The sequence below is a fragment of the Clostridium thermopalmarium DSM 5974 genome (genome assembly GCF_002995795.1).
In the GTDB taxonomy this organism is placed as follows: domain Bacteria; phylum Bacillota; class Clostridia; order Clostridiales; family Clostridiaceae; genus Clostridium_H; species Clostridium_H thermopalmarium.
On the sequence record NZ_PVXN01000008.1, the window covers coordinates 1 to 41,579 of the forward strand.

Below are 41,579 nucleotides of genomic sequence, written 5' to 3' on the forward strand. Positions count from 1 at the left end.
TTTCCCATAGTTTAACTAGTAAGATCCCTGGAAGACTACCAGGTTGATAGGTCAGAGGTGTAAGTGCAGTAATGCATTAAGCTGACTGATACTAATAGATCGAGGACTTGATCAAATAAAATACACTATGCAATTTTGAGAGAATAATTCAACCTTTGAAAGGTTTTGTCAACAAAAATCTTAAGCATATCTGGTGATTATAGCTTGAAGGTAACACCCGTTCCCATTCCGAACACGAAGGTTAAGCTTCAAAGCGCCGATGGTACTGCACTGGAGACGGTGTGGAAGATTAGGTCGTTGCCAGGTAAATATTCCGCGATAGCTCAACGGTGGAGCACTCGGCTGTTAACCGATAGGTTGGAGGTTCGAATCCTCTTCGCGGAGCCATTTTTATTTTTTGATAAGTTACATAATTATATTTTTTATATATACCCTATGCTTTAAAAGAAGCATAGGGTATTTTTAATTTTTTGAAATGTAATTAATATAAAAGTAATATAGTTACTGATTTTATAATAATAATGTTATTAGGTAGCAGTAATAAAAAATTAACTAATAATTCTGAATATTTTGGAATATGTAGAGGAATTTTAACTAAAATATAGAATATAATTACTAAACTAATAAGTTATCCATAAAGGGGGAATCAGTATGAAAGATTATAATGTCCAAAACTTGAGGAACATAGCTTTTATAGGGCACAGTGGATCAGGGAAAACTACCCTTGCCGAAGCAATGCTGTACTACACTAAAACTATTGATAGATTTGGGAAAGTTGAAGATGGAAATACAATAAGTGATTATGATCCTGAAGAAAAAAGAAGGAAGATTTCTATATCTACATCAGTTTTACCCTGTGAATGGGAAAATGTAAAAATAAATATAGTAGATACACCAGGATATTTTGATTTTATAGGCGAGATGATAGAAGGTTTAAGAGCAACTGATATAGCAGTAATAGTTGTATCTGCTAGATCAGGTATAAAGGTTGGAACTGAAAAGGCTTGGAGTTATGTGAATGAAAATAATATGCCTAGAGCATTTTTTATAAATAAATTGGATACAGAAAATAGTGATTTTGAAAAAGTATTATCTCAATTGAAAGATAGTTTTGGAATATCGGTAGTACCTATTCAGTATCCTATAGGGAAAGAAAATGATTTTAAAGGTGTAATAAACGTTATATCTAGGAAGGCAAGAATTTTTAATCCTAAGACTAATCAAATGGAGGCTGCAGATATTCCAGAACAATTAATAAACAAAACTGATGAGTGTAAGAAAATGATAATGGAAGCAGTAGCTGAAACCGATGAAGTATTATTAGAAGAGTATTTATCTGAGGGTGCTTTAAGTGATGAAGAAATATATAATGGTCTTATAAAAGGGATTGAAAGTGGTGAAATTGCACCCGTACTTTGTGGTTCTGCTTATAAAGGAATAGGAATAAATACATTTTTAGAAGATATAGTAGAATGTTTCCCTTCACCAAAAGATTTAAGGCCTGTAAAAGCTAAAAAAGATGATAAAAACATTGAAGTTCCTATAGATGAAAATACACCTTTTTCTGCCTTAGTATTTAAAACTATAGCAGACCCCTTTGTTGGAAAATTATCTATTTTTAAAGTTATGAGTGGTAAGGCTAAATGTGATAGTATAGTATACAATGTAAATAAGAAAAAACAAGAGAAGATTACCTCAATGTATTTTATAAGAGGAAAGGAGCAAATACCAACATCTGAAATAATTGCAGGGGATATTGGTGCAGTTACAAAACTACAATTTACAACTACTGGTGATACCCTATGTGAAAAAGAAGATTGTAAGGTTTTTGAGGAGATTAAATTTCCTAAGCCTGTAATGTCTATGGCTATAGTTCCAAAAGCTAAAGGGGATGAAGAAAAAATATCCTCTGGATTAAATAAACTTTTAGATGAAGATCCTACTTTTAAGATAACTAGAGACGTAGAAAATGCTGATACAATTATATCAGGAGTTGGAGAAACTCATTTAGAAATAATAGCAAATAAATTAAAAACTAAGTTTGGTATAGATGTAGAACTCCAGTCTCCTAAAGTTCCTTATAGAGAAACTATAAAGAAGCAGTCAGATGTACAGGGTAAGCATAAAAAACAAAGTGGTGGTCATGGCCAATATGGGGATGTTAAGATAAAGTTCGAGCCTAGAGATGATGGAGAAGAAGATTTATTGTTTGTTGATAAGATAGTTGGAGGAGTTGTACCAAAACAATATATTCCTGCAGTTGAAAAGGGTTTAAGAGAATGTATGAAACATGGAGTTCTAGCAGGCTATCCAGTTATAGGCTTAAAGGCGACATTGTACGATGGTTCCTACCATCCAGTTGATTCTTCAGAAATGGCATTTAAAGTTGCTGCTTCTCTGGCTTACAAAAAAGGAATTCAGCAAGCTAATCCAGTTTTGCTTGAACCTATTATGCATGTTGAGGTAGAAGTACCTGATGAATATATGGGAGATATAATAGGTGATATAAATAAAAAAAGAGGAAGAGTATTAGGAATGGAGGCATCTAAAGGATTGCAAAAAATCATAGCTGAAGTTCCTATGGCAGAGATGTTTAAGTATGCTACAGACTTGAGATCTATTACTGGAGCTAGAGGAAGTTTTGAAATGAGATTTGAAAGATATGAAGAAGTACCTGCAAACGAGGCTGAAAAAATTATACAAGCTGCAAATAATAAAGAATCTTAGAAAAGCATAAAAAATGAAGAGTAACTGCAATTGAGGCGATTACTCTTCATTTTTTTAATTTATCATTAATAGTTCTTAGCTAACACTTCAAAATATCCTTGAGGATGTAGACAAGCAGGACATTTATTTGGTGCCTCAGTTCCTTCAAAGATAAATCCACAGTTGTTGCATTTCCAAAGTACAGGTTCATCTTTTTTAAATAGTTTTCCTTGTTCTAAATTAGCGAGTAGAGCTTTATATCTTTCTTCATGAGCTTTTTCAACTTTAGCGATATTTCTAAAAGCTGCAGCTATATCATTAAATCCTTCTTCCTCTGCAACGTCAGCAAAAGCAGGATATAATTCTGTCCATTCTTCATTTTCACCACTAGCAGCATAAGCTAAATTAGCTTTTGTATCGCTTAATCCAACAGGATATGATGCATTAACGTCTAGCGGTGCGCCATTAAGACTTTCATCTTCTAATATAAATTTTAAAAATCTTTTAGCATGTTCTTTTTCATTGTCAGCTGTTTCAGTAAATATATTTGATATTTGAACATATCCTTCTTTTTTTGCTTGAGATGCGTAATAAGTATATTTCATTCTAGCTTGAGATTCACCAGCAAAAGCTTTCATCAGGTTTTCTACGGTTTTAGTTCCTTTTAGATTTTTCACAAACAATCCCCCTTTAATTAAATTAGGTCTTTAATAAATTGTACCATTAGTAGATACAAATATCAATTAATGAAATATTATTTTGTATATATTAATATTTACTAGGCATTTATATTCTCTATGCAAGCTTCTGATAGGAATATTTAATATTGAAATACAAAAAATAAGGTGAAAGAAACTAACTAAGCTAAGAAGGAGAAAAGTATGTCAGAATATCATTTAGATATTGTTGGAAAAATTAACTTAGGCGATTACAGCAAAATACATGATTATATGGGAATGGTAGATACAAATGATAAGGTTATGATAACTCTTGACAGCAGCAGTATAGAAAGTTCAGATATTATATACAATATACTGCAAAATAACAATTTTAATATTGATTTTAAAGGAGGAAATAAAGATGGCAAATTATATATCACAGCTTCCAGAAACAAAAGGTAATACTATAAATATTCCTCATTTTTATGAAAATAATAATATAACTGCTGCTAGAAGCTATCAAACTATGGGAGATATGGATTTAGGAATTCCAAGTGTACATTCTGTAGCTCAAGCATATGAACAAAACGAAAAATTAAAAGAAGTTATAAGCAAAAACTTATTTTAATCCATTATAATTAATAAAAGTCTTTATGCCAAAAGGTATAAAGACTTTTTTATTTAATTATTGACAATTATGGCTACAAAATGGTATCATTTATTTAAACTTAGTTTAGCGTAATAAAGTATTAAATTAATAAAGTGGGGCGGTAATATGGGGAAATGGAAGAGATATATACCGGAAGGAATGAAGGATATTTTATTTGAAGAGTGTGAGATGAAATTAGAAATAGAGAAAACATTGAGAAAAATCTATAAGTACAACGGGTTTTCTGAGATAACTTCTCCTACACTAGAATTTTATGATGTATTTAATTCAAGTAATCAGCCTATTGCACAAGAAAAGATGTATAAATTGTTTGATAATTCAGGAAGAATATTGGTTTTAAAGCCGGATATGACCACTCCTATAGCAAGAATTATTTCCACTAAATTAAAGGAAAGTGTTTATCCAATAAAGCTTTGTTATACATCAAATATATTTAGGATAACTGAGGACTTAAATGGTAAAATGAGCGAAATTACTCAATCAGGAATAGAAGTAATAGGAAGTAAGAATTTGAAGTCAGATGCAGAAGTGATAATAACAGCTATAAGAGCACTTCTAAGTTTAGGAATTAGGAATTTTAAGATAGAATTAGGGCAGGCAGACTTTTTTAAAGGGCTGGTTGAGAATATAGAATTTGATGATGAAGAGATGGAAAAATTGAAAAGGCTGATTGAAAACAAGAGCTATGTTACTTTATGTAACTTTTTAGAGGATAAGAAATGTGAGATTGGGGAGGGAAATATTAATATTCTAAAAAAACTTCCTCTGCTGTTTGGTGATGTTGAAATAATTGATAAGGCAAGACAGCTTACAAAGAATGAGAAGTCACTTAAAGCATTGGACAATGTTTATAAAATTTATAATATTATAGATGAAATAGGACTAAGTTCATATATATCTATCGATCTTGGGATGATACAAAATATTGATTATTATACTGGGATAATATTTAAGGCTTATGTTGATGAGGTTGGAGAGGATATCTTAAGCGGAGGAAGATATGATAATTTGATAAAAGAATTTGGACTAGATCTTCCTGCAACAGGTTTTGCTATAAATGTAGACAATATTATGATGACTTTAAAAAGGCAGAAGATTTTTAAGCCTAAAAAAGAAAAAAGGGTACTTGTATATTGTAAGGAAAATTATTTAAAAAAAGCATATGAGCTTGTGAATAAAATTCAAGATATGAAAGTAGTATGTGAAATAAGTTTATTTGATGATGAAGAGAAATCTTTACAATATGGAGTTAAAAGAAATATGGATGAGATGATTACTTTTACTTCAGAGGAAGAAATTAGACTATATAAGTTAAAAGATGGAGAAGTAAAAAATATAAATTTTAAGGATTTTAAAATAGAATTTAATTGAATAAGGGGGCAAGGGGCAATTGAAGAAGATAAAAATAGCATTAACAAAGGGAAGGTTAGAAAAACATGCTATTAATATATTTAAATCCATTGGGGTAAATGTAAAGGAATTAGAGGACAAGGGGCGAAAGCTTGTATTTCACTGTAAGAATGAAGATTATGATATAGATTTTTTTCTCGTAAAGGCACCGGATGTTACAACTTATGTTGAATATGGGGCAGCAGATATAGGTATTGTAGGTAAAGATACCTTGATGGAAAAAAACAAACAATTTTATGAGGTATTAGATTTGAAAGTTGGAAAGTGCAAATTTTCTCTAGCAGCTTTACCAGGGTTTGATATAAATAAAGGATATAATAGAAAGAAAATAGCTACCAAGTATCCAGAAGTGGCAAGGGAGTATTTTAGAAAAAAGGAGATAGATGTTGAACTTATTAAAATAGAGGGTTCAGTAGAGCTAGCACCTATAGTTGGACTTGCTGATGCTATTGTGGATATAGTTGAAACAGGTACTACATTAAGAGAAAATGGACTACTTATATTTGAAGATATATGTGATATAAGTGCGAGAATGATAGTGAATAAAGCAAGTATGAAAACAAAGAGAGAGGAAATTGGAGATTTAATAGATAAGGTTAGCAGGGTAATAGCTTAAATAAGAAGGGGGACATAGAGATGATGGAGATAGTAAAAATAGATAAAAATAATAAAGAATACTATATTAATAATTTAAAAAATAGAGGAGAAAGTGTGCAGAGGAATATAATCTTAGCTGTGGATAATATTTTAGATGATGTGAAGCAAAACGGGGACAGTGCTGTAGTAAAATACACAAATAAGTTCGATAGTGAAGTAATTAATGCACAAAATATGAAAGTAACTGTGGATGAAATCAAAAAAGCTTATGAAACTGTGGATAAAAATTTTATATCAGCTATAAAGAAAGCTAAAGAAAATATTGAGTTTTATCACGAGAAACAAAAACAAAGATCTTGGATGGTTACAAAAGAAGATGGCATAATGCTTGGTCAGCAAGTAAGACCCCTTGATGTAGTTGGTATATATGTTCCAGGTGGTACAGCTGCATATCCTTCTTCGGTGATGATGAACACAATTCCTGCTAAGGTTGCTGGAGTGAAAAAGGTGGTTATGGTAACACCTCCATCAAAAGACGGAGGCATAAATCCAAATATTTTAGTAGCTGCGGATATTGCAGGAGTGGATGAGATATATAAGGTGGGAGGAGCTCAAGGAATAGGAGCACTTGCCTATGGAACTAAAACCATACCTAAAGTAGATAAGATAGTAGGACCAGGAAACATATATGTTGCTATGGCTAAAAGAAGTGTTTATGGTTTTGTAGATATTGATATGATTGCAGGTCCTAGTGAAATACTGATTATTGCAGATGAAAGGGGAGATGCAAAGCTTATAGCAGCGGATTTAATGTCTCAAGCTGAACATGATGTGCTTGCTTCTTCAACTTTAGTTACTACATCTGAGGAATTAGCCCTTAAAGTAAAGGAAGAACTAGAAATACAAGTGGAAGGTTTATCAAGAAAGGATATAATAAAAACTTCCCTTAAAAATTATGGAATGATTTTTATTGTGAAAGATATTGATGATGCCATAGATGTAGCTAATACTATTGCTCCAGAACATTTAGAGGTTATGGTGGAGGAACCATTCTTAATCCTAGGAGAAATTAAAAATGCAGGTTCTATATTCTTAGGAAAGTTTGCACCAGAACCATTAGGAGATTATATGGCTGGTCCAAATCATGTACTACCAACCAGCGGAAGTGCAAGGTTTTTTTCACCTCTATCAGTAGATGATTATGTTAAAAAGTCAAGTTTCATCTATTACTCAGAGACAGGACTATCTAAAGTTAAAGATGACATAATTACTATAGCCGAGACAGAAGGATTAACAGCTCATGCAAACTCTATAAAGGTAAGGTTTCAATAAGATTAATTAGCTAATCCACAATGGTCCTAGCTATTAAAAAAGGGGGAAAGGTAGTTTTGGTAAATAGAGAGTCACAGGTATATAGAAAGACAAAAGAAACGGAAATAGACATAACTCTTAACTTAGATGGTGAAGGCAAATATGATATAAACACAGGAATAGGTTTTTTTGATCATATGCTAAATCTAATGACAAAGCATGGGCTGTTAGATTTGAAAATTGAGGCTAATGGTGATTTGGAAGTAGATGCGCACCATACCGTAGAGGATGTGGGAATAGTTTTGGGGCAGTGTTTTAAAAAAGCTTTAGGGGATAAGACAGGAATTAAAAGATATGGAACTTCTTTTGTTCCAATGGACGAAACCTTAGCTTCTGTATCAATAGATATAAGCGGAAGACCTTTCCTTGTGTTTAACTGTGATTTTACTGTGGATAAGATGGGACAAATGGACACGGAGCTGGTTGAAGAATTTTTAAGAGCCTTTGCTTTTAATGCAGAAATAACTCTTCACGGAAGAATTTTATATGGAAAGAATAATCATCATATGATAGAAGCCATATTCAAGGCTTTAGGCAGAGCTATTAGAGAAGCTGTGGATATAGATGGAAGGATAAAAGGAGTAATGTCCACTAAAGGAAGCTTGTAAGCTAAGTGAAGGCACTAAAAAGTGGAAAGTTGAGGCGTTGAAGCACAAGTTGAGAGTTTACAGCGGAGAAAAGAGTTTAGAGAGTTTAGGGGGGCAAAGATGATTGCTATAGTGGATTATGGAATAGGAAATTTAAGAAGTGTGGAAAATGCTTTGGATTTATTAGGCATAGATTCCATTATTACAGATGATAAAGAAAAAATATTAAACAGTGATGGAATAATACTTCCTGGGGTAGGAGCTTTTCCTGATGCTATAGATAATATAAGAAAGCATGGAATAGATAAGATTTTAGAAAAAGCAGTTATGGAAGATAAGCCGCTTCTTGGAATATGTCTTGGAATGCAGCTTTTGTTTGAGGAAAGCGAAGAAGGAGAGTTAAGCAAAGGGCTTGGATTTTTAAAAGGGAAGATAAGGCCTTTAAAAACTAACTTGAAGGTTCCCCATATGGGATGGAATAATTTAAAGTTCTATAAAGATAGTAAAATCCTAAGAGGAATAGATGAGGGGAGTTATGTGTATTTTGTTCATTCCTATTATGCAGAAGTTGGGGAGGAAGGAATATTGAATGCCTATGCTGAGTATGGAGTTATAGTACCTGGGGTAGTAAGTAAAGGAAACATATTCGGTATGCAATTTCATCCAGAAAAAAGTGGAGACGTAGGACTTAAAATGCTGAAGAACTTTGGGGAGATGATTAAATGATTATTTTACCAGCTATAGATTTGAAAGATGGAAAATGCGTAAGGCTTTATAAAGGTGACTTTAATAAGAGTGAAGTAGTATCGGAAAGCCCACTAGAGACGGCATTTAAGTTTAAAAAGGAGGGTGCTGAGTTCATTCATATGGTGGATTTAGACGGTGCACTAAAGGGTAAAGGAGTAAATTATGACATTGTTTCTAAAATTATAAAAGAAGTTAATGTGCCTGTTGAACTTGGCGGCGGCATAAGAGATATGGAAACAATTGAATTTTTAATAAATATTGGAGTAAGCAGGGTAATACTTGGCACAGCAGCCCTTAACAATTCTCAACTTGTAAAATCAGCAGTTAATAAATATGGAGAAAAGATTGCAGTAGGAATAGATGCAAAGAATGGATATGCAGCTGTTGATGGTTGGACTAATGTAAGTATAATCAATTATATAGATTTTGCAGTAGAAATGGAGAGAATAGGGGTTAAAACTATTATATTTACTGATATAAGCAAAGATGGCACACTTCAAGGACCAAATCTAGAACAGCTTGAAGAACTTGGACAAAGTGTAAGGTGCAATATAATAGCTTCTGGAGGTATAAAAAGCATAGAGGATTTAAAAAATCTTAAAAAAATGGGGCTGTATGGAGCTATTACTGGTAAGGGAATATACTCAGGAAATATAGATTTAAAAGAAGCTATAAATTTGTGTAGATAGTATGTGAAAGACAAGGGGGTTAATCATGAGTAAGTATTGGAGTAAAATTACTGCAGCAATAGAACCTTATGTTTATGGGGAGCAGCCTAAAGGCAGAAAGTATATAAAATTAAATACAAATGAAAGTCCATATTCTCCATCTCCAAAGGTATTAGAGGCAATAAAAAGGGCTGCAAATTCTAATTTAAGATTATATCCAGATCCTGATTGTGAGGAGTTAAGAGAAATCATTGCTAATTATTATAGTATAAACAAAAATGAAGTTTTTATTGGAAATGGTTCTGATGAAGTTTTAGCCTTATCTTTTTTAACTTTTTTTAATCCCGGAGATACTATTATTTTCCCAGAGATTAGTTATAGTTTTTATCCTGTTTATGCTGAGTTGTATGGCATAAACTATATAAATGCAAAATTAGAAGATGATTTTTCAATACAGGTTAGCGATTTCTTTAGGGAAAATGGAGGGATTGTAATTCCAAATCCTAACGCACCAACAGGAAGATATATGGATGCAGAAGAAATTAAAAGAATTTTAGAATTTAATTCTCATAGGGTAGTTATAATTGATGAGGCGTATATAGATTTTGGAGGGACTTCAGTAGTTAGTCTCATAAAAGATTATCCAAACCTTCTTGTAATACAGACCTTATCTAAATCTCGTTCCCTAGCAGGAATTCGATTAGGATTTGCTATTGGGCAGGAAGAACTTATAAATGGATTAAATAGAATAAAAAATTCCTTTAATTCTTATACCATAGATAGAGTTGCAGCGGCTGCTGGAGTAGAGGCTATAAAGGATGAGAAGTATTTTAAAGAATGTGTGTCAAAGATAGTTAGTACAAGGGAAAAAGTCACCGCAGAACTAAGAGAGCTTGGATTTAATGTTGTACCTTCTAAGGCAAACTTTATTTTTGCATCTCATGCTTTGTATAATGCAGGTGAACTATTTGCTAGATTAAAGGAAAAAGGTGTATTAGTAAGGCATTTTAATAAAGAAAAAATAGATAACTATTTGAGAATAAGCATAGGCTCTGAAGAAGAAATGGAAACTTTCATAGAAATAGTTAAAGAGATTATGAATGAGCTTAAAAATAATTAAATTTCAAAGATGATTCATAAAAAAGAGGTGAAGTTATTGCTTACGAAGAGAATAATACCATGTCTTGATGTGGACATGGGAAGGGTTGTTAAAGGGGTTAACTTTGTAAATTTAAAAGATGTGGGAGACCCGGTTTCTATTGCTGAATTTTATAATAAAGAAGGTGCAGATGAACTGGTATTCCTTGATATTACAGCGACTCATGAAGGAAGAAGTACTATGGTTGATGTGGTTAGAAGAACTGCGGAAAAGGTATTTATACCTCTTACAGTAGGAGGAGGAATTAGAGCCATAGAGGATTTTAAAGAAATTTTAAGGGCTGGAGCGGATAAGGTATCTATAAATTCTTCAGCTATAAGAAATCCTAATTTAATACAGGAAGCGTCAAAAAAGTTTGGAAGTCAGTGTGTAGTGGTAGCTATAGACGCTAAAAAAAGAGAAGACGGCTCAGGATGGAATGTATTTATAAATGGAGGAAGAATAGATACTGGATTAGATGCATTAGAGTGGTCAAAAAAAGTTGAGAAATTAGGTGCAGGAGAAATTCTTTTAACTAGCATGGATGCAGATGGAACAAAAAAAGGATACGATATAGAACTTACAGATGCAGTATGTAAAGTTGTAAATATTCCTGTTATAGCTTCTGGAGGCTGTGGAAAGCTTGAAGATTTTTCAGAAGTATTCAAAAAGAGCAGGGCAGATGCGGCCTTAGCGGCATCATTATTTCATTTTAGGGAGCTTACCATAAGACAAGTTAAGGAGTATCTGAAAAAAGAAAATATAGATGTAAGACTTTAAGGTCAGTGGAGGCATTAAAGTGCCAGTGGAAAGTGGAGAATGGAAAAAGGAAGTTTAGAGTTTAGGAAGTTTTTGGGGGATTTAGGATGAATAGAGAAGAATTGTTAGAAGCAGTGGATTTTGAAAAGGGGGATGGATTGGTTCCTGCTGTTGTTCAAGATTTTGAGAACGGAGAGGTTTTAATGTTGGGTTATATGAATAGAGAGTCTTTGAATAAGACAATAGATACAGGGACTACTTGGTTTTGGAGTAGGTCAAGACAAGAGTTTTGGAACAAAGGGGCAACCTCAGGACACTATCAGTATGTAAAGTCAATTAGTTTAGATTGCGATGGGGATACTATTTTAGTTAGAGTTGAGCAAATTGGAGCAGCCTGTCACACAGGAAATAGAAGTTGCTTTTATAGAGAATTACAAAAATAGCTATCTAGTGTAACTAATCTAGCGTATCTAATATCTCAAGAACTGGCTATTGAAAAAAAGGGGGAGTATATAGATGAGAGATATGGATGTTTTACAAGGGTTATTTGAAGTTATAAAGGATAGAAAAGAGAATCTAATAGAAGGATCTTACACTAATTATCTATTTGAAAAGGGATTGGATAAAATACTAAAGAAGGTTGGAGAAGAGAGTACAGAGGTTGTTATTGCTGCAAAGAACAGTAATAAAGAAGAATTTGTAAATGAAATATGCGATTTAACATATCATATTCTAGTACTTATGGTAGAGAAGGGTGTAGAACTCCATGAGATTAAGAAGGAGCTAGAAAAGAGAAGAGAAAAAATAGGAAATAAGAAGAAGGAAAGAAGGGAAATTGAGAATATATAGTGAAAAAGTTATCTACAGTATTGCATAATGTAAAAAAGTAACACATACACTGTGTATGTGTTACTAAAGATGATATTTTATAATACAGGGGAAAGAAGTCTTGAAATAGATTCTTTAAATTTAATATATAAAGACCTTTTTGCGTATAAGTCTTTAGTTATCTCTGTGCAATCATGAATATCTTTTTCAAATATATCTTCTAAGGATTTAGATATATTATTATCATATATAAAGGCATTAACTTCAAAGTTCAGTTTAAAGCTTCGCACATCCATATTAGCAGTACCTACGGAAGATACATTGCCGTCAACTGTCATAACCTTGCTGTGAATAAATCCTTTATCATAAGTGTAACTGCGGACTCCGGTTTTTAATAGTTCTCCTATATATGAAAGAGATGCCCAATAAACAAAGGGGTGATCTGGTTTGTTAGGAACCATGATTCTTACATCAACTCCAGATAAAGAAGCTATTTTTAGAGCCTCTAAAATGCTTTCATCTGGTATGAAATAAGGTGTTTGGATATATATATTTTTTTTTGCAGATTGAATCATCTTGAGGTATCCATTCTTTATTTGCTCCCATTCAGAGTCCGGACCACTAGAAACAATTTGAATTCCGATTTTCCCATCAGAAATAACTTGAGGAAAATAGTCCTTATCGAATGTTATCTTTTCTTGAGAAGCGTAACGCCAATCTAGCAAAAACCTTTGCTGAAGAGAAGCTACAGCACTTCCAATTATTTTTATATGAGTATCTCTCCAATATCCAAATCTTTTATTTTTTCCTAAGTACTCATCACCAATATTAAATCCACCAACAAAGGCTTCTTTACCGTCAACAACTACTATTTTTCTATGATTTCGATAATTTACACGTATATTTATTAAAGGAAGAAGGGAAGGAAAAAAGCAGGCTACTTTTCCACCAGCATTCTTTAACTTATCAAAAAAGTGACTTGGAAGGCTTCTGCAGCCCATGGCATCATATAAAAGCCTAACTTCCACTCCTTCAGCAGCCTTTTTTGTTAATGCATTAATTACTTTGTTTCCAATTTTATCGTTCTTAATAATATAGTAAATTATATGAATATGATGTTGAGCTTTTTCAATAGAATTCAATAAAGAGTTAAATTTATCATGACCATTAGTATATATCTCCACTTTATTGTCCTGAGTAAATACAGATTGACTATTAGTCAGATGCATGTATACCATGTCTTTATACTTAACCATTTCTTTATCATAAAATTCCATGGTATCTTCTGAAAGTTGTTTTCCCTGAATAAGAAGTTTTTTGTGAAACCTATCTTCCTCGGTTTTTAAATTAAACATTTTCCTTCTGCTTAAATCTTGACCAAGGAGAAGATAAAGTATAAATCCTATACCAGGTATTAAAATTAAAACCATTAACCAAGCCCAAGTAGCAGAAGGATTTCGACGTTCGAAAAAAATAATTAAAAGTGCAAAAATGAGATTTAAAAATGTTAATACTCTTAATATAGCAAATATATAATGCATATCTCATTCATCCTCCATTATATTCAAGCAAACACTATATTAATGTCTACATCCACTACAAGAACTACAGTTTCCTTTAGAGTCACATCCGGATCTGCAGCTAGAGCAATCTCTTGATACAGGATTGACATGAGTAGTTTTTATCATAAAAGAAGAATTCTCATATTTAAGCTCAATGGATTTTATATTGCGTATGAGTTCTTCATCATATATAAATATTATATCATCTATGTTTTGTGATATATATTTTTCTTTATATTCAAAATCATCTAAATATATTTCAACATTAGAGCTTTTGCAGCAGCCTTTATAATAAGATAGCCTTATGCAGGAATAATCCTTGCTATTAGCCTCTAGCAGCTTCTTTAACTCTCTATAGGCCTCTTTAGATAATACTATTTTTAATAGTTTATTCAATTAATCATCTCCTTGCTACATTAGAGGTTTATTTTTAGTATTTGTAAATATAATAAGTTTAGATATTATTCTATCATATTTTATAAGAAAAAAACTTTAAATATAAGAAATAAAATTATATTTTAATAAGATAAAGTATAAAAAATGATAAAATATACATAAGTATTTAAATATAGGAGGAATTAATATGAATTCAAGTAAAACACTTTATCCAGTCATGGTGAAAGGAAAGTACGGATACATAGATAATAAGGGAAATCTAGTTATTGATGCAAAGTTTGATTATGTAGAGGAGTTTGATGAAGACTTAGCCATAGTAGGTATAGGTGGAAAGCTAGGTTTTATAAATAAAAATGGAGAATTTGTAATAGAACCTAGATTTAAGTCAGCTAATAATTTTAGCGAAGGTTTAGCAGCAGTTCAAGTTGTATATCAGTGGGGATATATAGATGTGGAGGGAAAAGAAGTAATTCCATTTAATTTTATTGATGCATACAGCTTTAGTGATGGTGTGGCTTTAGTTCAAATTGGAGGAAAACAAGGATACATAGATAAGAGTGGAAACATAATAATAGAGCCTAAATATAATTATGCTCACAGCTTTAGCGAAGGATTAGCGGTTGTTGACATGAATAGAAAATATGGATATATAGACAAAACAGGAAAAACCATAATAGCTGCTAAATATATGGTTGCAAATGATTTTAGTGAAGGGTTAGCAGCGGTTACAACCAATAATGGATGTGGATTCATAAATAAGTCTGGGGAGATGGTTATAGAGCCTCAATATGAAGAAACAGATGACTTTTATGATGGATATGCAGCAGTATGCAAAGACGAAAAGTATGGTTATATTGATAAAAATGGAAGTGTAGTCATTCCTATTAAATACGATAATGTAGATGTAATAAGTGAGGGGCTAATAGGAGTACAAATAGGAGAAAAGTGGGGGTATATAGATATGTCCTCTAACATGATAATAGAACCTAAATTTGATGAAGCTTATGAGTTTATAAATGGCGTAGCTATGGTTGAGGTAAATGACAAAATAGGTTATATAGATAGGAATGGAAATTATATATGGGAGCCTCAAAAGTAAAGACACAAAATAAGTTTAAATTATTCTAAGATAAAATATAAAGTAGTTCTAAGTTGAAGCAGAAACTAAGGGGTATCATACTTTCTGCTTCAATTTAATGTAAAATTAATTATACTAATCTAAGCATGTTGATAGGCATTCTTCTATAACATCTTGTGTAATTTGAAAGTCATTTTTAACATCATTTTCTTTAGTTTTTTCAAGTGATTGCTTTGAAATACTAATGTCATTGACTTTGTTAGATTCCTTCATAATATCTTTCCCTCCTGTTTATAAATATAAGTTCTAGAAGCGTAATATATGAATAATATATACAATTAAATATATAATAATTCATAATTAATTAGAAATATATTCCATATTATATGCTTTATGAAACATATGTGCAACTAATATTTTAATTAATTGGAAAAAAATATTTAATATGGAATTTAAGAGGAGAACATATATATGAATGTCAATATGGCAAGTTATATAAAAAACTTAATAAAAGGAAGAAAAACAGATTAAATATAGAGTATTAAATTCATATAGTTCATAATAAAATTGCTATAAAAAAATTTGTAGAGTATAATATGCAAAGTACAATATGTTGTGGTTGGAGGAATTTGGTATGCTATATGTGGTTAAGAGAGACGGAAGACGAGTACAATTTGATTCTACAAAGATAACCAATGCTATAAAGGGCTCTGCGGAAGAAATAGCTTTTAACTTAAAGGAAAGTGAAGCAATAGAACTTACGCAAAAGGTTATAGAACAAATTGAAAAAAAGAAAGTGACTGAAATAACAGTAGAAGAAATTCAAAATATTGTAGAGAATGTTCTACAAGAAAATGGATGTGAAGTGATTTGGCGAACTTATTGCAACTACAGAAGAGAAAGAACAAAAATTAGAGAAAAGAAATCAGATTTAATGAAGGTTATAGAACGTATAGGAATTGAGACAGATAGAGATAATGCAAATGTTGGAAATAACTTTAGTTCTAAACTTCTTAGAATAGCTAGTGAAGCTAATAAGTGGCATAATCTAGGAATGATGCCTAAGCATTTAGCCAAACTTCATGAAAACGGGGATTTATATTATCATGATTTGGACTCGTACAATTTGACTATAAATTGTTTAAATATAGAAACAGGAAAAATCTTAAATAGAGGATTTAATACAGGCTATGGCACAATTCTTCCTGCAAAGAGAATAGAATCTGCTGCGGAATTATCTTGTATACTGCTTCAGAGCACACAAAATGATATGTTCGGTGGACAATCTCATGCTAATTTTGATAATGATATGGCTCCTTTTATAGGCATGAGCAGAAAAGAAATAAGGAATGAATATAAAGAGTATTTTGGAGACATAGAAAATCTAGATGAAATAGTGGAGAAAAAGCTAGAAAAAGTGGTTCGTCAAGCCATGCAGGGGATTGTATATAACTTAAACACTATGCATTCAAGAGCAGGAAGTCAGGTTCCTTTCAGTTCTATTAATCTTGGACTTCCAGAAAGCGAAGATGCAGCTATGGTAGATAGAATATTTTTAGAGGAATATGAAAAGGGTCTAGGGAAAGGAGAACAGCCTATATTCCCTAATATAATATTTAGAGTAAAAAAAGGAGTTAATAGAGAGCCGGATGATCCTTATTATTACTTATATAAACTAGCTTGTAGGGTTGCGAGCAAAAGAATGAATCCTATGTTTATGAATTTAGACGCCGATTTCAATAAGGAATATTACGATAAAGGTGTAATTGCTGCTACAATGGGATGCAGAACATATATAATGTCTAATGTAAATGGGGAGCCAGGACCTGCAGGGCGCGGGAATATAGCTCCTACTACAATAAACTTGCCTAGAATAGGTATATTGGCAAAGGGAGATATAAATAGATTCTTCTCTTTATTAGATAACAGATTAGAGCTTGCTAGAGAGTCATTACTCCATAGATATAGTGTACTTAAGAGATTAAAAGTAAAAGATTTGCCTTTTGTAGCTGGAGAACATTTAATGCGTGGTTCAGAAAATTTAAGTTCAGAGGACTCTATAGAGCCAATATTAAGACAAGGTACTTGGGGAATAGGATTTATAGGTCTTGCAGAAACGCTAGTTGCTTTAGTCGGTAAACATCACGGAGAGGATAAAGAAGCTCATAAATTAGGTATTAAGATTGTTTCTCATATAAGAGAATTCTGTGATAAATATAGAGAAGTAGATAAGCTTAACTGGTCATGTTATGCAACGCCTGCAGAAGGACTTTCAGGAAAGTTTATCTTACAGGATCAAGGAGTTTTCGGAAAAATAAAAGGAGTTACAGATAAAAACTATTATACAAATAGCTATCATATTCCTGTATGGTATAAGATTTCGATTAAAGATAAGATAGATTTAGAAGCACCTTTCCATAAAATATGCAATGGAGGACATATAACATATATTGAAATGGACGGATATCCAGAACCAGAAGATGTAAAAGCTATAATAGACTATGCTTATAAAAACACTAATATAAGTTACATGGGAATCAATTTTCATATGAGATATTGTAGAGACTGTGGTGAAAGGATAGAGAATACTGAAACTAACTGTCCTAAATGTGGAAGTTATAATATTCAAGGAGTATCAAGGGTTACAGGATATTTATCATTAGATGAGAGATTTGGTGCTGGAAAGGTTGCTGAACGTGCAGATAGGCTTTCTCATAATGATGAAAAACATATAAATACTTATAAAATTTAGTTGGAGTGGGTTCAATGAAGTTACGTGTAGCTGGATTTCTAGATAATACTACAGTAAATGGTGAAGGATTGAGAAGTGCGGTTTTTTTATCGGGATGTAATCATAATTGTGAGGGCTGTCATAACAAGCCTATGCAGGACTTTAATTATGGAGAAGATATAGATATAAAAGATATTATCGATAGAATACAGTCGAATATGCCTTTAATCAGAGGAGTAACCTTTTCAGGAGGAGAGCCTTTTGAGCAGGCAGATAAACTTTCCATCTTGGCAAAAGATATAAAAGATATGGGACTCAGCTTATGGTCCTATACAGGTTATACCTTTGAGGAAATTATAAACAGCGGTGATAAATACAAATTAAAACTATTGAAAATGCTAGATGTTCTCATAGACGGAAGATTTGAAAAAGACTTGGCACAAGGAGCTCATAAATATACGGGATCAAGAAATCAGAGAATTATAAATGTTAAAGAAAGTGTAGCAGCTAAAAAAGTAATTATGTGGGAGAAGATAAATAAAGTATGATATAGCTTAATTTTTATTATTATAGTAACTTCCCCACACTTATATAATTAAAGTGTTAAATATTCGATTTAAATGGAATGACTATTCCTTTATTATTTCTGCTGCATTTTTTATGTTTAATTAGGTTTTTTATAATTGAATAGTGGCACTTGCACCACTCGTCATTAGGGTCTATTTCATAGGCCCTTTTTATTGTAATAAAAGCGTTATCATAATCTTCTAGGTCTACGTATGTTAGAGCTTTTCCTATATAAGCGTCAACCTTATTTTTTTCTAAGCTTATAGCTTTTGAATAAACTTCTAAGGCTTCTTCATGGTTGCAGCAAGCAGTTAAAAGTTCAGCTTTTTCACAGTAGGCTTCATAAAAATAAGGATTTAATTCTATACATTTATCATAGCATTCAATGGCTTCCTGTATCTGTGACAGCTGAGTTAAAATATAAGCTTTCTTATAATAGACTAAAAAATCATTTTTTCTTTGTTCTAGTACTTTGTTACAAAATTTCAGTGCTTTTGTAAAGTTACCTCTCATTGTATATATTTCTATCATATTCATGTAGCCTCTATATGAATTAGCGTTCATTTTAAGATATTTTTTTATACACTTTTCAGCTTCTTCAATTTCAAACATTTTCATGTATGCCTCACCTTTAGTTAAATAGGTATCCGCATAGTTTATATTAAGTTCTAAAGCTTTATCAAATTTTTCAAAAGCTTCATCGATTCTATTGCTGTTAAATAATTTTTTCCCTTCTGACAGATACTTTAAAATCTTTTCTTCCAACAATTCAGCTGTTTTCACATTTTCATTCATATATATCCCTCCTATAATAAGGTATTATTAACATTATTGACCTAGAACAGATTTTTAAAACCTTAAAGTTTATAAAATTATAATTATTTTTATATTGCCAAGAATAGTAAAAGAGGGTGTATAATAGGTGGTATAAAAATATATGGCTAAACTTTAAATAGAAGATTATTATTACATCGTTTTTTAAAAGAATAGTTTAGAGGTTCACTACAGGAAAGGAGATAAACAATGAATATAAACAAGAAAATTGATGAATTTAAGGAAGACATAATAACATCTACTCAAGAATTGGTTAGAATTAAAAGTGTAAGAGGAGAAAGAGGAGAGAAAACACCTTTTGGCAAAGGCCCATATGAGGCTTTAAAGTATTGCTTGGATTTATGCGACAAATTAGGCCTTAAGACTGTAAATTTAGATAATTATATAGGTTACGCTGAGTATGGCGAAGGAGAAGATTATGTTGCTGTTTTAGGTCATGTTGATGTAGTTCCTGAGGGAGATGGATGGATTTATCCACCATATGGGGCAGAAATTCATGATGAAAAGATATTTGGAAGAGGTACTATGGATGATAAGGGGCCAGTAATAGCGAGTATTTATGGCCTTAAAGCAATAAAGGACTTAGGGCTTAAAACTTCAAAGAAAATAAGAATTATTTTTGGTACAGATGAGGAAACGGGAAGTGGAGAAGAAATAGAATATTATTTTAAGAAAGAAAAAGCACCTGTATCAGGGTTTACTCCTGATGGAGAATATCCAATTATAAATGGGGAAAAGGGATTAACTACCTTTGATTTAGTTAAAAAACTTAATTATAAAGGTCAAGAAAATTCTATAAAGTATATAAGAGGCGGACAAAAGGCTAATATGGTTCCAGACTATTGTGAAGCTGGAATATTAATAAATGATGCAAATATAGTTATGAATGCTGCAAAAGAGTTTGTGGATAAAACAGGTTATGATATAAGCGTTGAAGGAAAAGATGAAGTTGTAGTTGTAAAATCAAGGGGAGTATCAGCCCACGGTAGCCTTCCAGAGCTAGGAAAGAACGCTATAATGCAGCTTTTTGCTTTTCTTTCAGAATTGCCATTAGAGAATAGTGACTTATTTAGATTTATAAAGTTTATGAATGAGCATATTGGCATGGAAGTTCACGGAGAATCTTTTGGTGTATCATTTGAAGATGAGGTTTCAGGAAAATTATCCTTCAATGTAGGAGTAATAAGGACAAATGAGGATGAAGTAAGATTAACATTAAATCTTAGATATCCTGTAACTTGCAAATATGAAGATATGCTTGATGGATTAAACAAAACTTTAAAGGATACTGGAATTACTATAGAAAATATGTCACACCAAAAGCCGCTATATTTTCCTAAGGATCATGAAGTAATAAGAACTTTATCTAAGGTTTATGAGGAACAAACAGGAGAAAAAGCAGAGCTTCTATCCATAGGTGGAGGCACTTATGCAAAGGAAATGCCTAATATAGTTGCCTTTGGACCTATATTTCTAGGAGAAGAAGACCTTGATCATCAAGCTAATGAATATATAAAAATAAAACATTTGATTAAAAATGCTAAAATATACGCTCATGCTATGTATGAACTTGCTAAATAGGTTTAAGATTATAAGATATATTATAGTTAACTTAAAGTATTGAAGGGGGCAATTTATGGGGTTATTATATACAATAAAAGGGTATAGAAGTTTACCAAAAGACGTAATTGTACTATTTTTTGCTAGAATTATAAACAGTATAGGAAGTTTTGTATATCCATTTTTAGCTATGTTTTTAACAGAGAGAATGGGAATGTCATCAAATAAGGTAGGACAATTTATGATGATAGCAGCTATTGGTGGAGCTTTGGGCTCTATAGTAGGAGGAAAGTTATCTGATCATATAGGTAGAAAGAAAATAATATTGGTATTTCAAAGTATGGCTGCTATTATGTTAATACCATGTGGAGCTTTAGTAAAATCTATTTTAATACCATGGTTTTTAGTTTTATATAATTTTTTTAATGGAGCAGTACAGCCAGCAAATGCTGCTATGATTGCAGACTTAACAGATAAGAAAAATAGGCAGCAAGCTTTTTCTTTATTATATTTAGGAATAAACATAGGTGTAGCTATAGGGCCATTTATAGCAGGAATTCTTTATAAAAAGTATATTAGATGGATATTCTGGGGAGATGCCCTAACGACTGTGATATCTCTAATACTAGTTACAATACTGGTTAAGGAAACTATACCTAGTCCATTGGAGGATAAAGAGCATATTCATAAGTATATAGATGATGAAGAGAAAAGTGAGTCCGGAAGCATATTAAGTGTCATGTTGAAAAGACCTGCTCTTTTAGTATTTTCCTTAGTATCCATAATATATTCATTTGTATATGCTCAGAGCAATTTTGCAATTCCTCTTCAGGTAAAAGCATTATTTCCAGAAGAGGGTGCGCTTATGTTTGGAACCTTGATGTCCGTTAATGCCTTTGTAGTTGTGTTTTTTACGGTGATAATTATACATTTAACAAGAAAAAACAAATCTATATTCAATATAGCATTGTCGGGAATATTCTATGCGGTTGGTTTTGGAATGCTTTATTATACGGAAAAATACATCTTCTTTATTATATCAACAATAATATGGACTACAGGAGAAATCCTTTCTGCCACAAATCAAGGAGTTTATATAGCAAATCATACACCTAGGTCACATAGAGGAAGGGTTAATTCCATAATTCCCATAATATCAGGAATAGGAAATGCTATAGGTCCTCGCGTTATGGGAGCTTATATAGAAAACAGGGAAGTAAAAGCAGCATGGCCAATTGTATTTATTTTATCAATAATAGGAGCACTTTTAATGTATGGATTATCTTTAAAAGAAGTAAAGGCTAAGTTTGGGGAAAGTGAGAAAAGATCAGTTAAGTTAACATGATTTGCCTTAGTATATAACAAAAAACTTAAATGTAAATATAGTGAAAATATCCAAAAAATCTTTGACTTTATAAGAAAAAGTGTTAAAATATTTACAAAGTCGGTATTCTGATAAGAAACTGAACTAAATTTTAATTTTAAAAGTTAATAGTTAAGTTTCCGTCACTCGACTTATATCCGTAAGGGAATAAGAATGGAGGTATGAGATTTATGGAGAGAAATTTAGTATCAACCAGGACGAAAACAAGAAAGCTTACCACATTTGCTATGTTAGCAGCAATATCAATTATTCTAGGGTTTACACCACTAGGAATAATACCAATTCCGCCAGTAGGTGCAACAATAATGCACATACCGGTTATAATTACTGCTATACTAGAAGGCCCAGTCTTAGGAGCTTTAATGGGACTTGTATTTGGAATAATAAGTTTTGTAAATGCAATTATGAAACCAACAGTACTGTCCTTTGCAGCAATGAATCCATTAGTATCCATAGTGCCAAGAATGCTAATAGGTATTGTTGCTTATTATGCATATGATTTAATTAAGTTAAAGAATGAAACCATAAAAGTAGGGGTTTCAGCTGCATTAGCTACATTGATGAATACTGTTGGATTTTTAGGCATGATATACTTATTATATGCAGAACCTGCTGCAAAAGCTCTTGGTCAAAAGGTTGATACAGTAGGCAAATTCCTTTTAGTATTAGGTACAACTCATGGTTTGCCAGAAATGGGAGTTGCTGTGTTGATAACAATTCCAATAGTTTTTGCTATAAAGAAAATAAAAAGATAATAAATATAGGATATAGACAGAAAGTAGTAAAACCTTTAGGTATTTACTACTTTCGTTTTATATAAAATTCGACTTTTGGAGGCATTATATATGAAAAATGTAAAGATTACTGATATAGAAGGTATAAAAATAGGTCATGCCCAGGACTTAAAAGGGGCTACGGGGTGTACTGTAATCCTATGTGAAGAAGGAGCAGTAGCTGGAGTTGATGTAAGAGGAGGAGCTCCAGGGACTAGGGAAACAGATTTATTGAATCCTTTAAACATGATGGAGAAAATACATGCCGTTCTTCTAACTGGAGGAAGTGCTTTTGGATTAGATGCTGCTAGTGGAGTCATGAAATACTTAGAAGAGAGAGGAAAAGGCTTTGATGTAGGAGTGACGAAGGTTCCTATAGTGTGTGGAGCTGCTTTATTTGACTTAGTTATAGGAGATTATAAGGTTAGGCCTGATAAAGATATGGGATATAAAGCGTGTATGAATGCAAGCAGCGATGAATGTAAAGAGGGTTCTGTGGGAGCAGGAACAGGAGCTACTGTAGGTAAGATATTAGGACCTGAATTTGCTATGAAAGGTGGGATTGGAACATATACTTTTAAAGTTGGTGAATTAATGGTAGGGGCTATAGTAGCGGTTAATTGCTTAGGAGATGTAATAGATCCTGAAAATGGAAAAATGATAGCAGGAGTATTAAGTGAAGATAAGACTAAATTAAGGAATACGGAAGATATAATGCTATCTCAATATGACAATAAGAAAAACTTGTTTAACGGAAATACTACTATAGGCGCTGTAGTAACAAATGCTAATCTTACTAAGTCAGAAATAAATAAGGTAGCATCTATGGCTCATAATGGATATGGAAGGGCTATTTATCCAGTACATACTATGCATGATGGAGATACAATATTTTCACTTGCCACAGGTAAAGTAGAGGTTGATATAAATGTAGTAGGATTTTTAGCTGCTAGGGTCATGGAAAGAGCTATAGTTAGAGCTGTTAAAAATGCAGAAAGTATGTGCGGGTATAAGGCTTATAGAGACCTTGTTAAATAAAAGATATTCACTCTTCTATGTTGAAATGCTTTGTTTTGTCATTTAGCATATTCAACATTTTGGAGTGAATTTCCTTTTTGATTACATATTATACTAGTTGGTTTAGTGTATGTTTAATAATTATATATACATATCCAAAAACAATATATACTAAAGAGATAGCCCCATAAATAACAGTAATATAAGCGTCTTAATTATATTCTAGGTCTTAATTATATTCTAGTTAATTACTATCATTAAATTGTTCTTTATTTCTATTTAAAAAATTAAATAAAATACTAAAAATAAAAAGCATAATATCGATTATTTATAATAAAGAAGAGTAATAAAATCATTCCATACAATTTAATCTATAATAAGTGTATCTTAAAAAAGATAAGGTGATTTGAACTATGAATAAATTTAGGATGAGTTTAAGCAAATTTTTTATTGATATTTTATATGATTCTGCGCTAATTGAATTGATAGAAAAAAATATTCATTTATTTAAGTAAGTTTTTTGTGGATATTTTATGCGGTTTTGCTTTAATTGAATTGATAGAAAGAAAAATTCGTTTACATGGTTTTAAACTTACAAGCCTTACAAAATATATTATATCCACCACATCAGTTATAGTGTCAGGAATAATATTTGGTCTAATTTTTGCAATTATTTATTAATAATGCTAGAAACTGATGAAAAATGAACCATAATATATTAAAATATAACATATGGAAAATAAATATGATGAGGTGGGTTCATAGTGGAAGAGAAGAAATCAATATTTGAAAAGTTAAGATTAGTAGATAGAATTGAAAAGGTAGACAAAATTGAAAAGGATAACAATAATGTAGAGCAAAATAATAAAGATACATACATAAATAAAGAAGAGCAAAACAATATAAATAAAGAAAAGAGAGATGAAGGAAATTCAGTTAAAAAAGAAGTGGAGTCTATAGATAAAGAAGAAAATAATAAAAATTCTATAGAAAAAAAGCTATAGTTAACAATAAGCCATTAACAGTAGAACAAATATATGAAAAGTTTAAAGTTGGAAATACAAACGAAAATAATGTATTTTTAATAGATAGTTATCTCAAGGCCCTCACTGAAAACTTGCCAACTGATGTAAAAAGACAATCTGTTTTAAATATTATAAAGGTTTCAAAGATGGATATTGAGGATTTAATACAGGATGGGAAAAAGAGACTAGATGTATTAAATTCTTATACTATAGAAATTGAAAAGGAAACAGAACAAATAATAAAAGAATATGAAAATAAGATTCAAGAACTTTACAAAAAGATTGATGAGTATAAAAAAATAATATCTGAAAGAGGCATCTTTCAAGAGGAGCAAAAGGCCTATATAGATTATGAAACTCAGAAAATTGAAAACATAATAAAATTTGTAAAATAGATATTTGTTCAAGTTTGTTTAAGATGTTAAATTATAAGAATATTTAACATCCTTTACTTTTTTTTGAATAATAATACTTTATTATAAACATATTTAATGGAAATTAATATGATATTAAAATAATGAGCAATGTGAAGAAAAAGTTAGATAACTCAATATAATTTAATTAAATGAAATATTATAATCAAGTGTTATGTTGCCAAAAAATAAAAAAAAGTATATAGTATAAATATAGCAATTAACAATAATTATTAAATAATAAAAAATATTAAATATAAAAACAGGTTATTAGGAGGGGTTTTTAAATGAAAAAATTTGTTTGTTCAGTTTGTGGTTATGTTTATGAAGGACAAGAGGCACCAGAAGTTTGTCCTCAATGCAAAGCATCAAAGGATAAATTTGTAGAAAAGAAAGAAGACGGAAGCAGACAATGGGCAGATGAACATAGAATAGGAATAGCTAAGGGTGTAGATCCAGAAGTAATAGAAGGATTAAGAGCTAACTTTACAGGAGAATGTACAGAAGTTGGAATGTATCTTGCAATGGCAAGACAAGCTTTTAGAGAAGGATATCCTGAAATAGGTTTATACTATGAAAAGGCTGCTTATGAAGAAGCAGAACATGCTGCAAAATTTGCAGAACTTTTAGGTGAAGTTGTAACTGATAGCACTAAAAAGAATCTTGAAATGAGAGTTGAAGCAGAATACGGAGCTACTCAAGGTAAGAAAGACTTAGCTACATTAGCTAAAAAATTAAACTTAGATGCAATACATGATACAGTTCATGAAATGTGCAAAGATGAAGCAAGACACGGAAAGGCTTTCGAAGGATTGCTTAAGAGATATTTTGGATAATATCATAATAGAGTGAAATGAAATATTATATATTATGTGCGTAAAATAAATATAGTTTTTACAAAAGGTAGCTAGAGTATACTCTAGCTACCTTTTATACAAAAAATAGAGAATATAAGAGAAAGTTTGAATAATACTAAGTTAATCCAGTACATATAAAAAAAATAGGTATTAAATCGATAAAATAAGAAAAAATTATAGTTGAATTAAATTTATAAAGATAATATTATAAAATAAATAAAAGTCAAAGAAAGTCAAAGTCAGTAGAGGTGATGAAATGGCTAGATTATCGGATATAATTGAGGAATTTATAAAAGAACTCTTGGAAGAAAGCGATTCTAGCGAACTTGAAATAGGAAGAAACGAACTTGCAAATCAGTTTAAATGTGCTCCCTCTCAGATAAACTATGTTCTTACTACTAGATTTTCTGCAGAAAGTGGCTATTATGTGGAAAGTAGAAGAGGAGGGGGAGGATATATAAGGATAAGGAAAGTTCAATATGATGAAAATAAAAATTTAGCAAATTTGATAAGAGATAAGATAGGAAATAGCATTACTTATAATGGAGCTTATAGTATAATTGAAGGACTTAAAGAGAGAAATATAATCACCGAAAGGGAGTCAAATATAATGAAGGCAGCCGTTAATGATAGAAGTTTAATGGTATCTGCTGATAGAAAAAATAATATTAGAGCAGAAATATTAAAATCTATGATAAAAATTATATTGTTATAAGTCTTGAAATTTATGGTAAAATATAAAATAATATTTAAGAATTTTAAAATGTAAAGGGGTGGTTCGATGCTTTGCGAATCTTGTAAACAAAGAGAAGCTACTGTTCACATAACCAAAGTAATAAATGGAGTAAAAAGAGAAGCGAATTTGTGTCCAGATTGTGCGGCCAAGGCTGGAGAATTTAATTTAGTTCCAGATATGGATATAATGGCACCATTCTCATTTCCAAATGTGTTGAGTGGGCTTATGGAATACATGAATAAAAACTCTATAAATAATAAATCTACAGAGTTAAGGTGTGGAAAGTGTGGAACTACTTATAGAGAATTTAAGGAAAAAGGTCTTCTTGGATGCAGTGAGTGCTATGAAACTTTTAACCCATATATATTATCTGTAATCAAAGGGGTTCAAAGCAATGTGGAACATACAGGTAAGGTACCTAAGAAGGCTGGTAAAAACTTGGTGCAAAAAAATAGAATATTAAAATTAAAAGAAGAATTACAAAAGGCTATTACGCTAGAAGAATATGAAAAGGCAGCAAAGATAAGAGATGAAATTAGGGAAATAGAAAGGCAATCTGAATAGGTGGAGGTAATAATATATGAAAAGCTGGATAGAAACTCAAACTGAAAATGAAGATGTGGTTCTAAGCAGCAGAATAAGACTTGCAAGAAATTTAAAAAATGCTCCTTTTCCTAACAAATTAAATGAAGAGCAAGGGAAAGATATAGTAAAAAATGTAGAAGATGCGTTCTATTCATCTCCATATACTGAGGAAAAATTTAAAACAATATATTTATGGCAAAATGACGATGTAACTAACCAATCTTATTTTGAAAGGCATTTGATAAGCGAAAGGCTTATAAGTAATAAAAAGGAGGCAGCATTTATAGTAGATGAAGATGAAACTGTAAGCATTATGATAAATGAGGAAGACCATTTAAGGCTTCAGGCAATAACTGGAGGGCTTAATTTAAAAGAAGCTTTTAACTATATAAATAAGTTAGATGATTTATTAGAAGAAAGATTAGAGTATGCCTTTAATGAAAAGCTTGGATATTTAACTTCATGTCCAACTAATCTTGGAACAGGCCTTAGAGCTTCCGTTATGCTTCATTTGCCAGCTCTTACTGCAAATAATGAAATTGTTGGCCTTTTAAATGCATTAACTCAAGTAGGAATGACTATAAGAGGGCTATATGGAGAAGGCTCTAGAGGTGAAGGTAACTTGTATCAAATATCAAATCAGACAACTTTAGGACTTAGCGAAGAGGAAATATTGACTAATCTAGCAGGGGTAATTAATCAAGTTATAAATAGAGAAAACCTCGCTAGAGAAAGGATTTTAAGCAAGAACAGATATGAAATAGAGGATAAAATATTTAGATCTGTAGGAATTTTAAAATCTGCAGTCATGTTAAGTTCAAAAGAGTGTTTAAATTTGCTTTCAAATGTAAGATTGGGTGTTGAAATGGGAATAATTAAAGATATAGACAAGAACACATTAAACAAACTTCTTGTAGACATTCAACCGGCAAGCCTTCAAAAAGCAACCAGACAGAAACTTTTTGATAAACAACGAGATTTAAATAGAGCAATTCTTGTTAAAGAAAGATTAAAAAACGTAGAGTTATAATCTAGGGAGGTGTATAATCTATGATGTTTGGAAGATTTACAGAAAGAGCACAAAGAGTTTTATATTATGCACAACAAGAAGCTCAAGCTTTTAGACATGGATATGTAGGGACAGAACATATTTTGCTTGGAATTTTAAAAGAAACTGGTGGAGTTGCAAATAAACTTCTTAATAGCATGGGTGTAACAGAAGATAAAGTTAAAAAATTGATTGAGGAATATGAAGGCAAGGGTGAATTTGCTATAAATAAAAATGAAATTCCTTTAACACCGAGAACTAAAAGGTTATTAGAGCTAAGCTTATTAGAAGCTAGAAATTTAAATCATAATTATATTACACCAGAACATTTATTGCTTGCTTTAATAAGGGAATCAGAAGGAGTAGCCTATGCCATTTTAACTAATTTAGGTTTAGATTTTGAAAAGCTTCAAAAAGAATTGATGAAGGCATTTAGTCCTGAGAATGTTCAAGGAACAGCAAATATGGGGAAGGCCAAGCCTAAAAATACAAATACTCCTACACTAGACCAATATGGAAGAGATTTAACTCAAATGGCAGAAGAAGAAAAGCTTGATCCGGTAATAGGAAGAGATAAAGAAACAGAGAGGGTTCTTGAGATTCTATGTAGAAGAATTAAAAACAATCCATGCCTTATTGGTGATCCAGGAGTAGGTAAAACTGCTATTGCGGAAGGCCTTGCTCAAAGAATTGCAAGTGGAAATATTCCAGAAATATTAAAAGATAAGAGAGTTGTAACTCTAGACTTATCTTCCATGGTTGCTGGCTCAAAATATAGAGGAGAATTTGAAGACAGAATTAAGAAGGTAATAGAAGAAGTAAGTAAAGCTGGAAATGTAATTCTATTTATAGATGAAATTCATACAATAGTTGGAGCAGGTGGAGCAGAAGGAGCTATAGATGCTTCTAATATATTAAAGCCAGCACTAGCAAGAGGTGAAATTCAATGCATAGGAGCTACAACTCTTGATGAATATAGAAAATATATAGAAAAGGATACAGCGCTAGAGAGAAGATTCCAACCTGTAACTGTAGGAGAGCCTACAAAAGAAGAGACAATACAAATATTGTATGGCTTAAGAGATAAGTATGAAGCTCACCATGGAGTAAAAATTACAGATGAAGCAATAGAGGCAGCAGTTGAGCTTTCAGATAGATATATCACAGATAGATATCTTCCAGATAAGGCTATAGATTTAATAGACGAAGCTGGTGCTAAGGTAAGAATTAAGAATTTAACAGTTCCACCAGATTTAAAGAGCTTAGAAGAAGAGATTGAGAAAGCTCAGAAGGAAAAAGAAGATGCAATTAGAATTCAAGATTTTGAAAAGGCAGCAAAGCTTAGAGATAAGGAAAAAGAGTTAAAAGAAAAACTAGATAACTTTAAAAATAACTGGAAAAAGCATAGTCATGGATTTACTCAAATAGTTGGAGAAGAAGAAATAGCTGAAGTGGTATCTAGATGGACTGGTGTGCCAGTAGAAAAGCTTACAGAAAGTGAATCAGAAAGATTGATGAAGTTAGAAGAAATCCTTCATAAAAGGGTTATAGGACAGGATGAAGCAGTAAAGTCTATTTCCAGAGCAGTAAGACGTGCTAGAGTTGGACTTAAAGATCCAAAAAGACCGATTGGCTCATTTATATTCTTAGGACCTACTGGAGTTGGTAAGACAGAATTATCCAAGGCTCTTGCAGAGGCTATGTTCGGGGATGAAAATAATATAATAAGAATTGATATGTCAGAATATATGGAAAAGCATGCGGTATCAAGACTTATAGGATCTCCTCCAGGATATGTAGGCCATGATGAAGGTGGTCAATTAACTGAAAAAGTAAGGCGCCGTCCATACTCAGTAATTCTTTTTGATGAAATTGAAAAGGCTCATCCAGAAGTATTTAACATTCTCCTTCAAATATTAGAAGATGGAAGACTTACAGATTCAAAAGGAAAAACAGTAGACTTTAAAAATACAATTATAATAATGACATCAAATGTAGGTGCACATACAATAAAAAAACAGAAGTCTTTAGGTTTTTCTACATCTGAAGATGAAGCTGAAAGTCAATATGAGAAGATGAAAGAAAATATTATGAGCGAGCTTAAGGAAAGCTTTAAACCGGAGTTTTTAAATAGAATAGATGATATTATCGTATTCCATGCTTTAGAAGAAAAAGATTTAAGGCAGATAGTTAAGCTTATGCTTAGAGAAGTATCAAATAGACTAAAAAATCAAGAAATAGATATTGAATTTGATGAAGAGGCTGAAAAACTTTTATCCAAGGAAGGATTTGATCCTGCTTATGGAGCAAGACCTTTAAGACGTACTATAACAAAGGTTGTTGAAGATAAATTATCAGAAGAAATTTTAAAAGGAAATATAAAAAGAGGAGACAAGGTTTGCGCAACAGTAGAGGATGGTAAGCTAGTATTAAAGACATTAATTAACCAGTAAATTGAAGCATGAAAAACCGACAGAATCAGCTTAAAGCTGTCCTGCCGGTTTTTAGAATGTAATTAAATAGAAATAAATGTAATGAATTTAATTTATACAAAAAAATTCACATTTCATACAAATTTATATAAAAATATTGTATAATATTACTTTGTATGAATGGACAGGAGTGGTAAGTGTGGCTAAAAATAAGAATATATTTATATGCCAAAAATGTGGATATGAGGCTTCTAAATGGTTTGGCAAGTGTCCAGGATGCGGTTCGTGGAATGCTATGATTGAACAAAAGAAGGAAGAGAAGATTTTAAGTAGAAGTACTGGAATAAGCAGCAACAATAAACCAGAAAGCATATCGAATATAAAGTCAGGTGAATTTGAGAGATATGATACAGGGATTAATGAATTAAATAGGGTGCTGGGGGGAGGATTAGTTAAGGGGTCGTTGACATTAATATCAGGAGCTCCTGGAATAGGAAAGTCTACTATACTACTGCAAACTGCAAATAATATTGCAGAAAAGTTTGGAAAAGTTCTATATGTATCAGGAGAGGAATCTGGTGAACAGATAAAAATAAGAGGAGATAGATTAGGCAGTATATCCTCTGATTTATATATTTTATCAGAAACTAATCTTCAACTTATAGAAGAGCATATTAATAAGATGAACCCAGTATTTGTAATTATAGATTCTATACAAACTCTTTTTAAGCCATCTATTGAATCTGCTCCTGGAAGTGTATCTCAGGTAAGAGAATGCTCTAATGAACTTATGAGAATTGGTAAAACAAAAAATATTCCTCTATTTATAGTGGCTCATGTAACCAAGCAGGGAGAGCTAGCCGGACCGAGAGTTTTAGAGCATATGGTTGATACAGTGCTTTCTTTTGAAGGAGAGAGAACTCAAGAGTTTAGAATACTTAGAACCATGAAAAACAGGTTTGGAACCACTAGTGAAATTGGAGTCTTTGAAATGAGGCAAGAAGGGCTTAAAGAAATTCTTAATCCTTCTCAAGTATTTTTAGAGGAAACAAATTTTAATGATGAAGGTTCTGTAGTAATAGGAATCATGGAAGGTACACGGCCTATTTTAGTTGAAATACAAGCACTTGTAACAGAGACCAAAGCTGTTATGCCTAGAAGAACCGTGGTAGGTGTAGACATATCTAGATTAAATCTGATTTTGGCTGTTTTGGAGAAAAAGCTTAGAATTCCTTTCTACAACTGTGATGTTTATGTAAATGTAGTAGGAGGTCTTGAAATAGAAGGTACATATGGGGATTTAGGCCTTGCATTAGCTCTTATATCCAGTGTAAAAGGGCGAAACTTTAAGTTGAATAAGATGATAGTTTTTGGAGAGATTGGATTAACTGGTGAAGTAAGACCTATTGCTTTATGTGAAAGATTAGTGAATGAGAGTATAAAGATGGGATTTGAGAATATTATAATACCTTATAAAAATAAGGATAAGATAGATGTAAAAAATAGAAATGTTATAGGAGTATCTTCATTAAAAGAAGCTGTTAGCAAGGTTTTCTAATACTGGATTAAACAAATGAGAGGAGAGTGAGATATGAGATTAGATAAGGATAAAAAGTTGATTGATATATTAAAGATTATGGCTCCAGGAACTCAGCTAAGAGATGGCCTTGATAATATATTAAGGGCTAAAACGGGAGGATTAATAATTCTTGGTGACAGCGATGAAATATTAAAAATTGTAGATGGAGGCTTTAATATAAATTCTGAATATAGTCCATCTTATATATATGAACTTGCTAAGATGGATGGAGCAATAGTCTTAAGTAGCGATTTAAAAAGAATTCTTTATGCAAATACTCAACTTATACCAGATGCATCTATACCAACCTTTGAAACAGGAACAAGGCATAGAACTGCTCATAGAGTAACAAAGCAAACTGGAAGTATAGTAATTGCTATTTCTCAAAGAAGAAATATAATTACTGTGTATAAAAATGACATTAAATATGTTCTAAGAGATAGCAGTGATATACTGGCAAGAGCAAATCAAGCGCTTCAAACTCTTGAAAAATATGTATCCGTTTTAGATAGAGTAGTTAACAATTTAAACTTACTAGAGTTTCAGGATCTAGTTACATTATTTGATGTTACAACTGCAATTCAAAGAACAGAGATGGTTATGAGAATTGTGGACGAGATAGAGCTTTACATAGTTGAACTTGGAAAGGAAGGCAGGCTTATATCTATGCAGCTAAATGAACTTGTAAAGAGTGTGGAGGAAGACGGCATACTCTTAATTAGAGACTACTGCAAGAGTAATATGGATTATAATAAGATATATGAGCAGATTCAAAAGATGTCTTCTGATGAAATTTTAGATTTAGACTCAATAGCTAAAGTCTTAGGACATAATGGGGGGACCCTAGTGGATACTCTAATATCACCAAGAGGATATAGGATGCTAAGTAAAATTCCGAGAATTCCTGTAAATGTAATAGAAAATGTTGTAAGCAATTTTAAAGAACTTAAGGCAGTTATGGAAGCATCCTATGAGGAATTAGATAATGTTGAAGGCATTGGAGAGGCCAGAGCAAAAGCTATTAAAAATGGCCTTCGTAGGTTAAGGGAACAGTTTATGATAGATAGTTAGAGGCACAAAATAAGCTGTGCTTATTTTGTGCCTAGCTATCTAAAGGTATACTTACCTAAAGTGTTTATTCTATTTAGCTCCTTTAAAAGTATATCATAAAGATTTAGATCTAATAAATTACATAGTGAAGTTAGATAAAATAAATTGTTGCCGATTTCTCTTTCTATAACGTCCCTACAGTTTTCGCATAATTCCCCATTTAAGTGGGTGCTTAGGTGTTCTTTAAAAAAATTAATATCTATATCATCAACATTAGGCATTTTTTGTTTTTTTGCATCAATTTGAATACAACCGCAATTGGTAACAGACTTTGCTACTGCTCTGTTTATACGTCCTTCAGATTCTTGTAGTTTTGTTATTATATCTAGCAAGCTTCTATGGCGTAAAAGACATTCATCTACTGCGTTCTGAAAATCGTCGAAAATAACATCTTTCATAGTTTCAGCTCCTTACCACTAATTTTTCCAGCGTCTTGATATTATAATTATAATAATCTTTGAACAATTTTGTCAATAAAGCTATAAGAGGGGTGTCGGTACATGTATATAATAAGGCAATATAATTTTTATTAATAGGGGGATTAAAAAGTTAAATATTAGACGAAAATATATACTGAGGAAAATGTAACGATATTTTTCATGAATAAATTTTAAATAATTGCTAGGCTGGTTGAAATAGGGTATATAATAATATATATTGGTATTAATAGTATTAAAAACTTTTTAAGTAACACGGTGAAATTATCGAGGAGGTGAAAGAAATGTTTAATAGAATTCTAAGAGGGCTTTTTACTGTAATTGGCCTTATATTAGGATTTATATCAGGAGAATGGCTACTTGGCTTAAATAGGCTAGCATACTTTAATAGTTCAACCGTTTTAAAAATAGTGTTTTTAGCCTTTGCTACTTTGCTTTTAGGACTTATATTATTTATTATTTCCCCTATATTTAATTCTTTAATAATAAAAACTATGAACTATTTTGAAGAAAATATACAAAAAATACCTACCGTAGAAATACTTATAGGTACTGTAGGAGCAATATTAGGACTTATTATCTCAGTTCCTTTTGTGAGTTTGTTTAATGATTTTCTTATAGGAAAAATAATAGGAATAATCATAGTTTTAGTAGTGACTGCTCTAGGAGTTGATATTGCAGTTAAAAAGAAGGAAGATTTAATTGGAGCTATTTCAAGCATAAAAAAAGTTGGGGTTACAAAAGAAAAAAAACCTAAGACTCAATATAAAGGAATTCCAAAGGTCCTTGATACTTCTGTAATAATTGATGGAAGAATTTTAGATATATGTCAAAGCGGGTTTATAGAAGGAACTTTAATAATACCAAACTTTGTTTTAGATGAATTGAGACATATAGCTGATTCGTCTGATAGTTTAAAGAGAAATAGAGGTAGAAGAGGACTTGATACTCTAAACAAGATGCAAAAAGACTTGGTCATAGATTTACAGATAACAGATAAGGATTTTCCGGAGATAGAAGAAGTTGATAGCAAGTTATTAAAATTAGCACAAGTCCTAAAAGGAAAGGTTATAACCAATGACTACAATTTAAATAAAGTAGCAGGGGTGCAGGGAGTCCCTGTTTTAAATATAAATGAACTAGCTAATTCAGTAAAACCTGTGGTTCTTCCAGGAGAGGAAATGACAATACAAATAATTAAGGATGGTAAGGAACAAGAACAAGGTATAGCTTATCTAGATGATGGAACAATGATAGTTGTGGAAGGCGGCAAAAAGCATATAGGAGAAGTTATGGATGTAGTAGTTACATCAGTACTACAGACGGCAGCAGGGAGAATGATTTTTGCAAAACAGAAAAAATAAGTTTACTTCGTTTAAAGTGAAAAGGAGCGCTCTAAATGGGAAGAAACTGTGCTATTATTGTAGCAGCAGGCAAAGGGACTAGAATGAAGGCAAAAATAAATAAGCAGTTCATAAAATTAAAAGGTAAGCCAATTTTATACTATACACTTAAAGCTTTTGAAGATAATGATTTAATAGATGAAATAGTATTGGTATTGGCAAAGAATGAGATTGAATATTGCAAAGATAACATTTTAAATAAATATAAAATGAATAAAATAAAGAAGATAGTTGAAGGTGGAAGCACAAGACAAGATTCCGTTATAAGAGGATTATTGGCAGCGAAAGGAAACGATGTTGTTTTAATACATGATGGTGCCAGACCTTTTGTAGATAATAGAATAATTGAAGATGGAATAAAATATGCCAATATATATGATGCGTGTGCTTGTGGAGTAGAGCCTAAAGACACAATAAAAATCAAAACAGAAGATGGGTTCTCCTTAAATACTCCAAAGAGAGAGACTTTGTTTTCTGTGCAAACCCCCCAATGTTTTAAATACGATTTGATACTAGATGCTCATAAAAAAGCTTTGAAAGAAAAAATAGAAGCTACAGATGATACAATGATTGTCGAGAATTATAATCATAAGGTATACTTATATGAGGGAAGCTACAACAATATAAAAATAACCACTCCAGAAGATCTAATAATTGGTGAAAGAATATTAGATATGATGTAAAATTATACTTGTAGTACGAAGTTGTGCAAAATAAACATAATTTATTTAGGAGGCACTGTAATGAAAATATTCAATACCATGACAAGGCAAAAAGAAGAGTTTGTTCCTATAAAACCTAATGAAATTACTATGTATGTTTGTGGACCTACAGTATACAACTATTTTCATATTGGAAACGCTAGAACTTTTTTGGTGTTTGACACAATTAGAAGATATTTTGAATACAGAGGGTATAAAGTGAAATTTGTTCAAAATTTCACAGATATAGATGACAAAATGATAAAAAGAGCCAACGAAGAGAATACTACAGTAAGAGAATTAGGAGATAGATATATAGAAGAATATTATAAAGATGCGGATGGGCTTAATATTGAAAGGGCTACTGTTAATCCAAGAGCTACTGAATATATAGAAGAGATAATAAAATTTATACAAGATTTAATAGATAAAGGCTATGCTTATGAAGTTGATGGAGATGTATACTTTAGCACAAAGAAGTTTAAAGAATATGGGAAGCTATCTGGACAGAATCTAGATGACTTACAAGCGGGTGCTAGGATAAGTGTAGATGAGAGAAAAAAAGATCCTATGGATTTTGCGGTGTGGAAAAGTGAAAAGCCGGGTGAACCTTCTTGGGATAGTCCATGGGGGAAAGGAAGACCAGGTTGGCATATAGAATGCTCATGTATGGCGCATAAAATTCTCGGCGAGACAATAGACATTCATGCAGGTGGTGCGGATTTAGTTTTCCCACATCACGAAAATGAGATAGCTCAAAGCGAGGCAAGAAGTGGTAAACCTTTTGCCAACTACTGGATGCATTCGGCTTATCTGAACATAAACAATAAAAAGATGTCAAAGTCTCTAAACAATTTTTTTACTACAAGAGAGATTTTAGAAAAGCATGATGCAGAAGTTGTAAGATTATTCATGCTTTCTGCTCATTATAGAACCCCTTTAAACTTTAGTGATGAGTTATTAGAAAGTGCAAAGGCTTCAAAAGAAAGACTATATAATGCTATAGGTAATTTAGAAAGGCTTATAGATGAAGTTAAAACTGAAAATTTAAAAGAGGAAGAAAAGGCCTATATAGAAAATCTTAATTCCTATAAAGGCAAATATATAGATAAGATGGATGATGATTTTAATACAGCAGATGCTATAGCTGTAATATTTGACTTGATAAAAGACATAAACACTAATATAGGAGTAGATTCATCTAAAGAACTTATAAAATATTGTTTGGATTTAATAAGGGAGTTAGGAAAGCCTTTAGGTATACTTCAAAAGTCTACAATAGAGGATTTGAATTCTGAGATAGAAGCGCTAATAGAGGAAAGACAGCAGGCTAGAAAAAATAAAAACTGGGCCTTGGCAGATAAAATAAGAGATGATTTAAAAGCTAGGGGGATAATTCTTGAAGATACTCCACAGGGAGTGAGATGGAAGAAAGCTGAGTGATTCAAATAATGGTAATAACAAAAAGTGTAGTCGTTATTGAAATGACTACACTTTCACGTTATATTAAGTATAGTGTTGTTTTACGATTGTGAATATAGAGTAAAGGAGAATTATCTTCTCATGAAATTTGACTTTTTAAATAATAAGCTTACTATAAATGAGGCTAAACAATTAAATCCTTTGGTTCTTGCTTTTGTAGGGGATTCGGCTTATGAAGTGTTTATTAGAACTTATTTAACTATCAATAATAGAGAGATATCTGCTCATAAACTTCATCTTAAAGCCATATCTTTTGTTAAGGCTCACTCCCAAAGCGAATTTATGAAAAATATAGAGAATCAACTGAATGAAGATGAGCTTGCAATATATAAAAGAGGAAGAAATGCTAAATCGGGTACTGTCCCTAAAAATGCAGATATTCAGGAATATAGGATAGCAACAGGATTTGAGGCAGTAATAGGATTTTTATATATTACAAATCAATTAGATAGACTTAATGAGCTATTGAATATTATTATAAATTTAAGCATTAATTAAAGATTAAAAGGGGAGAATATAATGGCACTAAAAGTGAAATTAATAGAATATACACCAAATCCAGAAAAAGTTATAGCATCAGCAGCAAAACTTTGTTATAGTGCTGTAGGAGTAGATGACATATTAAATGGATTGGATGATGAAAGTACTGACAAATTTTTAAATAGATTAATGTCTTATGGACATATGTCTCCTATAGAACATGTGTCATTCACTTTTGCCGTGGAGGGGGTTTCAAGATCATTAACACATCAATTGGTTAGGCATAGAATTGCATCTTACTCTCAACAGAGTCAAAGATATGTAAAGCTAGATCAGTTTGAATACATAATTCCTCCAGAAATTGATAAAGACGAAAAAGCAAGGCAAATCTTTACCAAGGCCATGGAAAATGATCAAAAAGCTTATGATGATATTGTAAGTATATTAAAAGAAAAATATATAAAAAATGGGTTTAAGGAAATAGCTGCAGAGAAAAAAGCTATTGAAGATGCTAGATACGTATTTCCAAACGCATGTGAAACGAAGATAGTGTTCACAATGAATGCGAGATCTTTAATGAACTTTTTTGAACATAGATGCTGCAACAGAGCTCAATGGGAAATTCATGCTCTTGCAGATAAAATGCTAGAATTAGTAAAAGAAGTTGCTCCTATCTTATTTAAAAAAGTAGGTCCTGGCTGTGTAAAAGGACACTGCCCTGAAGGAGCTATGACTTGTGGAGAGATAGAGAAAGTAAGAGAGAAATATTCAAAATAATTTTAAATGAAAGAGGTAGCCAAAATGAAAGAGATAAGAAAAAAAGATATTGAGGCTAGAGAAGATTTAATAGAAGGAAGAAATGCTGTAATAGAAGCTTTAAAAGGTGATAGAACTATAGAAAATATATTAGTTGCCAAAGGAGATATGACGGGGTCTATAAGCAAGATTATGGCCATAGCAAGAGAAAAGAATATAGTTATAAAAGAGGTTGATAGAAAGAAACTAGACTCTATGTCTGCAACAGGAGTACATCAAGGAGTTATGGCTATAGTAACTCCTTATAAGTATTACAGTATTGATGACATATTGGATTATGCTGATAAAAAAGGAGAAAAGCCTTTCATAGTAATACTAGATGAAATTGAAGATCCTCATAATTTAGGTTCTATAATTAGAACAGCAGAAACCTGTGGTGTGCATGGAATAATAATACCTAAAAGAAGAAACGTTGGTATTACGCCTACTGTATATAAGACATCAGCAGGTGCTATTGAATATATGAGAGTTGCTAAAGTTGGAAACGTAAATAAAGCTATAGATATGATTAAAGAAAGAGGAGTCTGGGTATACGGAGCAGATATGGATGGAGAAGCATATTGCTATCAGACGGATTTTTCAGGAGCAGTAGCTTTAGTTATAGGCAGCGAAGGAAGAGGAATCTCAAAACTTACTAAAGAAAAATGTGACGGACTAGTTAAAATTCCTATGGTAGGGAATATAACATCTTTAAATGCATCTGTAGCGGCCGGCATAATGATGTATGAGGTTTTAAAACAAAAAAATGGAATAAGTTAAAGTCGTGAAGAATGTATTTGTAGATGGATATAATGTAATTAATAGTTGGCCGGAGCTAAAGAAAATTAAAGAGTATAGTTTTGAGGCAGCACGCATAAAGCTTATTGAGATGTTACAAAATTATGCGGCTTTTAAAGGAGATAAAATATTTATAGTGTTTGATGCCCATATGGTGAAAGGAAGTTTAGAAAAGAGAGAAAGGCTGGACAATGTAATAATTGTTTTTACGAAGGAAGGAGAAACTGCAGATAGCTTTATTGAGAAATATGTTAATTTAATAGGTAGAAAGGCTGAAGTATGTGTTGTAACTTCTGACTTTCTAGAGCAGCAAGTGACATTTCAAAGAGGAGCTACAAGAATGTCTTCTTTAGAATTTTATAATGAAGTAATAAGTACTAGGCGTAAGATAAATGTAAAGGTTAGGAAGGATACTTCAGTGAATAAAAATTTGTTGAAGGATAGAGTAAACGAGGAAGTATTAGATAAACTTGAAAAAATTAGAAGAGGGGATTAAAATTTCTTGACTACAAATTTCTTGTTACTGTATAATAAAATGTATGATATGGAATATTTTTGGAATTTGTATATGGAGGGGATATCTTGATAAATAACGTAGGCATTCTTGGGGAAAATGAGGGGATGGAAGATAGATTAGATGAAGAAATTGCTTTAGATGCTAAAAATGGAGATGTAAAAGCACAAGAATATTTAATAAATAAATATAAAAATTTTGTAAAAGCAAAGGCAAAGTCCTACTTTTTAATAGGGGCTGATAAAGAAGATATCTATCAAGAAGGTATGATAGGACTTTATAAGGCTATTAGAGATTTTAAACCTGATAAGTTATCATCCTTTAAAGCTTTTGCAGAATTATGCGTTACAAGACAAATTATAACAGCTATTAAAACGGCGACAAGACAAAAGCATATACCACTTAATACATATATATCTCTTAATAAACCTATTTATGATGAAGAATCAGATAGAACTTTATTGGATATAATATCCACAGTAAAGGTATCTGATCCAGAAGAGTTAATTATAAGTAGGGAAGAGGTAAACAAAATAGAGTGTGAGATAGAGGAAGTGCTATCAGAATTAGAACTAGAGGTATTGAATTCATATCTCCAGGGCAAATCATATCAAGAGATAGCTTGCGACTTGGATAGACACTCTAAATCTATTGATAATGCTCTTCAGAGAGTTAAGCGAAAGCTTGAAAAGTGCTTAAACAAAAATATGAAAAAATCTTGACAAAAAAAAGTGGGAATAGTAAAATAGATAATTGGTATAGGGCTTTTGAAAAACAATTATGTGGTGTCATGGGCTCAATACTATTTTAGAACTTTAGAAGATGCCCATGTAGCTCAGCAGGCAGAGCGTCACCTTGGTAAGGTGGAGGTCGCCGGTTCAAGCCCGGTCGTGGGCTCCATGAATTTAAAAATAAGCTGACAACACACCAGGACAAGTTTACGAAAAGATTAAACTTAATTAATGAATGGGAGGAATAAAAAATGGCAAGACAAAAGTTTGAAAGAACAAAGCCGCACGTAAACATAGGAACAATAGGACACGTAGACCATGGTAAGACAACAACAACAGCAGCAATCACAATGACACTAGCAAAGACAGGTGGAGCAGAAGTACAAAAATACGAAGATATCGATAAAGCAC

The 41,579-nt window shown here is 31.8% G+C and carries 44 protein-coding genes, 2 tRNA genes and 2 rRNA genes; 42 read left to right on the forward strand and 6 right to left on the reverse strand.

Annotated elements, in window-relative coordinates:
- From CPAL_RS01570 to fusA, 4 genes are all read left to right on the forward strand, one after another.
- A 23S ribosomal RNA gene (locus tag CPAL_RS01570) occupies positions 1-115 on the forward strand; the annotation flags it as partial.
- 74 nt (positions 116-189) lie between these two features.
- A 5S ribosomal RNA gene (gene rrf / locus CPAL_RS01575) occupies positions 190-306 on the forward strand.
- Positions 307-312: 6 nt separating this feature from the next.
- Positions 313-387, forward strand: a tRNA-Asn gene (locus tag CPAL_RS01580).
- A 264-nt stretch (positions 388-651) separates the two neighbouring features.
- The gene (gene fusA, locus CPAL_RS01585; RefSeq protein WP_106023983.1) at positions 652-2,727 is read left to right on the forward strand and encodes an elongation factor G; all 2,076 of its coding nucleotides are present in this window, start codon (positions 652-654) and stop codon (positions 2,725-2,727) included.
- Positions 2,728-2,792: 65 nt separating this feature from the next.
- Here fusA and rbr read toward each other — a convergent pair whose 3' ends face one another.
- Positions 2,793-3,383 carry a rubrerythrin gene (gene rbr, locus CPAL_RS01590; RefSeq protein ID WP_061858339.1) on the reverse strand — a complete coding sequence of 197 codons (591 nt, stop codon included), beginning with the start codon at positions 3,381-3,383 and terminating at the stop codon, positions 2,793-2,795.
- 204 nt (positions 3,384-3,587) lie between these two features.
- Between rbr and CPAL_RS01595 the strand changes: the two genes are divergently transcribed.
- The 12 genes from CPAL_RS01595 to hisE all read left to right on the forward strand — a co-directional run bounded on the left by CPAL_RS01595 (position 3,588) and on the right by hisE (position 12,161).
- Positions 3,588-3,827, forward strand: a complete 240-nt coding sequence (locus CPAL_RS01595) for a hypothetical protein (protein ID WP_061858340.1) — start codon at positions 3,588-3,590, stop codon at positions 3,825-3,827.
- Positions 3,787-3,993, forward strand: a complete 207-nt coding sequence (locus CPAL_RS01600; protein ID WP_106023984.1) for a hypothetical protein — start codon at positions 3,787-3,789, stop codon at positions 3,991-3,993. Before CPAL_RS01595 ends, CPAL_RS01600 begins: the two co-directional genes overlap by 41 nt.
- 147 nt (positions 3,994-4,140) lie before the next feature.
- Positions 4,141-5,406: an ATP phosphoribosyltransferase regulatory subunit gene (locus tag CPAL_RS01605; protein ID WP_061858342.1), complete on the forward strand. Its 1,266-nt coding sequence runs from the start codon at positions 4,141-4,143 to the stop codon at positions 5,404-5,406.
- A gap of 19 nt (positions 5,407-5,425) precedes the next feature.
- A complete protein-coding gene (gene hisG, locus CPAL_RS01610; RefSeq protein ID WP_061858343.1) occupies positions 5,426-6,061 on the forward strand; it encodes an ATP phosphoribosyltransferase in 636 nt (211 codons plus the stop codon).
- A 20-nt stretch (positions 6,062-6,081) separates the two neighbouring features.
- Entirely contained in the window at positions 6,082-7,374 is a 1,293-nt protein-coding gene (gene hisD, locus CPAL_RS01615) for a histidinol dehydrogenase (RefSeq protein WP_106023985.1), read from the forward strand.
- A 56-nt stretch (positions 7,375-7,430) separates the two neighbouring features.
- A complete protein-coding gene (hisB, locus tag CPAL_RS01620) occupies positions 7,431-8,021 on the forward strand; it encodes an imidazoleglycerol-phosphate dehydratase HisB (protein ID WP_420535945.1) in 591 nt (196 codons plus the stop codon).
- Positions 8,022-8,120: 99 nt separating this feature from the next.
- Positions 8,121-8,726, forward strand: coding sequence for an imidazole glycerol phosphate synthase subunit HisH (gene hisH / locus CPAL_RS01625; RefSeq protein WP_061858345.1), 606 nt, complete (start codon positions 8,121-8,123; stop codon positions 8,724-8,726).
- The gene (gene hisA, locus CPAL_RS01630) at positions 8,723-9,436 is read left to right on the forward strand and encodes a 1-(5-phosphoribosyl)-5-[(5-phosphoribosylamino)methylideneamino]imidazole-4-carboxamide isomerase (RefSeq protein ID WP_061858346.1); all 714 of its coding nucleotides are present in this window, start codon (positions 8,723-8,725) and stop codon (positions 9,434-9,436) included. Before hisH ends, hisA begins: the two co-directional genes overlap by 4 nt.
- Before the next feature lie 25 nt (positions 9,437-9,461).
- Positions 9,462-10,535, forward strand: coding sequence for a histidinol-phosphate transaminase (gene hisC, locus CPAL_RS01635; protein ID WP_061858347.1), 1,074 nt, complete (start codon positions 9,462-9,464; stop codon positions 10,533-10,535).
- A 36-nt stretch (positions 10,536-10,571) separates the two neighbouring features.
- Entirely contained in the window at positions 10,572-11,333 is a 762-nt protein-coding gene (hisF, locus tag CPAL_RS01640) for an imidazole glycerol phosphate synthase subunit HisF (protein WP_106023987.1), read from the forward strand.
- Between the two features lie 86 nt (positions 11,334-11,419).
- Positions 11,420-11,755, forward strand: coding sequence for a phosphoribosyl-AMP cyclohydrolase (hisI, locus tag CPAL_RS01645; protein ID WP_061858349.1), 336 nt, complete (start codon positions 11,420-11,422; stop codon positions 11,753-11,755).
- Between the two features lie 73 nt (positions 11,756-11,828).
- Positions 11,829-12,161, forward strand: a complete 333-nt coding sequence (hisE, locus tag CPAL_RS01650; protein WP_061858350.1) for a phosphoribosyl-ATP diphosphatase — start codon at positions 11,829-11,831, stop codon at positions 12,159-12,161.
- Positions 12,162-12,238: 77 nt separating this feature from the next.
- On the opposite strand, the gene cls is transcribed toward hisE, so the two are convergent.
- Positions 12,239-13,681, reverse strand: coding sequence for a cardiolipin synthase (gene cls / locus CPAL_RS01655; RefSeq protein WP_061858351.1), 1,443 nt, complete (start codon positions 13,679-13,681; stop codon positions 12,239-12,241).
- A 39-nt stretch (positions 13,682-13,720) separates the two neighbouring features.
- The gene (locus tag CPAL_RS01660) at positions 13,721-14,098 is read right to left on the reverse strand and encodes a hypothetical protein (RefSeq protein WP_061858352.1); all 378 of its coding nucleotides are present in this window, start codon (positions 14,096-14,098) and stop codon (positions 13,721-13,723) included.
- Positions 14,099-14,285: 187 nt separating this feature from the next.
- Between CPAL_RS01660 and CPAL_RS01665 the strand changes: the two genes are divergently transcribed.
- Positions 14,286-15,197: a WG repeat-containing protein gene (locus CPAL_RS01665; protein ID WP_106023988.1), complete on the forward strand. Its 912-nt coding sequence runs from the start codon at positions 14,286-14,288 to the stop codon at positions 15,195-15,197.
- Positions 15,198-15,311: 114 nt separating this feature from the next.
- Here CPAL_RS01665 and CPAL_RS13820 read toward each other — a convergent pair whose 3' ends face one another.
- Entirely contained in the window at positions 15,312-15,449 is a 138-nt protein-coding gene (locus CPAL_RS13820) for a hypothetical protein (protein WP_156473378.1), read from the reverse strand.
- A 361-nt stretch (positions 15,450-15,810) separates the two neighbouring features.
- Here CPAL_RS13820 and nrdD point away from each other — a divergent pair, with 361 nt between their 5' ends.
- Together nrdD and nrdG are read left to right on the forward strand one after the other, a co-directional pair.
- Positions 15,811-17,928, forward strand: a complete 2,118-nt coding sequence (gene nrdD, locus CPAL_RS01670; RefSeq protein WP_061858354.1) for an anaerobic ribonucleoside-triphosphate reductase — start codon at positions 15,811-15,813, stop codon at positions 17,926-17,928.
- Positions 17,929-17,942: 14 nt separating this feature from the next.
- Complete coding sequence (gene nrdG / locus CPAL_RS01675) at positions 17,943-18,455, forward strand: anaerobic ribonucleoside-triphosphate reductase activating protein (protein ID WP_061858355.1); 513 nt, start codon at positions 17,943-17,945, stop codon at positions 18,453-18,455.
- Between the two features lie 55 nt (positions 18,456-18,510).
- Here the strand turns inward: nrdG and CPAL_RS01680 are convergent, their stop codons facing one another.
- The gene (locus CPAL_RS01680) at positions 18,511-19,269 is read right to left on the reverse strand and encodes a tetratricopeptide repeat protein (protein ID WP_061858356.1); all 759 of its coding nucleotides are present in this window, start codon (positions 19,267-19,269) and stop codon (positions 18,511-18,513) included.
- Positions 19,270-19,497: 228 nt separating this feature from the next.
- On the opposite strand from CPAL_RS01680, the gene pepV reads away from it, so the two are divergent.
- From pepV to disA, 13 genes are all read left to right on the forward strand, one after another.
- Complete coding sequence (gene pepV / locus CPAL_RS01685) at positions 19,498-20,889, forward strand: dipeptidase PepV (protein WP_106023989.1); 1,392 nt, start codon at positions 19,498-19,500, stop codon at positions 20,887-20,889.
- Positions 20,890-20,944: 55 nt separating this feature from the next.
- Positions 20,945-22,213, forward strand: coding sequence for an MDR family MFS transporter (locus CPAL_RS01690; RefSeq protein ID WP_061858358.1), 1,269 nt, complete (start codon positions 20,945-20,947; stop codon positions 22,211-22,213).
- Between the two features lie 209 nt (positions 22,214-22,422).
- Entirely contained in the window at positions 22,423-23,007 is a 585-nt protein-coding gene (locus CPAL_RS01695) for an ECF transporter S component (RefSeq protein WP_061858359.1), read from the forward strand.
- A gap of 90 nt (positions 23,008-23,097) precedes the next feature.
- Positions 23,098-24,063 (forward strand): P1 family peptidase, encoded by a 966-nt coding sequence (locus CPAL_RS01700; RefSeq protein ID WP_061858360.1) that lies wholly within the window; start codon positions 23,098-23,100, stop codon positions 24,061-24,063.
- A gap of 743 nt (positions 24,064-24,806) precedes the next feature.
- Positions 24,807-25,046, forward strand: coding sequence for a hypothetical protein (locus CPAL_RS01705; protein ID WP_106023990.1), 240 nt, complete (start codon positions 24,807-24,809; stop codon positions 25,044-25,046).
- A 167-nt stretch (positions 25,047-25,213) separates the two neighbouring features.
- A complete protein-coding gene (locus CPAL_RS01710) occupies positions 25,214-25,462 on the forward strand; it encodes a hypothetical protein (protein WP_106023991.1) in 249 nt (82 codons plus the stop codon).
- A 305-nt stretch (positions 25,463-25,767) separates the two neighbouring features.
- Complete coding sequence (locus CPAL_RS01715; protein WP_061858363.1) at positions 25,768-26,316, forward strand: NADH peroxidase; 549 nt, start codon at positions 25,768-25,770, stop codon at positions 26,314-26,316.
- A gap of 277 nt (positions 26,317-26,593) precedes the next feature.
- Complete coding sequence (locus CPAL_RS01720; RefSeq protein WP_061858364.1) at positions 26,594-27,052, forward strand: CtsR family transcriptional regulator; 459 nt, start codon at positions 26,594-26,596, stop codon at positions 27,050-27,052.
- A gap of 66 nt (positions 27,053-27,118) precedes the next feature.
- Complete coding sequence (locus CPAL_RS01725) at positions 27,119-27,637, forward strand: UvrB/UvrC motif-containing protein (RefSeq protein WP_061858365.1); 519 nt, start codon at positions 27,119-27,121, stop codon at positions 27,635-27,637.
- Between the two features lie 16 nt (positions 27,638-27,653).
- Positions 27,654-28,688, forward strand: coding sequence for a protein arginine kinase (locus CPAL_RS01730; protein WP_061858366.1), 1,035 nt, complete (start codon positions 27,654-27,656; stop codon positions 28,686-28,688).
- Between the two features lie 20 nt (positions 28,689-28,708).
- A complete protein-coding gene (locus tag CPAL_RS01735) occupies positions 28,709-31,159 on the forward strand; it encodes an ATP-dependent Clp protease ATP-binding subunit (RefSeq protein WP_061858367.1) in 2,451 nt (816 codons plus the stop codon).
- A gap of 178 nt (positions 31,160-31,337) precedes the next feature.
- A complete protein-coding gene (gene radA / locus CPAL_RS01740; RefSeq protein ID WP_061858368.1) occupies positions 31,338-32,696 on the forward strand; it encodes a DNA repair protein RadA in 1,359 nt (452 codons plus the stop codon).
- A gap of 33 nt (positions 32,697-32,729) precedes the next feature.
- Positions 32,730-33,788, forward strand: coding sequence for a DNA integrity scanning diadenylate cyclase DisA (disA, locus tag CPAL_RS01745; protein WP_061858369.1), 1,059 nt, complete (start codon positions 32,730-32,732; stop codon positions 33,786-33,788).
- Between the two features lie 35 nt (positions 33,789-33,823).
- On the opposite strand, the gene CPAL_RS01750 is transcribed toward disA, so the two are convergent.
- Positions 33,824-34,225 carry a hypothetical protein gene (locus tag CPAL_RS01750; RefSeq protein WP_061858370.1) on the reverse strand — a complete coding sequence of 134 codons (402 nt, stop codon included), beginning with the start codon at positions 34,223-34,225 and terminating at the stop codon, positions 33,824-33,826.
- Positions 34,226-34,548: 323 nt separating this feature from the next.
- On the opposite strand from CPAL_RS01750, the gene CPAL_RS01755 reads away from it, so the two are divergent.
- From CPAL_RS01755 to CPAL_RS01800, 10 genes are all read left to right on the forward strand, one after another.
- On the forward strand, positions 34,549-35,628 hold the full coding sequence (locus CPAL_RS01755; RefSeq protein WP_106023992.1) for a PIN/TRAM domain-containing protein: 1,080 nt from the start codon (positions 34,549-34,551) through the stop codon (positions 35,626-35,628).
- A 35-nt stretch (positions 35,629-35,663) separates the two neighbouring features.
- Positions 35,664-36,350, forward strand: coding sequence for a 2-C-methyl-D-erythritol 4-phosphate cytidylyltransferase (gene ispD, locus CPAL_RS01760; protein WP_061858372.1), 687 nt, complete (start codon positions 35,664-35,666; stop codon positions 36,348-36,350).
- A 60-nt stretch (positions 36,351-36,410) separates the two neighbouring features.
- Positions 36,411-37,811 (forward strand): cysteine--tRNA ligase, encoded by a 1,401-nt coding sequence (cysS, locus tag CPAL_RS01765; RefSeq protein WP_106023993.1) that lies wholly within the window; start codon positions 36,411-36,413, stop codon positions 37,809-37,811.
- Between the two features lie 120 nt (positions 37,812-37,931).
- On the forward strand, positions 37,932-38,348 hold the full coding sequence (locus tag CPAL_RS01770) for a Mini-ribonuclease 3 (protein ID WP_061858374.1): 417 nt from the start codon (positions 37,932-37,934) through the stop codon (positions 38,346-38,348).
- Between the two features lie 21 nt (positions 38,349-38,369).
- A complete protein-coding gene (thyX, locus tag CPAL_RS01775) occupies positions 38,370-39,107 on the forward strand; it encodes an FAD-dependent thymidylate synthase (protein WP_061858375.1) in 738 nt (245 codons plus the stop codon).
- A gap of 24 nt (positions 39,108-39,131) precedes the next feature.
- On the forward strand, positions 39,132-39,905 hold the full coding sequence (gene rlmB / locus CPAL_RS01780) for a 23S rRNA (guanosine(2251)-2'-O)-methyltransferase RlmB (protein ID WP_061858376.1): 774 nt from the start codon (positions 39,132-39,134) through the stop codon (positions 39,903-39,905).
- A 4-nt stretch (positions 39,906-39,909) separates the two neighbouring features.
- A complete protein-coding gene (locus CPAL_RS01785) occupies positions 39,910-40,419 on the forward strand; it encodes an NYN domain-containing protein (protein ID WP_061858377.1) in 510 nt (169 codons plus the stop codon).
- 125 nt (positions 40,420-40,544) lie between these two features.
- Complete coding sequence (gene sigH, locus CPAL_RS01790) at positions 40,545-41,159, forward strand: RNA polymerase sporulation sigma factor SigH (protein ID WP_061858474.1); 615 nt, start codon at positions 40,545-40,547, stop codon at positions 41,157-41,159.
- 102 nt (positions 41,160-41,261) lie between these two features.
- Positions 41,262-41,337: transfer RNA gene (locus tag CPAL_RS01795), tRNA-Thr, on the forward strand.
- Between the two features lie 82 nt (positions 41,338-41,419).
- A partial coding sequence (locus tag CPAL_RS01800) for a GTP-binding protein (RefSeq protein ID WP_242976277.1) occupies positions 41,420-41,579 on the forward strand: 160 nt, incomplete at its 3' end.

Bases quoted from the DNA above. Each gene is read 5' to 3' on its own strand.
- fusA (WP_106023983.1), top strand. From the start codon at position 652: ATGAAAGATTATAATGTCCAAAACTTGAGGAACATAGCTTTTATAGGG.
- CPAL_RS01595 (WP_061858340.1), top strand. From the start codon at position 3,588: ATGTCAGAATATCATTTAGATATTGTTGGAAAAATTAACTTAGGCGAT.
- CPAL_RS01600 (WP_106023984.1), top strand. From the start codon at position 3,787: ATGGCAAATTATATATCACAGCTTCCAGAAACAAAAGGTAATACTATA.
- CPAL_RS01605 (WP_061858342.1), top strand. From the start codon at position 4,141: ATGGGGAAATGGAAGAGATATATACCGGAAGGAATGAAGGATATTTTA.
- hisD (WP_106023985.1), top strand. From the start codon at position 6,082: ATGATGGAGATAGTAAAAATAGATAAAAATAATAAAGAATACTATATT.
- hisH (WP_061858345.1), top strand. From the start codon at position 8,121: ATGATTGCTATAGTGGATTATGGAATAGGAAATTTAAGAAGTGTGGAA.
- hisA (WP_061858346.1), top strand. From the start codon at position 8,723: ATGATTATTTTACCAGCTATAGATTTGAAAGATGGAAAATGCGTAAGG.
- hisC (WP_061858347.1), top strand. From the start codon at position 9,462: ATGAGTAAGTATTGGAGTAAAATTACTGCAGCAATAGAACCTTATGTT.
- hisI (WP_061858349.1), top strand. From the start codon at position 11,420: ATGAATAGAGAAGAATTGTTAGAAGCAGTGGATTTTGAAAAGGGGGAT.
- hisE (WP_061858350.1), top strand. From the start codon at position 11,829: ATGAGAGATATGGATGTTTTACAAGGGTTATTTGAAGTTATAAAGGAT.
- cls (WP_061858351.1), bottom strand. From the start codon at position 13,681: ATGCATTATATATTTGCTATATTAAGAGTATTAACATTTTTAAATCTC.
- CPAL_RS01665 (WP_106023988.1), top strand. From the start codon at position 14,286: ATGAATTCAAGTAAAACACTTTATCCAGTCATGGTGAAAGGAAAGTAC.
- CPAL_RS13820 (WP_156473378.1), bottom strand. From the start codon at position 15,449: ATGAAGGAATCTAACAAAGTCAATGACATTAGTATTTCAAAGCAATCA.
- nrdD (WP_061858354.1), top strand. From the start codon at position 15,811: ATGCTATATGTGGTTAAGAGAGACGGAAGACGAGTACAATTTGATTCT.
- nrdG (WP_061858355.1), top strand. From the start codon at position 17,943: ATGAAGTTACGTGTAGCTGGATTTCTAGATAATACTACAGTAAATGGT.
- CPAL_RS01680 (WP_061858356.1), bottom strand. From the start codon at position 19,269: ATGAATGAAAATGTGAAAACAGCTGAATTGTTGGAAGAAAAGATTTTA.
- pepV (WP_106023989.1), top strand. From the start codon at position 19,498: ATGAATATAAACAAGAAAATTGATGAATTTAAGGAAGACATAATAACA.
- CPAL_RS01690 (WP_061858358.1), top strand. From the start codon at position 20,945: ATGGGGTTATTATATACAATAAAAGGGTATAGAAGTTTACCAAAAGAC.
- CPAL_RS01695 (WP_061858359.1), top strand. From the start codon at position 22,423: ATGGAGAGAAATTTAGTATCAACCAGGACGAAAACAAGAAAGCTTACC.
- CPAL_RS01700 (WP_061858360.1), top strand. From the start codon at position 23,098: ATGAAAAATGTAAAGATTACTGATATAGAAGGTATAAAAATAGGTCAT.
- CPAL_RS01710 (WP_106023991.1), top strand. From the start codon at position 25,214: ATGGATATTGAGGATTTAATACAGGATGGGAAAAAGAGACTAGATGTA.
- CPAL_RS01715 (WP_061858363.1), top strand. From the start codon at position 25,768: ATGAAAAAATTTGTTTGTTCAGTTTGTGGTTATGTTTATGAAGGACAA.
- CPAL_RS01720 (WP_061858364.1), top strand. From the start codon at position 26,594: ATGGCTAGATTATCGGATATAATTGAGGAATTTATAAAAGAACTCTTG.
- CPAL_RS01725 (WP_061858365.1), top strand. From the start codon at position 27,119: ATGCTTTGCGAATCTTGTAAACAAAGAGAAGCTACTGTTCACATAACC.
- CPAL_RS01730 (WP_061858366.1), top strand. From the start codon at position 27,654: ATGAAAAGCTGGATAGAAACTCAAACTGAAAATGAAGATGTGGTTCTA.
- CPAL_RS01735 (WP_061858367.1), top strand. From the start codon at position 28,709: ATGATGTTTGGAAGATTTACAGAAAGAGCACAAAGAGTTTTATATTAT.
- disA (WP_061858369.1), top strand. From the start codon at position 32,730: ATGAGATTAGATAAGGATAAAAAGTTGATTGATATATTAAAGATTATG.
- CPAL_RS01750 (WP_061858370.1), bottom strand. From the start codon at position 34,225: ATGAAAGATGTTATTTTCGACGATTTTCAGAACGCAGTAGATGAATGT.
- CPAL_RS01755 (WP_106023992.1), top strand. From the start codon at position 34,549: ATGTTTAATAGAATTCTAAGAGGGCTTTTTACTGTAATTGGCCTTATA.
- ispD (WP_061858372.1), top strand. From the start codon at position 35,664: ATGGGAAGAAACTGTGCTATTATTGTAGCAGCAGGCAAAGGGACTAGA.
- cysS (WP_106023993.1), top strand. From the start codon at position 36,411: ATGAAAATATTCAATACCATGACAAGGCAAAAAGAAGAGTTTGTTCCT.
- CPAL_RS01770 (WP_061858374.1), top strand. From the start codon at position 37,932: ATGAAATTTGACTTTTTAAATAATAAGCTTACTATAAATGAGGCTAAA.
- thyX (WP_061858375.1), top strand. From the start codon at position 38,370: ATGGCACTAAAAGTGAAATTAATAGAATATACACCAAATCCAGAAAAA.
- rlmB (WP_061858376.1), top strand. From the start codon at position 39,132: ATGAAAGAGATAAGAAAAAAAGATATTGAGGCTAGAGAAGATTTAATA.
- sigH (WP_061858474.1), top strand. From the start codon at position 40,545: ATGGAAGATAGATTAGATGAAGAAATTGCTTTAGATGCTAAAAATGGA.